Here is a 55526-nt window from a genome sequence, read left to right as displayed (position 1 = left end):
CGACATACCACTGCTTGAACGGCCCGAAGCCCAGGTGCTTGCCGACCAGCTCGTCGATCGAGACGCGCGGTTCCTGCTCGCTGAAGAGCGGCGAACCTCGATCCCACACGCCGGTGTCGTGCGTGCTGCCGACGCCAAAAACCTTCGGCGCATCCATATAGCCGTACAGATCGAACGGGCCTTTCCTGCCGAAGTATTCGTACTCGAGGTAGAGGTCGTTGGTCTCGTATGGACCGAAGCGGATATCCTTCGAGCCGATCACGCCGAGGCTCTGATGAAACCAGCTCGACAGATAAGGCGACGATTCGGCCGGTTGCGGCGCAGGAGCCGGTACGCCAGCGCCGATGCCCGCGACCGTCGTGCCGGCGGCGTCATCGGCCCGTGCCGTTGGTGCGATTAGCAGACTAACCACGACGACGATCCCGATTCCGGCTATCAGCGCGCCGCAACCTTTTGCAGTGCCCATCCGTTTTTTAACAATCGTTTTGTTCGGATACCTAATCTGCATAATTCAAGCGGGTCCTCGTTATCATTGATCTTCTGGAGCAGCCGTGCAGCTATGCGAATTACATTGAACCCCGGCCGGGGCACCGCTGGGCAGCACGGGCCGCATAGTTTATGTGCATCGACGCCCCAATATTGACCTTCTAGTCAACTTTTAGCGCGGCGATGCCACGGCGCGCTGAGAAACGCATGAACCATGCCAAAACTGTCTAAGTGGTCAAGATTCTAACTGCCCGCCGGACCTGCGGGGAGGTCGCGTAAACGCTTATCGGGCCAAGGCCCGATGCATTATGCATAGTGCTTAAGCGATGCGGCCACGCCCCGCATTTCGCAAACGCTCAACGCCTTCGGCCAGTGCAAGCACCACCTGTTGCCCATCGCGCTCACGGATACTGATCGTTTGCTCGCGCTCGTCACGCGGCCCGACTGCGACGAAGAGCGGCACCTGCTTTTCGCGCGCATCGAAGATTTTCTTTTCCAGCCGCTCGGGGCGATCATCGAGGACGACCCGCACGCCAGCCTCTTCAAGCGCTTGCACGACCTGCGCCGCGTACGCCGCGCTGGCGTCGTTGATCGTCGCCACCGCGACCTGCTCCGGCGCAAGCCATACGGGCAACCAGCCCTCGTGATGCTCAAGGAGCAGCGCGATGAAGCGCTCCATGCTGCCGAGCACTGCATGGTGAATCATCACGGGCCGTTCGCGCTCGTTGCGCTCGTTGACGAACTGCGCATCGAGCCGTTCCGGCAAAACGAAGTCGAGCTGAACCGTGCCGCACTGCCAACTGCGTTCGCGGCTATCGATCAGATGGAATTCCAGTTTGGGGCCGTAGAACGCGCCCTCGCCTTCGAGCACCTCGAACTTGAGCCCGGCCGCAAGCGCGGCTTTGGCCAACGCCGCTTCGGCGCGATCCCACACCTCGTCATTGCCGGCGCGCAACGCAGGGCGCGTCGCTAGCGCCACCGAGAAAGCCGGAAAGCCGAGGTCGGCGTAGACATTGTGCAGCAGATCGCAAAAGCGTCCGACTTCGCTTTCTATCTGCGCTTCCATGCAGAAGACGTGGGCATCGTCCTGCACGAACGCGCGCGTACGCTTGAGTCCCTCAAGCGAGCCGGACGGCTCATCGCGATGGCACGCCCCGAATTCGCTATAGCGCACCGGCAACTCGCGATACGAACGCACGCGCTGATTGAACACCTGAACGTGGCAAGGGCAGCTCATCGGCTTAAGACAAAGCGCGCGCCCTTCGGCGGAACCCTCGGCGTCGCTCTCGCCCTGTGCTTCGGAGAACGAAAACATGTTGGCGCCGAACTTCTCCCAATGCCCGCTGCGCTCCCATAACGAGCGGCCCAGCAGTTGCGGCGTGCGGATCTCGCGGAAGCCCGCGCGCCGCATTCGCAGGCGAATATAGTCCTCCAGCACGCGGTAGAGCTCCCAGCCTCGTGGATGCCAGAAGACCATGCCGGGACCTTCCTCCTGCTGGTGGAAGAGGTCCAGCTTGTTACCCAATACGCGGTGATCGATCTCATTCATAGTACGCTCCGTTTGATTTTAACCATCGACGGAGGGCTATAAACGCCAAGGGCCCCGTCCGTCTCCGGCGGGGCCCTTGGGGGTTTGCTGCAGCTTGTTTCTCTAGCGCGCGCAACCTCCAGACGACCCGCCCATGAGGGTAGTCGTCGTGGTGGTGGTGACAGCCGCGAAGGAGAACGAATAGAGGTCCATGGATCGACAATAAACGATCCGATAGCGATACGTCAATCGACACCTGCGGGAATGTGTGGCGCCCCACTCGCCGCCGGCGCCACTTCGAACGCCTCGCCGGTAGCGAAGAACGTCCCGCCCGCCACGTAGTGACACGTCCGCAGATCCGGATCGTCGCCGAAGTGCCAGCGGTTCTTCGAGTAGACCCGGCTATCGGCGTAGGCCGCCACCACTTCGCCGATGATCAGATCGTGGCGCTGGCTGTCGTCGGGAATCAGCTTGCATTCGAGCCACGCGATGCAGCCGGCCAGCATCGGCACGTCGATGCGTTGACCTGGAAATGTCTCCAGACCGAAGGCGGCGAACTTGTCGAGTTCGACGCCCGGGGTCGAGCCGACCGCGAGCGTTTCTCTGGCAAAGCCACGGCTAGGGAGTTGCAGGCCGAACACCCCGCTCGCTTCGATCAGTTGCCGCGTCAGCGTGCGGCTGTCGACCACCACCACGACCTTGGGCGGGTTGAAATCGAGTGGCATCGCCCACGAGGCCGCCATGACGTTGGTGCGCCCCTCATGGGCGCTGGTGATGACGGTGACCGGGCCGTGATTCAGTAACTGGGTCGCCCGCGACAATTCCACTGCTTCTCTGGTGCCTTTCATACGTCCCTTCATGGTCCAAACTGTCCATCGATCCGTGCGGCGTGCCGGCGCGTCCTATGCGCGCCACATGGCATTCTAGCCAGGCTGTGGACCTGGCGTGCTGGCCGGTACCAGGCGAGCTCTCCGCACCGCACCGCCGCCACAGCGCCTCGCAGGCAGCGCCGCCGGGCGCGCCACAACGTTTCGACACGCATCGAAGCATGCAGCCGGCGCGAACGCCTATGATGGCAACATCGCAGCAACCCTCTTGCACGGGATCGACCATGTGCCCTCACCCGAATATCGCGTCCACTGCCTTCCTGATCGCCGATCCGGCGCGCGCCAGCATGTTGATGGCGCTGGTCGAAGGACATGCGCTGCCCGCCGGCGAGCTTGCCTATGCGGCGGGCGTCACCGCACAAACCGCCAGTGCACATCTGGCAAAGTTGCTAGCCGGTGGCCTTGTCGAAGTCGAGGCAGAGGGCCGGCACCGCTATTACCGGCTAGGCGGTTCGCACGTGGCCCTGCTGCTCGAAAACCTCGCCTCGGTTACGCCGTTGAACCGTCCGCGCGTGAGGCCGCTCAGTGCGGACGCGCAGAAACTGCGCTTCGCGAGGTGCTGTTACGACCATCTGGCGGGGCAACTCGGCGTGGCGGTGACGCAGGCACTGGAGCGCCGCGGCGTCATCGTCGCAGGGGCGGACAAGCAGTTCGAGGTCACTGCCGCTGGAATCGAGTGGTTCGGCCGGATGGGGTTAAACGTGCCGGACTTGCAGCCCACCCGGCGCGGCCTCGCACGCCAATGTCTCGACTGGTCGGAACGGCAGCATCATCTGGCGGGGCCGCTCGGTGTGCAGTGGATGAACCTGCTATGCACGAACGGCTGGTTGCGGCGGGTCAAGGCGACCCGCGCCGTACAGGTGACGCCGCAGGGTTGGGTATGGTTGAAGGACCAGCTGGGCATCGAAGGCAGACAGGGAGAGCTCACGCACGACGCCTGAGGCGGCCCCGCGCTAGCTCTTTTCGCCGTGCGCGACGTCCAACGGTTTGTGCTGCTCCTCGCCAAGCCCCGGGAAAAACGCATTCCACGCCGCGCGGACCCCTTCAGCGGCGGTCGCTTCTGCGCTGAAGGTCTCGACGTCACCTGAGCGGGACGCATCGGCGGAGAGTCCTCGCCAATGCGTGAATACCAGCAGCGGCTTTTCGCTCCACTCGTTAGCGCCGAACTTCGCAAACGCCGTATCGCCGCTCACTAGCTGAACCTCGTACCAGCCGTCACGCACAGGCGTATAACGGTCCAGCGGAAACCACGCGGTCGGTCGAATATCCATCATGCCCCCTCATCTCTGAACGAAAGATCGTCATAGGTGGAGGTAAGGCATTCTTCATGCCCGGCGTTCGTACGCAAGCGCAGCACAAGAGGCGCGTTGAGCACGTGGGCTCCTGAGGCGCTGCGGTAGCGCGGCAGCAGGCTCCGCAGCCAGGCAGCGATGCGTCGTTGCGGATCAGATAACGCCTTGGCGCGGCAGGTTCCGATTAACGTAAAACTTACACGTCCAGGCGAACGTGGCGAAGCCGATTCAATCGTGTTTCCACCCTGAAATCCGCGCGAACACCGATAGCGAACGGAATATACCGCGCCCCATAATGGAACAGTGGCAGCGGCCGGAGCATCCGAGCATGAACCTTCATCGCCTCGATCTCGTCTCACTCTCGCTTTTCGCGCTCATTGTCCGAAGCGGCAGCATCAGCAAGGGCGCCGAGCTCGCCCACCTCGCTATCGGCGCCGCCAGCAAGCGTATAGCTGACCTCGAAGCCACAATCGGCGCCGAGCTATTCGAACGCCACTCCCGCGGCATCACGCTCACCGCGGCGGGTGAGGCGCTCAAGCTTCACGCGCTGCGCATTCTGAACGACGTCGACCTGATGACGGCGGATATGTCGGACTACGCGGCCGGCGTGGTGGGCGTCGTTCGGCTGTGGGCCAACACGTCGGCGGTGACGCAGTTCCTGCCGTCGGACATTGCCAGGTTCAATTCCACCAATCCGGAAATCCGCATTGAGCTGGAAGAGCAGGACAGCGGGCAGGTCGCCCTGGCAGTGGTGGACGGCGCGGCCGATTTCGGCATCATGGCCGACCAGATGCCCACGCTCGGCCTTCAGACCATGCCATATCGTCAAGATCATCTGGTCCTGGTGGTCCCCGGCGGCCATCCGCTGACCCGGCGCGAGTCGGTATCGTTCGTCGACGCACTGGAGTTCGACTTCGTCAGCCTGTCGCGCAACACGTCCCTCGCCAAACGCCTGCAGGCCGCCACCGCTTTTTCGGGCGGACAACTGAAGCTGCGCATTCAGGTGCGTAGTTTCGATGCGATGTGCCTGATGGTTGCCGCAGGGCTCGGCATCGCGGTGCTGCCCGACGCAGCGGTACGCCCGCACCTGAAGTCGATGGACTTGCACAAGATCGGTCTGGCGGAAGACTGGGCTCACCGCGAACTGCTGATCTGCGCTCGCGACCTGAAAGCGCTGCGCAAGCCGGCGCGGCTGCTCGTCGACCATCTGATCCGCGCGGCGCCGGAGGCGACCAAGGCCCCGCCCCGCTGACGCAAGCGGCGCTTTCGCGTTCCGCGAAAACTGGGTTCCCCACTGTTGCATTCCGCCCACTGGATCGCGCGAGGAGAATGAACTCCCATAGACCGCAGCCTCGCCGGCCGTGACTGGCAGACAGGCTAGCCCGGGTCAAACAAGCATTCTTTCATCTGAATGTATGGAGACACCCTCATGCAACCCGCGAGTACACCCCGCACGTTGTTCGACAAGCTTTGGCAAAGCCATGGTTTGGCATCCGGTCTTACGGCATCCGTGACGCGAGGCAGGGCATCATCCACGTCGTGGGCCCGGAACAGGCCCTACTGGCGCACGCTCGTCAGCGACGAGGAGGCCCGCTTCGACAAAACCGTCGAGATCGATGCCACCCGGTTGCGGCCGATGGTCACCTGGGGCACGTCGCCCGAAATGGTGGTTTCGATCGACGCCGCCGTACCGAACCCCTCGGATGAACCCGACCTCGTGCGCCGTGCCGGCATGACACGTGCGCTGACGTACATGGGCCTCGAGCCGGGCACACCGCTCGAGCGCATCGCGCTCGACAAGGTTTTTATCGGCTCGTGCACGAACGCACGCATCGAAGACCTTCGCGTCGCCGCAGCCGTCGTGAAAGGCAAGCAGGTTGCGCCGAACATCCAGCTCGCGCTGGTGGTGCCTGGCTCGGGACTCGTCAAGGCGCAGGCCGAAGCCGAAGGTCTCGACGCCATCTTCAAGGCAGCCGGCTTCGAATGGCGCGAACCGGGCTGCTCGATGTGTCTCGGCATGAACGACGACCGGCTGCGCCCGGGCGAACGATGCGCGTCGACCTCCAACCGCAACTTCGAAGGCCGCCAGGGCCCCGGCGGCCGCAGCCACCTCGTCAGTCCCGCGATGGCCGCAGCCGCTGCCATCGCAGGTCATTTCGTCGACATCTCCCGCGGAGATCTCTAATGCAACCCTTTACCAGACTGGAGGCGCTCGTGGTGCCGGTCGACCGGGCGAACGTCGACACCGATGCGATCATCCCCAAGCAATTCCCGATCAAGCGACGAACGCATTGTCCAGGACCTGTTCGACCTTGTCGCCCGCCCGTCCGGTTTGCAACTCGCGATCGATCTGGAAGCGCAAACCATCCGGCCCGCCGGCGGCGATGCGATCCCCTTCGAGATCGAAGCGGAACGCAAGCGCCGCCTGCTCAACGGCCTGGACGACGTCGCGCTGACGCTCAGCCAGGCCGACCGTATCCGCGAGTACGAGCGCGTCCGCCGCGCTCGGGAGCCCTGGCTTTTCAGCTAAGGCAAAACGCCTTTCGACATCGACCGCACTCTCAGGAGCTTTCACGATGAACGGCCAACCTTCCTTTCCGAGTTCACCCGCCGCGCTTAAAGGTGTGCGCGTGATCGAAATGGGTCAACTGATTGCCGGCCCGTTCGCCGGCAAAACGCTCGGCGAATTCGGCGCCGAGGTCATCAAGATCGAGCCGCCGGGCGCCGGCGATCCGCTGCGCAACTGGCGCCTGATGAAGGACGGCACGTCCGTCTGGTGGCAGGTGCAATCGCGCAACAAGCGCTCGATAGCGCTCGATCTGCGCAGTGCCGAAGGCCAGAACATCGCGCGCCAGCTGATTGCCAAGGCGGACGTCCTGATCGAGAACTTCCGGCCGGGCACGCTCGAAGGCTGGGGAATGGGCTACGAGCAACTGGCCGAGCTGAATCCCCGGCTCATCATGCTGCGTATCTCGGGGTACGGCCAGACGGGGCCCTACCGTGACTTGCCCGGATTTGGCTCGATCGGCGAGGCGGTCGGCGGCTTACGTCATCTGACCGGGGAGCCCGGCCGCGTGCCGGTGCGCTGCGGCATCTCGATCGGCGATACGCTCGCCGCGCTGCATGGCGTGATCGGCGTGCTCACCGCGCTCTACCACCGCGACGCGAACGGCGGCAAAGGACAGGTCATCGACGTCGCGCTTCACGAAGCAGTCTTCAACGTGATGGAGAGCCTGATTCCCGAGTACAGCGCGTTCGGGGCGGTCCGCGAAGCCGCCGGCAGCGCGCTGCCCGGCATCGCACCATCCAATGCGTATCGATGTGCCGATGGCTATGTGCTCATCGCCGGCAACGGTGACAGCATCTTCAAGCGCCTGATGACGGCGATCGGCCGCGGCGATCTGGCGGACGCCCCCGCCCTCGCGAACAACGCCGGGCGTGTTGTGCGCGTCGACGAACTGGACCAGGCCATCGAAGCATGGACCGCGCAGCGCTCGACCGAAGATGTGCTGGCCACGCTGACCGAGGCGCGGGTGCCCGCAGGCAAGATCTATACGGCCCGCGATATCGCCGAGGATCCGCACTACCGCGCGCGCGACATGATCTTGCAGCAGACCACACGCGACGGCTATGACGTCGAGGTGCCCGGCATCGTGCCCAAACTGATGGGCACGCCGGGTTCCGTGCGCTCGTCGGCGCCAAAGCTCGGCGACGACACCGATGAGATCTTGCGTGAGATCGGACTCTCCGAAGACCGGATTGCCGAGTTGCGCGACAAAGGAGCAATCGCATGAACATCTGGAACGGACAACACCGCCGCATTTACATGCAGGAAGTCGGCACGCGCGACGGTTTTCAATCGGAAGGCACGTTCGTCGAAACGCGCGACAAGATTGCGCTGATCGACGCGCTCTCCAACACAGGCATGGCGAAGATCGAGGTGACGGCTTTCGTGTCGCCGAAAGCGATTCCCGCGTTAAGCGACGCCGAGATCGTGATGCGTGAAATCGCCCGCAAGCCTGGCGTCGTCTATACGGCATTGGTGCCGAATGTGCGTGGCGCCGAGCGCGCGATCGAGGCGCGCACGGATGAGCTGAATCTCGTGATGTCCGCGACCGAGAGCCACAACCTCTCGAATCTGCGGATGACGCGCGAGCAGTCGTTCCATGGGCTAAAGCAGGTTGCCGCCCTTGCGCGCGATGCCGGAATCCCGGTCAATATCTCGTTGTCCTGTGCATTCGGCTGCCCAATGGAAGGCGATGTCCCGACAGATACCGTGCTCGAGTGGACGCGACGCTTCGTCGAGGAAGCCGGCGCGCGAGGCGTCACCCTGTGCGATACGACTGGCATGGCCTTTCCGCAGCAGGTCGCCGCGCTGACGGCGCGATGCGTCGAGCGCTGGCCTCAGACCGAATTCACGCTGCACTTCCATAACACGCGCGGCATGGGGCTTGCCAACGTGCTCGCCGCGATCGATGCGGGCGCCGACCGCTTTGACGCGTCGCTGGGCGGCATCGGTGGCTGTCCCTATGCGCCGGGCGCTAGCGGCAACGTATGCAGCGAGGAGATCGTGCACGCGCTCGATCTGATGGGCTACGACACCGGCGTCAACCTCGGCGCGCTGATCGATGCGTCGAAGCGCTTGCCGGCGCTGATCGGCCACGATACGCCAAGCCAGATCGTGAAGGCGGGGCGGCGCCTCGACCTGCATCCGCTGCCGGCCGACTTTGCCGCGATCCGCGAGCGAGCCATGCAACGTGACGCACGCGCTCAACCAGGTGCCTGACACTATTTACCTTGCTGCATTAACTGGGCTTTGCTCATAGACACCCAAAGAAAGCGTCGCCGCAACGTCCTTCAGGAGACACCATCATGCAAAACACCCACATCGCGCAGCCGCCAAAAACACACTGGTACGACGGCCTGACGATCGCGCACTGGCGCGTGCTGCGCGGCGCCTTCCTCGGCTGGATCTTCGACGGTTTCGAGGCGCTCGCGCTGGTGGTCGTCCTCTCGCCGATGCTCAAAACGGTGCTGACGCCGGCCCAAGCGCTCTCGACGCCCGTCTATGCCGGCGGTGTGATCGGCATCACCTTGCTCGGCTGGGGCGCGGGCGGCATGGTCGGCGGCATTCTCGCCGACTACGTTGGGCGCAAACGCATGATGCTGTGGTCGGTCTTCCTTTATGCGCTGTTCTCCGGCCTGACCGCTTTTTCCACCACCTTTACCGTGCTGTGCCTGCTGCGATTTCTCACCGGGCTTGCGATGGGCAGCGAATGGAGCACGGGTGTCGCGCTGCTTTCGGAGACCTGGCCGGAACATGCCCGCGCAAAGGGCGCGGGTTTCCTGCAGTCCGGTTTTGGCTGGGGCACGCTGCTCGCGGCCGTGGTGTGGTATGCCCTTGCTTCCGCGCAACCGCTGGGTGGAGAAACGTGGCGTCTGATGTTCGTCGCCGGTGCGCTGCCCGCGTTCTTCGTGCTGTATCTGCGCCGCGGCCTGAACGAATCGGAGAAGTGGAAGCAGGCCGTGAAGGAACAGCGCTGGAACGCGACCTCCGACGATGGCGCCGTCCGGCACGTCTCGCGAGCCGGCAAGCAGAACGCCCGCCCCTTTACGCTCAAGCAACTATTCACCGAGCGCGAAGCGCTTCGCCGCACGCTGTTGACGACTGTCCTGTCGATCGTCGCGACAACCGGCTGGTGGGCGATCTCGAGCTGGCTGCCGACCTATACGGTTGCGCTCGCGAAAGCAACGGGCGTGGCCGATGCCGTCGCGTGGGGCTCGCGGATTTCGATTCTCTATACGGTGGGCGCGATCGTCGCCTATATCGCGGCGGGCTTCATCGTCGACTCGATCGGCAGACGCGCCTTCCTGAGCGCGACGTTCGTCGGTTCGCTGATCACCACGATCGTCACCTATCACTACACTGCGACACTGAGCGGCATGGTCATCATTGCACCGATCAACGGATTTTTCACGCTGGGATGCGGGTACGCGTGGATGGCGATCTATCCTTGCGAACTGTTCACGTCGACGGTGCGCTCGACCGCGATCAGTTTCGTGTTCAACGCCGCACGCCTGATTGCATGGGTCTTCCCGATCCTTTCCGGTTCGATGATCAAGGCATTCGGCGGTGTGTCTCACGCCGCGCTCATCATGAGTTCGTGCTACCTGCTTGGTATCATCCTTCCGTGGTTCCTTCCGGAAACGCGCGGCAAGGGAATGCCGGAATGACTGGCGGATTGCCGCGACGCAAGCTTGCGTTTCACTACCATGGGACAACTTCAGATGCATGATTTGCGTTTCTCCGCTCGATCCTTCGATACCCTGATCGTCGGCGCAGGCTCGATGGGCATGGCCGCTGGATACTATCTAAGCAAGGCGGGAAACAAGGTGTTGTTGCTCGATGCCGGGGATCCGCCTCATGACAGCGGTTCGCACCATGGCAGTACGCGTCTGATCCGTCACGCATATGGAGAGGGCGCGGCTTATGTGCCGCTCGCATTGCGGGCGCAGCAGCTTTGGCTGGAACTGGAACAGGAAGCGGACGCGAGTGTCTTCGAGCGCACCGGTATCGTCAATATCGGACCGCCTGGCAGCCCGTTCATGCGGGAAGTCCAGCGAAGCGCATCACAGTACGGGCTGTCGGTGGAATTTCCCGACGCTTCCGAAGCGCGGCGCCGCTGGCCCGCATGGCAATTGTCGGGCGAGCAGATTGTGAGCTTCGAACCCGATGCGGGCGTGCTGTACTGTGAGCAAGCGGTCACGAGCTATCGACACCTCGCGAGTACGCTTGGCGCAACGCTACGAACGAACACGCTGGTCACAGGCATCGAGTTGCATGGCCAGAACGGCGTGAGCGTCATCACCGACAAAGGAGAGCGCTTTACCGGCCGCGATCTGATCGTGTGCGCCGGCAAATGGAGCAGTGCTTTGCTTCAGTCCGTCGGAGCACGGATTCCGGTTGCTCGCGTCCGCAAAACTTTCGCATGGTTCGACGTCACCCCGAAACTATTTGAACCAGACGTGTTTCCCGGTTTTGCCATCGCTTCGGAGCTGGGCCAATACTATGGATTTCCCAATCTGGATGGCAGCGGCCTAAAGGTCGGACGCCATGACGGCGGTCAGCCTGTTGCAGCAGACGCACCGCTCACCCCTTTCGGTGATGAGTCGACCGATGTAGCCGAACTCGAAAGCTTCCTGCGGCGGTATCTGCCGGCAGCCGGAAAGCTGCGTATGGGTAAGACCTGCGAGTACGATGTGACGCCTGATGAGCATTTCATCATCGATCGATTGCCCGCCTGTTCACACGTCCACGTGGCAACAGGTTTCTCGGGACACGGCTTCAAATTCGCCAGTGCAATCGGAGAGGCCCTGGCTGAGCGGATCACGCAAGGCGCGAGCCGTTTGGATCTCTCCCTTTTCTCATTGGGACGCTTCGACGGTTCACGTTAAGATCGTCGGCGCTAATAGAGCGTCCCGCCCCCCGACCGGCCTATTCCCGACGCGCAGCGCAGCGGTCGATAAATTCAGCTCCATTTGGAAGTCCATAGAATTAAGTCATCCGGAATAAAACGATGACTCGGACACCTGTTTTCGAAAGGCGCGCGCAAATTTATGCGCCGGACATGCCGCCCATACTCCCTGGAGCGGCTATTCAATCTCTCTGACAAGTAAATGTCATCTGAAAGGACGATAACGTCGCCTTGACCTGGATTTCAACGCACAAAACGATAAGACCAATGCCCTCGGGGAATACCAAAATTTCAGGAGTGTTGTTCATGAGTCGAACCTTTTTGACTGCCTTACTTTCCACCTTGGCGCTGCTATCGGGTACCGCCACAGTCGAAGCCGCCACGCTGCCCGTTCAAACTCACGCTGCATCAACCGCTGCGCCTACCACCACGCTGATCACAGAACCCGACCAGGGTCTCACGCCGATCTACACGTTCATGCAATCGGCAACCAAAACGCTCGATATGACGATGTACGAACTCGTCGACACCACAGCCGAGCAGATTCTCGTGCAGCTTGCGGCCAACGGCGTCGCGGTGCGGGTTATCCTCGACCAGAATCTTGAGTCCAGCAACAATCAGGCTGCATACAACTACCTGTCGCAGAACGGCGTCAACGTGGTCTGGGCCAATCCGGCCTACGCGGCCACGCATCAGAAGTCGATCGTCGTCGATGGGCAATCGGCCGCGGTCATGACGCTCAATCTGACAAGCCGCTATTATTCGACCTCACGCGATTTCGCTGTTATCGATAACGACGCCAACGACGTGGCCGCCATCGAGAACGTCTTCAACGCCGATTTCAACAGCAGCTCGGTGACACCCCCTGGCGGAGACGATCTGGTCTGGAGTCCGACGCAGTCGCAGACCGATCTGATCAACCTCATCAATTCGGCGCAAAGCACGCTGCAGATCGAGAACGAGGAGATGAGCAATTCGAAGATCGTGACGGCGCTTGTCAACGCGGCAAACCGCGGGGTGCAGGTCCAGGTGACGATGACCTACAGCAGCGAGTGGGTCAGCAACTTCAACAAGCTCAGCGCAGCCGGCGTGCAGATCAGCACTTACGCGTCGAGTGCCTCGCTGTATATCCACGCGAAAACGATCCTCGTCGATTACGGCACGCCGCAAGCGAGCATCTTCATCGGGTCGGAGAATTTCTCGGTGGCATCGCTGACCAAGAACCGTGAGCTGGGTCTCGTGACGACGAACCAGGCGATCCTGTCGTCGGTCGAGAGCACGTTCACATCGGACTTCAATGGCGGGTCGCCGTTCGGCGGCAATAACGGTCAGCAATTGCTGAGACAATCGCCGTTCCTTTGATTGGCGGCGTCCGCGTATCGAAGCGCGGCCGAACGGGCGACGCTTACATCATCGCCGGGCTGACCAGTGGACCTCAACGCCGAGATCGTCGGCCGTCCGCTGGTTTCCCCTGCCCTGCTTATATTGCGGAACGCTTGCGTATGTCCTCAACAGCAAGGTATGTCCTATGAAGTGGCACGAGCCGGCATTCGTACATCGCTCTTCCTGTATATCCCTATTGCAAGGCCCGCGATAATCACCGCAATCGAGACCAACTCGAGAGGATGCATCTGCTCACCGATCAATAGAATTGAAGTGACGATGCCAAAGACTGGAATCATGAGCGACAACGGCGCAACCGTCGAAACGGGGTACAACTTCATCAACGAGTTCCAACCCCAGTACGAAAAGTGCGTCGCGAGGTAAACCTGGAACACCAGCGAGAACAAGGCCACTCCACCCATGTTTCGCCAACTCGTCAGGAATGGCTGCCCTCCTTCTAGCCACCAGGTACCGAGCAGTAAAGGAACCGGCGGAAACAGGCTGGCCCAGACCATGAAGGAAAAGATCTCCTTGACTCCGGACTTTTTGATGATCACGTTGCCAACGCTCCATGCGACCGCGCTTAGAACGATCAACGCGATACCAAAGATCTGATGTGCGCCTTTCTGAGCCAGAAAGATCCCGGTTAGCCCAAACAGAACCACGATTGCGCCAACCCATTGCGCAGGGCGTAAGGTCTCGCGAAACAGAAACGCTCCCCAAAACATCGTGAAGAATGCGCTGAGCTGGATGATCAGCGACGCGATGCCCGGCGCGACCCCCGCTGCGATTCCGTAGTTGATCGCCCCCCACATGCCGACGCCAAATATCAACCCATACGCCGCGACATAGCCGAAATGGACCGACGGTCTGCGGATGAAAAACACCCACGGAATCGCAGCCAGCGCGAAGCGGATTCCGGTCAGCACAAACGGGTCCACCGAGTCCAAACCGAGCTTGGTGATCGGAAAATTGGTGCCCCATACCAATGTGACTAGTAACGCGAGGGCAAGATGCTTCTTCTCCATGCTTTCTCCAGGTAACGACATGCTTTGACGTGCGTTATTCAACGCTCATGCGTTACATCGTAAAAGCGACGGAGATGGCCCGCCTTCGGTACCGGGTCAATCGCTGTAGAATTTGGGCCATGCTTAACGCTATGCTCAATACGATGCTCGATCCGTACGAGGACATTCCTCGCAGCGTTGTCATGACCGTGAACGACTATCCGGCCGGTTCGACATACCCCTCGCACTCGCATCGGCGTGGGCAATTCGCATTTGCCTCTCGTGGCGCAATCAGTCTCTCGACACCTGAGGGCAACTGGCTCGTGCCACCGCAGCGGGCGTGCTGGGTGCCAGCGGGTGTCGAACACGAAATGACGATGAGCGGCGCGGTAACGATGCTAAACACGTTCGTCTCGGACGAGGCATCACGAGCGGCCGGGCTGGCTGACCAGTGTGGCGTGTATGGTGTTTCACCGCTATTGAGGCAACTGCTCGACGAGGCTGTTGATCTGCCCGCTCTTTACGACGATGACGGACGCGCCGGCAAATTGATGGCATTACTGGTTGCAGAGATAGCGACCATGCCGCAGCTTTCGCTGAACGCCCCGCTGCCCGCCGATCCTCGTCTCGCACGAGTGTGCCGGCGCATATTCGTCGAGCCCTCGATCGCAATTGATCTGGATACCGTTGCGGCCGAAGCGGGAATGAGCCGGCGGACCTTCACGCGCTTGTTCCGAGCCCAGTCCGGCGTAAGTTTTGCAGAATGGCGGCAACAGGTTTGCTTATTGGCTGCGATCAAACGGCTGAGCCTGGGGCAGCCAGTGACCGTGGTAGCGTTGGATCTCGGCTACGCGAGTCCGAGCGCGTTTGCCGCCGCATTCCGCCGTGTGCTTGGCGAAACGCCGAGCCAGTACGTGGAAGTAAATTCACGCTGGATGGGGTGATAGGTCAAGCCGTTCAAGCCGCAGCCAAAGATGTATTGCAACGGTTGGCCGAACGAGGCCGAGATCCGAATACAGGGAGCGTCGAAAATGTTGATTGCCTTCGGAGGACTGCCGGGAACCGGAAAGACAACGGTCGCGCAAACACTCGCTCGCAAGCTCGCCGCAGTTTATCTGCGTATCGATACGTTGGAACAGGCATTCATCTCGTCCGGGAGCGGTCGGGCAGATATCGGACCTGACGGCTATCTGGCCGCATATGCTGTTGCGGGCGATAACTTACGTCTTGGGTTGACCGTCGTCGCAGACTCGGTCAATTCGTTGCAGATTACGCGTGCTGCCTGGAGAAAGGTGGCGCTCGAGGCGGGTGTGCGGATCTTCGAGATCGAGTTGATTTGTTCCGACACGACAACGCACCGTCTGAGGGTCGAGGGGCGCCAGCCCGATATCTCTGGCCACACGCTGCCGACCTGGAAGAACGTGCTCGAACGTCGATATGATCCATGGGACTCGGAGCATCTTGTAGTCGACACAGCTAACGTTTCCGTTGAGCAGGCCGTCGAAACAATTACCCGCCGCCTGTCGATGCCACCTCGGGAAACTCGAATGCTTTCGCGTACGAAAAATTCGCTTTCCGGAGACACGCCTTAACAACGCGTGGGCCTCGACGACCACATTCTCGAAACTCAGCGACTGATTGCCGAGCAGCATCGCTATGCCGCATTGATCGCATTTTCTGACGACAACGTGCCAGTTGGTTTCGCCGAGGCCGCAGTGCGTCACGACTACGTCAACGGTTGCAAGACGTCGCCCGTACTCTTTCTCGAAGGCATTTACGTCCTCCCAGATGCGCGCCGGGCAGGTATCGCGAGAGCATTGTGTGCCGCCATTGGTCAATGGGGCTCCGCGCACGCCTGTACAGAATTCGGGTCCGATACACAGATCGACAACGTCTACGCTCAGGCGTTGCACCGTGCCCTTGGCTTCGAGGAAACCGAGCGTGTGGTCTTTTTCCGCAAACGCCTATCGCGGTGACGGGCTTCGCCGTTCACCGGCACCGTTTTCCCCGCCACAAAATAACCGATCGCATCTACCCAGCTCCGCTGGCTCAGGTATGCTGAGCGCTCCTGGGTGGCTTCCGTTCAAGGGGAGAATATGCGGCGCGTCGTATTCAATCAGAAAGGTGGCGTAGGTAAATCGACCATAGTTTGTAACCTGGCGGCCATCAGCGCCAGCGAAGGTATCCGCACACTGGTCATCGACCTGGATGCTCAGGCGAATTCAAGCCAATACCTGCTCGGCTCGCAGGTCGGCGAGGCCAGTCCCACCGTGGCCGGCTTCTTTGAAACCGCGCTCACGTTCAGCTTCAAGCCTGTCGAAGTTACATCGTTCATTCATCCGACACCGTTTGAGAACCTCGACGTCATGCCCGCTCATCCTGATCTGGACACGCTGCATGGCAAACTAGAATCCCGTTACAAGATCTACAAGTTGCGTGACGCGCTCAACGAACTCGACATGTATGACGCGATTTACATCGACACGCCCCCTGCCTTGAACTTCTACACGCGCTCCGCCCTGATCGCGGCCGAGCGTTGCCTGATTCCGTTCGACTGCGACGATTTTTCCCGGCGCGCGCTTTACACCTTGCTGGAAAACGTGAAGGAGATCCAGCAGGACCACAACGACGCGCTGGAGGTGGAAGGGATTGTCATCAACCAGTTTCAGCCGCGCGCGAGCCTGCCCCAAAAGCTGGTTGATGAGCTTATCGGTGAGGGCTTGCCGGTGCTGGCTTCACGGCTGTCTTCGTCTGTGAAGATCCGCGAATCGCATCAGCAGGCAAAACCGCTCATTCACCTCGAGCCTGGGCACAAACTTTCGCAGGAATATCGGGCCTTGCATCGGGAATTGGTCGCGTGAGGGGACGCCGGGGGAGGACCGCTCCCGGCCAGCAGCGGTCGTTCGACGCGGCGGGCAGGATCGATGACAATTTGGCGGCGTGTCCGCGACAATGAACCGGAAAGCAAATGAAAAAAACCATTAGGACGAAACGCTTTGTTCAAGGTGTATTGGTACTCGCTTGTGTTTTGTATGGGAGCGATGGAATCGCGGCTGCCGTCCAGCTGGACGCCGCGACCGTTTCAAAAAACGAGGGTGCGGTAGCTCAGATACCTCAACTTAGCCAGTCCGGGAATCGGCTCTCGGGCGACGAGTCGATGTGGGGAGTGCTCGGAAAGCCTGCCGAACCAATCCTGAATCTCATCAACGCGAGTCCGCTAATGGTTTCGGAGTTGAGCGACTATCGAGATGCCGTTAATGCGCATACGGCGTTGCCATTTGGCGATTTGAAGGAGGATTGGAGCGGGGCGAAGATGTTGGTGCTCCCTGACGGCATCAAGCAAATTGTGATCAGTTCCGATGTGGTCGCCGCATCGCCGGGCGAACTGGTCGGAGATCTAAGTCATGGTCTCAGTTACTTTCGCAACTATGACAATGATCGGCGGCTATATGATGCGCTGGTCGGCAAACTCCCGCCCGATGATCCGAAGTATCGGATGATGATTGGTTTCGTAGGCGTCGGGATGACTGCGAGGGCCGAGGTCAACAACTACATCATTCAGCAACAAATCTTGGCCAGGACAGCAACCGAGACTGGCGGAGCGGTGACCATCAAACTGGCGAACGACAAAAATTCCAAGGGCTTACTGCAATCCACGCTGGACAACGTGTACGCCCCTGACCGTGCGCAAGGCGTGCCACCCGAGCAAGACACAGCAAAACTTGAAAAAGCCGCGTTTGTTATCACGCGATCCATACCGATACCGAGACGCTCGGCTCAATAGCATTAATCGAAATCAGCGATTGAACGGCGGATCGAGAACGCCCCGAGGCACATGAAAATGTCAATACATCCGACCGTCAGGCGGCAATCAAGCTCCGAACAAAGGGCTAAACGCATAGCACAATTGTTGATGTACAAACCAAGTACCGCTTTGGAGAACGTCGAGAGACAGCTTCGGGTCGCGTGCTGCCGATCGCAGCCTAGCGAGGTTGAACTGCGTATGCAATTTGCATGAGTCGGCACCCGGCCAACAACGGTCAATCGGCATGCATCCGTAGATTGTCGACAGTCATTAGGCATTTCGCAACCGTTCATATCGCGCGTGTCCGCGCGCAAGGAGATATTGCGCCCCGTATTTCGTCCGAGTACCTTTGCAGGCCAGATCAGCAACTGAAGCAGGAATTTGTCCTTGTAACTTGACCTTGTGCGTATTGCCACACATAAGCCGCTTAGCATGAGTTTTCTGCCGAGCGTGTTTTTTCGCTCGTTTGTCGAGCGTATGCACAATCAAAAGGTCAATAGCATGAACGAAACAGGTCATTCAGAAGAGTATTTCGGCGATTACCGCGATCATTGGTGGAACGCGGATTTCGTCAATTTGATCGCCCAGCGGTTGAATTTGGCATCGAAGCACTCCGCGCTCGATGTCGGATGCGGATTGGGGCATTGGACGCGGATCATCGCGCCACACCTGGCCGCAGGTGCGATAGTGCGTGGCGTGGACGCCGATCCGAAGTGGGTGCGCGATGCTCCCGCATGGACAGCCACGATGCGTGATCGAGGACTGGACGTTCGTGTCGAGTATGGCGATGCGCTATCACTTCCATTCGCTGACGCCAGTTTTGACTTCGTCACGTGCCAGACAGTGTTGATTCACGTAAGCGATCCTCAGCACGCGATGCGCGAGATGCTTCGTGTTCTGAAGCCAGGCGGATTGCTTCTTTGTGTAGAACCCGACAACCTGTGTGCGACAACGATGCGCTCATCGTTCGGCGACGAATTCACCTCGAAAGAATGTGCGGAAGGTTACGAGTTCGCCTTGACAATCGAGCGTGGACGTCGAGTACTGGGGCGCGGGGATCATTCACTCGGCGGACTTGTTCCCGGCTATTTCAATCAGGTCGGCCTCAAGCAAATACGGACATGGATATCGGATAAGGCTATTCCGCTTTATCCGCCGTACGAACGAGCGGAGCAACGAATCATTGTTGACGGTATGAAAGCGTGGCAACAAGCTGACGACCCGGCTCGGAAATCAGAGACGCGGGGGTTCTTTGTTGCCGGAGGCGGCGATGCCTCGCTATTCGATGCACTGTGGGCGAGAGATGTTGAGAACCAAACACGATATGCGCAGGCCATCGGTGCTGGATCCGTTGTGCTTGGCGGTGCAGCATTGATGTATCTCGTCAGCGGCATCAAGCCGAACCTGTCGCCAAGTGCCGAAGCAGATGTCGCTCGGCGAGCTTAAAGTAAGTTAGTCGGCGTGTTTGGCTTTTTGACGAGAAGCCGGTCACTTGCGACGGTAAGTGACCGGCTCAATTGATCTGATCCGAACCTTATACGCGTGCTGGCGAGCCGAAGTACACGTGGACGATCTGTATTGATTGATGCGAGCGGAGTGTCTGCTTAGGAGAAAGATGAAAGGCAGGAGCGGGTCGAGCTGGGGCGGTCGCCATCGGGGTATATCCATGAGCGGATGTTCGGCAGCGCGGTCTGGATCGTCGACACTGGCAAGCAACAAACGACGGCCAGCCGTTCGTGCTGCTGGAGACGTAGGCCGCCAGAATCGCTCGCTCTAGCCGCCGTTAGAATTCCTTTCTCTTTCTGATCGGACCTACAGATGACGCACGTATTCGATGACACCAGAGAGCTGGCACGGCGTCTTGCCGATGCCGGCTTTGAGGGGCACGCAGAGCAGCTTCTGGCTGCAATGTCTCAAGGAGCCACTGGAACGGAAATCCTTATGATCTTGCGTTCACGTCTGTCCAACGTGATTGACGATGAACTGTCCCTACTTTCCATAAAGGCGGCGCTGAAGGACTGCGCGAAATCGTAGCTCATGCACTGAAACGGTGAACGGTGGTACGAACGGACGACCGATAGGACGAACAGTTCCCGATCAACCTTGCACAGGCTGGTGTTCAGCAATGAAGCAGATAGACCACATTGATGAGATTATTCGAGATTCATTTGGTCTTTGGATCACAGGGCTCTTTGACTCGATTAGGCACTGGAATCCAACCTTCTCATTCGATGAGCATAAAGCTGCATTTTTTGACGTAGTACGACAATTGCTGGATCAGGGCAAGATCATGTTCATTGCACCAGGAGCTGACTGCTATACGTCTCCTGCGAATCCACATCCTCGATACACTATCTACGATCGAGATGCACAGTGGCACGAGCCCCCCGATGAGATTGTTCGCCAGCTCGTGGCCCAATGGCCGCGTCACGTATCGAATGCAAACGATCCAGAGCTAACAGTTTATTTTTACATGATCCCGGGTGTCATTTGGGTCGACGAGGACGGGAAGCTATACGCCTCATAGGCAGCCGATAGGCGACTGAATGACCGTTCTCGGAAATACTGAAAGTCAGCTTCGGGTCGATCAGAGCCGGTCGTCGTCGGACTCCGGCCCAGTATGAGACATTCGACGGCCACGTTTAGATCGACAACAATCGTTGGCATATCAGTGCAGCCGAACGTTAGCTCGAGCCATTGGCTGCTATTGCTGCGTGAGCATCAGGTTCAGATTCTGAACCGCAGCGCCGGATGCGCCTTTGCCGAGATTATCGAAAACCGCGGACAGCAGGACGTGCCCGTGCTCGATGTTAGTAAACACGCTTAGGCGCATGTCGTTCGTGCCGCTTAATACCTGTGGGTCCAGGTGCTTCAAGACGGACGATTCGCGGAGCGGCAAGACCTGTACGTGGGCCGCCCCGGCATAGTGGCGTGCGAGGCATGCGTGCAACGTGGCGCCATCCACATCAGGCGCAAGCAGCCGCAAATCCAGGGCCACCGTCAGCACGATCCCTTGTCGGAACGCTCCATACGCAGGGACGAAGATCGGACGCTGCGCGAGGCCGGCGTGCTGCTGGATCTCCGGCGCGTGCTTGTGCGCGAGTTCCAGACCATACACCTGGTATGGAAGCGCGTTGGCGGCACCTTGTCCCTCATGTTCCTCCACGCCGGCACGCCCGCGACCAGAGTAGCCGGACACAGCGTAAATGCTGATTGGGTAGTTGCCCGGTATCAACCCAGCCTGCAGCAGGGGGCGCAGCAAGCCAACTGCACCTGTCGGATAGCAACCGGGATTGGTGACCCGGCGTGCGTTCGCAATGCGCTCAGCCTGTCCGGGTGTCATTTCCGGAAAGCCGTATGTCCAGTCCGACTGTGTGCGGTGAGCAGAACTCGCGTCGATGACTCTGACGGCGGGATTAACAATGGCGCCCACCGCCTCGCGCGCAGCGGCATCGGGCAGGCAGAGGATGGCGATGTCGCAGGCGTTGATGGCTTCGGCGCGACGCGTGGAATCCTTCCGTTCCGCCGCGGGAAGCGTTATCACTGTCAGATCGGTCCGGTTGCGAAGCCGTTCGTGAATTTGCAATCCGGTGGTGCCTTGATCGCCGTCGATGAAAACAAGGGGAGAGCTCATGGGTGGAATGCTCCGTTGGCTGGCCAATAACAGGTAAAAGCAGGCTGCTATCTTCCGCGCACCGCTAAAATAGCGAAAGTTGAATTTCACAACGCAAACATTCAGTTTCTCTGAATTTGGACGGCTATATGCGAGAGATCAGTCTGGACCGCTTGCGCACTCTGGTCGTTATTGCCGACCAAGGCTCATTTGCCGACGCGGCTCGCGCGTTGAATCTGGCACCACCGACGGTTAGCCTCCACATCGCTGATCTGGAAGACCGCATCGGGGCTCCGCTCCTGTCGCGGAAGCGGGGCCATATTCGGCCGTCGGCAACGGGCGAGTTGTTGATCGAACGCGCGCGTCGATTGCTGGCCGACGCGGAACAGGCGCTAGACGAGGTTCAGCGCCAGGTTCAAGGGCTTGGCGGACGCGTTCGGCTTGGAGCATCGACCGGCGCGATTGCGCACCTGCTGCCTGAAGCACTTGACGTGCTGCGCAAGCATCATCCCGCTATCGACGTTCAGATCGCGATACTGACTTCGCAAGAAACGCTAACCCGCTTGGCGGACGGGACGCTGGATGTCGGGCTGGTCGCACTACCTCAGCCTGCGATGGCTGGACTCGTGATAAAGCCCTGGCGCCGTGACCCCGTGATGGCCTTTGTGCCAGCGCACTGGCGGTGTCCGGCGCGCGTCACGCCTGGATGGCTCGCCGCTCAACCCCTCATTCTCAATGACGCGACCACGCGTCTCTCGCGTCTGACTGCGGAGTGGTTTGCGATCGGAGGGCAACATCCTGCGCCGCGCATTCAGCTCAACTACAACGACGCCATCAAGAGTCTGGTAGCGGCAGGTTACGGCGCAGCGCTTTTGCCCCACGAGGCCACTATCCCGCTACCCGACACGCGCATCGCCATGCGTCCGCTACGCCCGGCGTTGTGGCGTCGGCTCGGCATTGCGCATCGTGCCGGCAACGTCGAGCGTTCAACGCAACACGTACTCGATGTGTTGTGGGATCTGCGATTGGCGTAGGCGTTGCGATTTGCTGCGTCGGGCGAATGGCCGGTTTGTAGAAATTCGACCGACCGGCGCGGGTCGACCCGCGCCGGATGCAGATCGATGATAGGCAGGGCGCAACGTTGGTTTGGTATTCGCCTGCGTTTGGCCACTAGCTGCCCGTCGTGAACGTATTCTTTCGGGTATGCTGGGATCCCTATTATTTCAAGTCTTACAGAGGCGCGCGTCATCGGCCTGGTGGGCTGCGACAGGAATCATCGAAATCGGCCGCAACGTGTCGATTCGATAACCCTTCGTTCGTCGTAGTCCTGAAGCACCAGTCAACTCAGGAGAACAACGATGCGATTCATCATCACAGCCCAGGCGAGCGCAGACAATAAGGAGCCGGATGCCGGTGGCGGTTTGGACGAGACCCTTCTCACGGCATACATGAGGTTCAACGAGGAGATGCACAAGGCCGGTGTCCTGGTGGCTTCCGAAGGCTTGAACCCAGCAGCGCCCGGAGCGCGAATTGCGGTTAGCAAGGGGAAACGCTACATCGTTGATGGTCCATTTGCCGAGTCCAAGGAACTGGTCGGTGGCTTTTACATCATCGAAGTTGGATCGCTTGAGGAGGCGATTTCCTGGGCATTGCGCGCGCCATCCGGTCTCGGCACGGACGATGTACTGGAGGTGCGCCAACTTACCGGAGCGGGCGACGTCCCGCCAGATGTCCTCGACATCATCCGGACAGCGGCACCGACCTGGAGCGAGTCGGTTTGGCAGGCGCGCAAGTGAAGGCCACTTACGGAATCCGGCCATGAACAGTCATTCCCGAAATACTTGCCAATGTCCGCTGACAACTACTGTGGAGCCGTTGGACGGAGCGGCGATTGCAAGCCGTCCAGAAAATACCGTCACTGACCAGTTCGTCGAGTAGTCCCAATATGCCGCTGCAGCGCAGCCGTCGTCTCAGCCAGAGGACTCGGGCCTTTTCGACTGAGAACGAAGCGCAAGCTTTGAGCAACAGAATGCGTGGGTTACCTCTTTGCTTTTTTCGGGATCAGTATTTGCGCCAGTTCCTGCAGGAACCGTACGGGTCCCTCTGCGTGCAGCGCCTGCCCGCTACTGAGTGCGCCGTCGATGACCGTGCCTAGCCGTAAAGCAAAAGTCTCCGGCTCTTCGACGCGCAAGGCTCGCCCCAGATCCGCGAGTCGCCGTCGCAGTTCTTGCTTGTGCGCCACCGCGACCTTGCGGGCCGGGTGGTTCTCGTCCGCATATTCCGCGGCGATATTGATCTGCGGGCAGCCTCGATAACCCGGACGCGCAATCCGTTCGCCAATCCATTGAAGTTGTGCGTCCAGTTCCTCACGCGGCGCGCCTTTGTGCTGCGCGGCAACCGCATCCCAATGCCCCCAGAAGTCTTCATCCTCAAGGCGAAGAAAAGCTTCGATCAGGTCATCTTTCGTCCCGAAATGACGATAAAGGCTCGTCTTGGCGACACCCGCCCGCGCCACGATAAGGTCGACGCCAACTGCACGCGTGCCCTCTCGATAGAAAAGTTCGCTGGCGGTCCGCAGAATGCGCTCACGCGTATCAGGTGCGAGTCCGTGCGCTTGTGCTCCCTTCTTCATTCTGGTTCAACCTCAAAGATTTCTTATGCCGAAACACTGTTGTCTAGCATAGCACTCGAAGCTTGACGGCGCTACAGGTCTGTATTATAAACACAGACAGGTCTGTAGCGTAATCAACCATGTATCGGAGTCAACCATGAACGACCGAATGACTGTTGCGGTGTACGGTGCTACAGGCCACACGGGAAGCTTTGTTGTCGCTGAATTAAAGCGGCGCGGGCTCGGCGTAGTCCGGATAGGGCGCGATGCTGCGCGCTTGAGGCAAAGCAGTGTCAGTGACTCGACTCCATGGCGCGTCGCTGCCATCGGCGATCCTGAGCAACTCGACGCGGCGCTTCGCGGCACGGACGCCGTCATTAACTGCGCCGGACCTTTTCTCGATACGGCGTTGCCGGTCGCCGATGCTGCGCTGCGCGCCAGGATTCCTTATCTCGACGTCACGGCGGAACAGCCCGCGCTCCAGGCGCTGATCGAGCAACGTGATACGAGAGCACGCGCTGCGGGGGTGACGCTCATCCCCGCAGCGGCGTTCTATGGTGGACTTGCCGATTTGCTCGTCACGGCAGCCGCAGATAAAGATAAGGCTATCGACAGGGTCGATATCGCCATCGGCCTCGACAGCTGGCATCCGACGCGTGGAACGCGGCTGACCGGCGAACGCAATCGCGCAACACGGCTCATCCAGGAGGAGGGGCGACTGGTGCCTGTTCCGCAGCCTGCGCCCGAAGGGGTGTGGTCTTTCCGGTCGCCGTTCGGCAACACGGACGTGGTGATGCTCCCTTTTACGGAGGTGCTCACCATCTCGCGTCATTTGCGCATCGACACGGTTGAATCCTGGTTCGCTCTCTCGGCCCTGCGCGACATTCGCGATCCCAATACGCCAGCGCCTCAGCCTCACGACGAGCAGGGACGATCGGCCCAACAATTCGTTGTGGATGTGGTCATCGAACAGAGCGGAACGACGCGCCGAGTCACAGCAACGGGACGTGACATCTATGCGGTCAGTGCACCGATCATCGTGGAGGCGACCGCTCGGCTCCTGAGCGACAAGGTCGCGCAGGGAGGTGGTGTCGTAAGTCTAGGAGAAATTTTTGATGCCCGGGATTTTCTCGCCGCACTCGATACGGTGGCGGTTTCCTGTGGCGCAGTGTCCAGCCCGATATTGTCAAGGAGAAACGAGCATGAGCAGCAATGACAAGAATGCATATTTTCGATCACTTCATCGCGCGGGAAATCCACTGGTCCTGTTCAATGTGTGGGATGCGGGAAGCGCTGCCACCGTGGCCAAGGCAGGCGCCGTTGCGCTGGCGACAGGAAGCTGGTCAGTGGCCATGGCCAACGGTTTTCCCGATGGAGAAAAGATGCCGCGGGCGCTCGTCATAGAGGTGCTCGCAAAGATCGTACGTGCGACGGACCTTCCGGTCACCGTGGATCTGGAAAGTGGTTATGGAGAGAGACTCGACGACGTCGCCGAAACGATAACGCTCAGCATCGAAGCAGGGGCAAGCGGTTGCAACATCGAGGATAGCTTTCCTGTGACAGGTGCCTTGCGCGCTGTCGAGGACGCGGCCGCTCGTATCGTCGCGGCGCGAAGTGCTGCTGATCGCGCAGGAGTTGAGTATTTCATCAATGCGCGCACTGACGTATTCTTCACCCGCCCACCGGAAGAGCACGATAGTCGCATGGTCGAGGAAGCGCTAGCGCGAGGACGGGCGTATGCAAAAGCGGGGGCCGACGGTCTCTTCGTGCCAGGCCTTCAATCGCCAGCGCTCATTCGCGAGTTGACGGCTGCATCACCTCTCCCGGTCAACATCATGCGTCTGGCAGAAACGCCTTCCATCGCGGAACTCGCGGAAAATGGCGTCGCCCGAATCAGCCATGGCCCGTATCCCTACATGTTGGCGATGAAAGCGCTCGCGGCGGCCGCTCAGGGCGTCAGCTAGCAAATCCATTTGCCAGTGTTCGGACCCGACTGAGATCAGGTTATGCGCCGGACAATGAGGCGCTGTATAGCGATTCGATCGATTGAAATGCCGATCAGATCGCGGGGCCCGGACCCTCGGGAACGAGTAACAGAACGGCCGCTTTGGAGCGCCGCAGCGACATTCGTACAAACTCTAAGTCAAGGGCAGGAACGGGTCGATAGTGGGCGGACACAAAATTACTCGGCGTAGGTAATCGCGTGGGCCATCTCTCAAAGCCTTACCTCACGCCTGCCTCAGAGATCCTCGCGAGTGAGCTCCACCCATGCGGACACCGCTCGCAAAATCGCATCGAATCGTATCACCGCGTTTGGCAGTGCGCTGCTTCGGCGATCTGCCCGATGTTGTACCCTCGGCCACTTTCAGCCGTTCGACTGCGATAGAAAGATGGGTGACAATCTAGAACTCACCAGAGCGAAGTCCTCTTCTCATTTACCAGAGAGTCCACCTGTAATAGCCTTCATTCCCGAGACCTTCGTACCTCCTCGCGATCATGAGACGCCTCTCCTGTCCTTGCAGGTTCTCTCAGACCACAATGCAGTTCAAGACTATGAATGCGTGATGGCATGCGCCGACGATATTCGGGGAGTCTTCGGGCCCGACAGAAGTTACTCGGTCGGCACGCTCAGAACCCGCGTGCGAATCAGCCCGACTCAGACCGCCAACCCCGCCAGCCGGTACCCAACCTGGAGTTCCGTAATCAGATGCTGGGGACGGGTTGGATCGGCCTCGAGCTTCTGCCGCAACGTGCCCATGTACACCCGCAAATATTGCGGCCGGTTGCTATAGCCCTGTCCCCACACGTCCATCAACAGTTGGCGGTGAGTGATGACGCGTCCATAGCCGCGGATCAGCGCGGCGAGCAGCCGGAATTCCGTGGGCGTCAGATGAACCGGCTCGTCCGCCCGGACAACCTCATACGTCGCAAGATCGACGCTGATGTCCCCGAAGCGCACGATCGACGATGCCGGCCCGCCGCTCGTCACAATGCTCGCCCGGCGCAATTGCGCGCGCACTCGAGCAATCAGTTCGGGCACGCCGAAAGGCTTGGTCAGAAAGTCGTCGGCGCCTGCGTTCAACGCCTCGACCTTTTCCTCTTCGCGGTCGCGTGCCGACAACACCAGCACAGGCGCGCTCGTCCAGCCACGCAATTGGCGGATCAGGAGCTTGCCGTCTTCATCCGGCAGGCCCAGGTCGATAATCAGCAGATCGGGCTGCCGGCTCGCGGAGTCGATGCGACCTTGCGCGGCATCGGCTGCCTCGAATACAGACATGCCTTCGCGCTCCAGCGAGATGCGAATGAAGCGGCGAATGTCAGCCTCGTCTTCTACGAGCAGAATGCGCGGTTTGTTCATGCAAATATCTCTTGTTCGATTTCTGGCGGCGTGCCGATCGGCAAACAGATCTCGAAACGCACCCCATGCGGCGTGAGCCGTTGAGCGCGAATCGTGCCGCCATGCGCCGCAACGATCGTGCGACAGAGCGCAAGACCCAGTCCCACCCCGCTGATTGACGATTCCTTGATGCCCCGCGTGAACGGTTCGAACAGATGCTCGGCATTCAGACCAGGCAGGCCCGGGCCATTGTCTTCGACGAACAGATGCAGCGTATTGTCCGCGACGCTGGAGCGAATCACGATTCGGGTACCCGCCGGGGTGTATTTTGCCGCGTTGTCGAGCAGGTTGACGAGCACCCGTTCGAATGCGATCGCATCGAGCTCGATCAGGGGCAAATCCGGCGCGAGCTGGGTTCGCACCTCATGCGCGGCAAGCCCGTCGAACAGTCGCGCGAGCGCGCTGCCCACCACTTCGCCCAAGTCGTTCCACTCCTTGTTGAGCCGCACCCCTTCGCTTTGCATGCGCGCCAGATCGAGCAGATTCGTGACGAGGCGGTGCAGGCTTTCCGATTGCATGCGGATTGCACGCGACATGCCGACCCGCTCGGCAGCCGGAAAATCAGGCGTCTGTTCGAGCGTTTCGGCCAGACCGCGAATCGCGGTGAGTGGGGTCTTCAGGTCATGCGAGACGGCGGCAAGCAAGGCGCTGCGAAGTCGCTCGCCTTCCATGCGCACCAGGGTGTCCTGTGCGATCTCCACAAAATGCGTGCGCTCGAGGGCGAGTGCAATCAGCGAACAGCAGGCCTCCAGTAGCCGGCGGTCGGCCGGTTCGCTGGGCCGGGCGGTTTCATCGATGCGCACCGCCAGCACGCCGCGCGTGCTCATCGGCGCCTTGAGCGGCAAATACAGGGCGCTCGCGCCCGGCAGCGTCGGCGTGCTGATCCCCGCCGGCTGCACGTGATCGTAGGACCATTGCGCAATCGAGGTATCGACAAAGTCCTCCAGGTGAACACAGGCCAGTTCGTTTTTGCTATCGGGCAGCACCAGTGCGACCCGGGCCGCAAACAGTGGCGCGATCGTTCCCGAGCAGATCGCGCTGATCTGGTCCACCCTGAGCGCCCCCGAAAGTTCGCGCGCAACCCTCGCCACGGCGACCGCATGGTGCTCCCCGGCAGTTGCCACGCGGGCCTTGAGACGAAGTTGCGCGGCAAGTTGACCGGTCACGAGCGCGACGGCCAGGATCAGCACGAAGGTGAACAGATATTGCGCGTCGGATACTGCGAAGGAGAAGCGCGGCGTAACGAAGAAGAAGTCGAAGCTCGCCACGCTCAGGAGCGCAGTCCAGGCCCCGGCGACGCGCCCGAGGCACAGGGCCACGAGCACGACAGTGAAGAGGAACAGCCCGACCACATTGGAGAGGTCGAATACCTGCAGCAGTTGGCTCGCTACGACCGTGGTCGCGGCGCATGCCAGGGTCGCCAGGACGAGCGGCCAATAGAAACGTTCGGCGGACATGGACTCTTTTATGTACAAGGCCGATCCGCCCGCATGCAGGACCGCCTCAGAAGAACGGGGTGATCAGCAAGTCGATCAGCTTGATCCCGACAAACGGCGCGATCACGCCGCCAACCCCGTAGATTAGCAGGTTGCGCGTCAGCAGGCGTTGCGCGGGCTCCGCACGATGCTTGACGCCCTTGAGCGCGAGCGGGATCAGCACGGCGATGATCAATGCGTTGAAGATGACCGCCGACAGGATCGCCGATGCCGGGCTGTGCAGCGCCATAACATTGAGCGCGCCGAGCGCCGGATAGGTCACGACGAAGGCAGCAGGAATGATCGCGAAGTATTTCGCGAGGTCGTTCGCAACGCTGAAAGTCGTCAATGCACCGCGTGTCATGATCATCTGCTTGCCGACTTCGACCACGCGCAGCAGCTTGGTGGGGTTGCTGTCGAGGTCGATCATGTTGCCGGCCTCCTTCGCGGCCTGGGTGCCGCTGTTCATCGCGACGGCAACGTCGGCCTGCGCGAGCGCGGGCGCGTCGTTGGTGCCGTCGCCGGTCATCGCGACGAGCCGGCCCTCGGCCTGGTATTTGCGGATCAGCGCGAGTTTGTCCTCCGGGGTCGCTTCGGCGAGATAGTCGTCGACTCCCGCTTCGGCGGCGATCGAAGCAGCCGTGAGGCGGTTGTCGCCCGTGATCATGACGGTCTTGATCCCCATCCGGCGAAGTTCGGCGAAGCGCTCCTTGATCCCGCCCTTGACGATGTCCTTGAGTTCGATGACACCGAGCACGCGAGCTTCGTCCGCGACGACGAGCGGGGTGCTGCCGCGCCGCGCCACGTCTTCGACTGTGCGTTCGATCTCGGCAGGCCAGCTTCCCCCAAGGTTGAGGACGTGGGTGCGGATCGCCTGGGCTGCGCCTTTGCGAATCCGCCGCCCGCCGCAATCGACACCGCTCATCCGCGTATGCGCACTGAATGCGATCGGCACGCTATCGCCCAGTTCGCGTCCACGCAACTCGAAGCGTTGCTTGGCCAGCACGACGATCGAACGACCTTCGGGCGTCTCGTCGGCGAGCGAAGCGAGTTGCGCCGTGTCGGCCAGCGTGCGTTCGGTGATGCCGGGTGCGGGCAGAAACGCCGAAGCCGCGCGATTGCCGAGCGTGATGGTGCCGGTCTTGTCGAGCAGCAGCACGTCGACGTCGCCAGCCGCTTCGATAGCCCTGCCCGAGGTCGCGATGACGTTGGCGCGCAGCATGCGGCTCATCCCGGCGATGCCGATGGCCGACAGCAATGCGCCGATCGTGGTCGGGATCAGACAGACGAGCAAGGCGATCAGCACGGTCAGGCTGACCACCTTGCCGGCGCCCGCCAAGGTCACGCTGAAGCTCGAGATGGGCAGCAGCGTGACGCACACCAGCAGGAACACCAAGGTCAGCGCCACCAGCAGGATCGTGAGCGCGGTTTCATTCGGCGTCTTGCCACGGCGGGCGCCTTCGATCATGGCAATCATGCGGTCGAGAAAAGCCTCGCCGGGGTTGGCCGTGATGCGCACGATGATCCAGTCCGAGAGCACCCTGGTGCCACCCGTTACCGAAGAGAAGTCACCGCCCGATTCGCGGATCACCGGTGCGGATTCGCCCGTGATGGCCGATTCGTCAACCGACGCCACACCTTCGATGACATCGCCGTCGGCAGGAATCATCTCGCCGGCCAGCACCAGCACGATCTTGCCCGCCACGAGTTCGTCGCTGGGCACGAAATGGGTCGCGCTGTCGTAGCGGGGTTCGGCGAGGACCCTCGCGAGAACCCGTTTCCTGGCGCCGCGCAAGGCCGCCGCCTGCGCCTTGCTACGGCCTTCGGCGAGGGCTTCCGCCGCGTTCGAGAACAATACGGTAAACCACAGCCATACCGTCACCGCAAGGATAAAACCCGCCGAAGCATCCCCTTCGCCGCGCAAGGCCTGCAGCCAAAGCAGCGTCGTGACGATGCTGCCCAGGTAGACGACGAACATCACTGGGTTTTTCCACTGGGCCTGTGGCGTCAGCTTCTTCAACGCCTCGACGGCGACCTCTCGCCAGAGCGGAGGGGCCACAGACGCGCGGGTTACTTCAATTTCAGCGGTGGAAAAGTCTTCTTTTGCATTCATATTGAGGTTCCTCGCTTATTTTGCCGAGGACGGTTGCGGCATAAGCGCATCGAGCGCGAGATTGAGCGCCAGCACGTTCGCACGAGGGTCGCCGAGCACGCCGAGTTGACGCGGCGACGCCTGTTCGTCGAGCAAGGTTCTAACCTGCTGTTCGGACAAGCCGCGTGCGCGTGCGATACGGGGCACTTGCAGGCTGGCGTTGGCCAGCGAGATGTCCGGGTCGAGCCCCGACGCAGATGCCGTCACCGCATCGACGGGAATCTGCACGTCGCCGCCAAGGCCGTTCTCCTGGCGGTACACATGAACCCGGTTGCGAACCTGGTCAATCAGGCTCTTGCTGGTCGGGCCGAGATTGCTGCCACCGCTGAGCGCCGCGTTGTAGGGGAACGGAATGCTCTGGCTCGCATCCTTGGGGTCGGGCCCAGTAGTCGCGCTCGGGCGCGGATGAAAATAACCCGGCTGCGTAAAATTCTGGCCGATTAGCGCAGAGCCAATCACGGCGCCATGACGCTCCACCAGGCTGCCACTCGCCTGTTTGTGAAACAGCACTTGCGCAAGGCCCGTGGTCAGCAGCGGATAACCCAGGCCCGTGACCACCATGAACAGGACCGCGGACACCAGTGCGGGGCGCGCCAGGCCGCGAGTCAGCGGGACGGCTGGCGAAGAGATTTGGGCGTGTTCGAGAGTGCTCATGACAGATCCTTAGAACAGTTTTCCGGTAGCCAGCATCAGGTGCTCGACGATCGGCCCAAGCGCGAGCGCGGGGAAAAAAGTCAGTCCACCGACCAGCACGACGACGAAAACCAGCAGAACGGTGAACAGCGGCGTCGCGGTGGGTAGCGTGCCGAGTCCTTCGGGGATGCTCTTCTTTGCGGCAAGCGATCCGGCGACAGCCAGCATCGGCAGCAGCGTAAAGAAACGCCCGAACAGCATCGCAAAGCCGATCGTCGTGTTGAAGAACGGCGTGTTCGCATTCAGGCCGGCAAATGCCGAGCCGTTGTTCGCCGTGGCCGACGTATAGGCGTAGAGCACCTCGCTAAAGCCATGCGGGCCCGTATTGTTGAGACTGGCGGTGGTCGAGGGAAGGAGGACTGCGAGTGCCGTGAAGCCGAGGATGCAGATCGGATGCGCAAGCACTGCAAGCATGACCAGCTTCATTTCGCGCGCTTCGATCTTCTTGCCGAGAAACTCCGGCGTCCGGCCGATCATCATCCCGACAAGGAACACCGTCAGGATTGCGAACGTAATCAGGTTGATGAAACCAACCCCGTCGCCGCCGAACACGTCGTTGAGCATCATTTCGGCGATCGGCACCAGGCCCCCGAGCGGCATCAGCGAGTCGTGCATGGCATTGACCGAGCCGGTGGTCGCGGCCGTCGTGACAGCCACGAACAGACTGGTCTGGGCGATGCCGAAGCGTGTTTCCTTGCCCTCCATGTTGCCGCCGGACTGGAGCACGCTGTGCTGCTGGTCTACGCCGAGTGCGCCGAGCGCCGGGTTGCCATGCTGTTCGCTGCTATAAACGAGCGCGAGGAAGCCAAGAAACATCACGAGGAACGCTGCGAGAAATGCCCATCCCTGGCGCCGGCGTAACAGCATGCTGCCGAACGTATAGGTAAGCGCCGATGGAATCAGCAACATGCACAGAATGTGAATCGTGTTGGTCAGCGGCGTCGGGTTTTCGAACGGATGCGCAGCGTTCATGCCGAAGAAACCGCCGCCGTTCGTGCCGAGGTGCTTGATCGATTCGAGACTCGCAACCGGTCCCATCAGTATCTGCTGCTTGATACCCTCGAGCGTCGTGGCCGTCACATCGCTGCTGAGGGTCTGGGGGATCCCCTGCCAGACATAGATCAAAGCGACGATGACGGACAACGGCAGGAGGACACGATACACAACACGCGTGAAATCGACCCAGTAGTTGCCGATATGCGCGGTGCTCCGGCGGCTCAGCCCGCGGATGAAGCCGCCGCAGGCCGCCACGCCGGTGGCCGCGCTAATCACCATCAGGAAGGTGATCGCCGCCATCTGCGAGAAGTTCGACAGGCTGGTCTCACCCGAGTACGACTGCCAGTTGGTATTGGTGACAAACGAAGCTGCGGTGTTGAAGGCGAGATCGGGGGTCTGTGCGGCACGCTGGAGGGTGTCGAAGGGCAGCAGGTCCTGGACTCGCAGCAGCAAATAGCCGAGCAGCATCATGGCGGCATTGCTCAGCAGCAAAGCCATGCCATAGCGCTTCCAGTCCATTTCTTCGGACGGGTCGGCACCGAGCGCACCATAAGTCCAGCGTTCGGCGAGGCCGTGGGAGGGGGCGGTAAAGACCCATGTGAGCCATTTGCCGAGCAAGACGACGAATGTCGTCATGATCAGCAGAACAATCACGAGTTGAGCAAAGTCATAGGCCATGTCAGTGCTCTCAGATTTTTCCCAGCGCAACGATAAGCGCCGCGGAGGTCGTGAAGAATGCAAGCGTCACGACCACGAATATCAGATCGTTCATAGGTGTTTCCAATGCTTGATGAGAACCGGCGAGCGGCAGATGCGCCGCGCCATCAGAATTTTTCGGGCTTGATCAGCGCGTAGAACAGATAGACGAACAGCATCGCTGTGAGTAAGCCGACGAGCGCGATCATGTTGGCAGCCCCCAGAGGTGAAGCGAGCGGCAAAGCGCCGGATAGCACAGGCGGGAAAGGAGGCTGGCGTCAAGCCGGCGCTCCGAATGGACGCGTAACCACATACGGAAATCTCCAGTAGAAACCTTCGCTACTGTAGAAGAGGCCGTATCAAGACTGCGCTGTATTTGAAAGGTCGAGATCAAGACGGCATAAAGATCGCTCGCAAAGCGGCGACAGGTCGAGCGGCGCCCCCTTTCGGAACGCTCTGCCGCAGTCCGCCAATTCGTTTGCTACACTGGTTCAACAAACAGGTGTTTTTCTCTTCATGGACCTGGCACCGCAATTGCAGGCCCAAGCGTCGGTTGTTCGTCGCAAGGCATAGGGCGAGGCTCTACGGACAGGGCTTGCTGCCGAAGAGGTCGCGCACGAGAGAATTTCGATGTCTCCGCGCTTCCGGCAGACGCGTTCGACGAGATTAACCGGATTGAGACGAGGCAGAGGTTCAACGAAGTCGTCAAAACGGGCAGCCCCGGGTTCATTCCGCGACGTATGCAATAGACAAACGTGAACGGTATCCGGAGGTACTCCATGCAGGAAGAACCAATACGTGAAGCCCTGAATGCACACTGGCAGGCGTCGGCGGCCGGCGATCTCGACGCGGAACACGATATTTACGCTGACGATGCCATCTGCGACTATCCCCAGTCAGGTGAACGAATCATTGGGCGAATGAATTTGCAGGCACTGCGTGGGCATCATCCGGATAAGCCATCCGGCTTCGAGGTCAGGCGTATTCAAGGAGAAGGCAATCTCTGGGTTACTGAATACGCCATCACCTATACGGGGCGAACGGCTTACACGGTCAGCATCATGGAGTTCTCCAACGGCAAAGTCGTTCACGAGACCCAGTATTTTTCGGATCCCTTCGAAGCACCGGGTTGGCGGAGTCGATGGGTTCAGAAGATCGCATGACGTGGCGTTGCGGCGAGATAACGTTAGCAACCCTCAGGTCTCAGACCTGGGCGATACCACCATCGAACATCAGATCTGCACCGGTCATGTACGAACTCTGGTCGGACGCCAGGAAGAGCGCCGCGCTGGCAAGCTCCTCAGCCCGAGCGAGTCGGCCGAGCGGGACCATGCTCTGGTACATGTTCACCAGATCCTCGCGTGGCGCCGACTGAGCGTCGAGAATCGGGGTGTCGGTAACGCCAGGGCTGAGCAGGTTGACGCGAATGCCGCGATCCTTGAACTCCGCAGCCCAAGTGCGGGCATAGGAACGCAACGCCGCCTTGGTCGCCGCGTAGGCGGTGTGGCCTGGAATGCCCATGACGTGCATGCCCGACGAGACCAGAATGATCGATCCACCACCTGTCATCATCGGCAGCAGCTTCTGCACCATGAACACGGGGCCGCGGGCCATGAGGTTGAATGCCTTGTCGAAATGCTCAGGCGTGAGGGTGTCGATCGGAGCCTGATCCGTAAAGCCGGCGTTCGACACGATGATGTCGACAACGCCCTTTTCTTCCCTGACTGCCGCAGCGACACGGTCGAGGTCATCAAGGTCTGCGGCGTCAGCCTGAATAGCGGTGACGTTGCGCCCGATCAGTTTGGCGGCGGCGTCGAGCTGAGCTTGCCGACGGCCGAAAATGAAGACGTGAGCGCCTTCGGCGACAAAGCGCTGTGCAGCGGCTAAACCGATACCGGTCGTTCCGCCGCTAATGACGGCAATCTTGCCTGCGAGAGTAGACATGGGAACCTTCTGCCTGTTCGTGAATGACAGGAAGAGGGTAATTGCCATCGCCGAAAATGATAATCCACGGATTTCTCATAAGATCTATTCTTCAAGAGAATGGGTCACACGAGAGGAATGCCATGGATCGGTTTCACGAATTGAACGCCTTCATCGCCGTTGTTGAAGCGGGCGGCTTTTCCGCCGCAGCGCGTAGAACCGGCGATTCACAGTCCGGCATCAGTAAGGCCATCGGCGCGCTGGAAAAGCGTCTCGGCGTGATGCTATTTAACCGCAGCACACGCAGCGTGACCCTGACGGACCAGGGTCAGAGATACTATGATCGGACAAGACCGCTCATGGACGAGATGGATGAAGCCGATAGCGAACTGACAAGCAGCACGCTTAATGCCTCCGGTCTAGTCAGGATCGCCGCGGCCTCTACGTTCGGCCGTCTGCGCGTTCTTCCGCTTATACCGGAGCTGTTGTCACTCAATCCCGGCCTTCAGGTAGATCTTATTCTTTCGGATGCCGTACGAGATATGGTGGAAGACCGGATCGATCTGGCGATCCGCGTGGGCCCAGTCAACGAACCTGACGCCGTTGTCAAGCGAGTGGCTTGCACTCCCCTCGTATGCGTCGGGTCCCGTCGCTACTTCGAGCAACACGGAATACCCAAGACCCCTGCCGAGCTCGTTGATCATAATTGCCTTTTATACGGCGGACTGACGGAGTCAGCAGACTGGCCGTTTGTCGGGCCGGAGGGTCGATTCAGCGTGACCGTTCGTGGAAATCTTTCGTCCAACAGTGTCGAAACAATCCGGGCTGGTGTTCTGTCCGGTGTCGGAATTGGCCTCTTTGCCAAGGTCTCTCTTGCCGATGAACTTCAGCATCCGGACGTGATCACGATTCTCGACGAATTTATAGGCGAGGTCAGAGATGTGAGCCTCATCTGGCCAAAACGTCGGTTTGTACCGGCACGTGTGCGCCGCACGACTGACTTTTTTGCTACGGCACTACCGCCTCGTGTTTAGGGAAACGGAAGGAATTGGCGCATCCCGCGACATCTCTTTTGTCGAGATAACAAGGTGCATGTACCGTGAACGAATTCGTCACCGGCCATGTTGTCAAAGTAACGTTGTTGGAGTTCACCATCATGAAACCGTTTTCTTTCGCCGTGACCCTCGTCGTGCTCACCGCCGGCTGCAGCTCGACATGGCCGCCCGCTACCAGTCAAACCGTCCGACCAGGTCCGGCCGACACGAATACCTACACGCTGAACCCTACCGGCGGTGCGACACCCGGTGACTCCACATCAAAGCCACCGAGGCTTACAGTAGGTGTCAGCTATCCCGATACGCAATTGATTCTGCCGTGGTTCCTCAATGACATCATCGACCTGGTGAACTATCGCTAGCCTCCCGGTGACTTGCTGCCATGGGACCGGTTGATTGTCACGGGTCGACCTGAGACGGCGATCGAAAGAAGTGACGCAAGCCACGCTATCATCGACAGTCGATGCCAACTGTCTCGATGGCATGGGCGTTGGAACGCTACCCTCAAAGCCAGTTGATGATGGGTGTTTTCTCAAGGAGATTGCGATGGCTGAACTCGTAACATGCTTGTGGTTCGATCAAGGTAGAGCGCGCGAAGCAGCGGAGTTTTACGCCGCCACCTTTCCCGACAGCCGTGTCGATGCAGGTCATGAATCTCCCATACCGGGCATTGGGCAGGGTCCGGAGTTGACGGTCGAGTTCACGGTGCTCGGCCGGCGCTTCGTCGGGTTGAACGGCGGGCCCAACTTCAAGGCGAATGAGGCGGTAAGTTTCATGGTCCAAACAGATAACCAGGAAGAGACCGATCGATACTGGAGCGCCATTATCGGCAACGGCGGCGAGGAAGCGCCTTGCGGCTGGTGCAAGGACCGCTGGGGCTTTTCGTGGCAGATCACGCCCAGGCGGCTGCTCGAGCTCGTCAACGGGTCCGATCATGATGCCGCAAGGCGTGCGATGAACGAGATGATGCAAATGAAGAAGATCGATATCGCCGCGATAGAGCGTGCAGCGGCAACTGCTGACTAACATGCAGACGCGACGGCTCGACCAGCCGATCGCGCCGCCGGAACTGCCGAGAGCCTTTCCTGAGCTTGATGCTCTAAGGAGAGCATCAAGCTCTTACATCCCGACAGGAGGTGCAATGACCACCCGCCACGTATCCACCGACACATATCGCCCGCCCATCGATACGCTCAAAGAGCAGCTCCGGCGCGTCGGCGTCACGACGTTCACCGCACCGAGCTATCGGTGCGGCAACGTCGGACACATTGTGCTGATTCGCTTCTCCGATGAGGTGCCGGCATCCGCGCGCACTGCCGCAATACAAGCATTTCTGGCTCTACGCAGCGCTTGTGTTCGGGAAGACAAGCCCTACATCCGCTCGATCGAAGCCGGCGCGCAATCCAGCGGGGAAGGTGCCGACAGGGGATTCGAGCACGCATTCGTGCTGCACTTCGACTCGGAGGGCGACCGGAACTATTACGTCGGCGAACCGGTAGTCGACGATGCCGATTTCTATGACCCCCGGCATCACGCGTTCAAGCAAATGATCGGCCCGTTGCTGGCCCCGCAAGGCGTACTGGTCTTCGATTACACGGACGGGGTCGGCATCACTGACTCAAGGCTTGATTGAGATTGACGGCGAAGTTCCGATATCGAGAAGCCCGATTGTCCAGTGGTCCTGCTCGACGATGTTGTTCAGGTATTTGTTTTGGCGGACCTTTATCTGCGCGGCGCAATCAGGCGGTAACCGCTAGAATTGCGGCTTTAGCCCGGAATACGCCGATGTCTTTTGCCTCGCTTGGCCTGATCGATCCCTTGCTGCGTAATGTGCAGGATCTCAATTACCAGACACCTACGCCGGTGCAGGCCAAGGCGATTCCTGCTGTGCTCAGTGGCCGCGACGTCATGGCTGCGGCACAGACCGGCACTGGCAAAACGGCGGGCTTTGCGCTGCCGCTGTTGCAACGGCTAGTGCAACACGGCCCGGCGGTGTCCAGCAACCGCGTGCGTGTTCTGGTGCTGGTGCCCACGCGTGAGCTGGCCGAACAAGTGCTGCAAAGCTTTATCGAGTACGGCAAAGGCCTCGACTTACGATTTCTGGCCGCCTACGGCGGTGTGAGTATCAACCCGCAGATGATGAAGTTGCGCAAAGGCGTGGATGTGCTCGTTGCCACGCCGGGCCGTTTGCTGGATCTTAATCGCCAGAACGCAGTGCAGTTTGATCAAGTACAAACGCTGGTACTGGATGAAGCCGACCGCATGCTGGATCTGGGCTTTGCGCGCGAACTCAACGCGGTCTTTGCTGCCTTGCCCGCTCAGCGTCAGACCCTGCTGTTCTCTGCCACGTTTACCGATGATATCCGCGCCATGGCAGCGGGCATTCTGCGCGGCCCGGTCAATATCAGCGTCAGCCCGCCCAATGCCACGGCCAGCAAGATCAAGCAGTGGGTGGTACCGGTGGACAAAAAGAACAAGCCTGACCTCTTCATGCACCTTGTGGCTGAGAACAACTGGGAGCACGCGCTGGTGTTCGTCAAAACCCGCATTGGCGTGGATTACCTGGCGGCCATGCTGGACGAAGCGGGCTATGCGGTCGACACCATCCACGGCGACAAACCGCAACCCGCGCGCCTGCGTGCGCTGGAGCGCTTCAAGACGGGCGAAGTAAGCATGCTGGTAGCCACCGATGTGGCTGCGCGCGGGCTGGATATCGACGACCTGCCGCTGGTGATCAACGTTGATCTGCCGATCGTGGCGCAAGACTATGTGCACCGTATTGGCCGTACCGGCCGCGCGGGCGCCAGCGGCGTGGCGGTGTCCCTTGTATGTGCCGATGAAGCGCCGCAATTGGCCGCGATTGAAGCGCTGATACGGCAAACGCTGCCCCGTGAAGAAGAGCCGGGTTTTGAAGCCGAACACCGCGTGCCGCAAACTAGCGCGACGGGCCAGATCATCAAGAAGCCCAAAAAGCCTAAGAAGCCCAAAGTGCCGCAAGCTGCACCGGGCGCCATGCAGGTGCCCAGCAAAAAACCGCGCCCGCAAAGTGGCAGCGAAAGCAAACGCAAACCTGCGTCGCAACCCGCTGTGGCCGCGGGTGAAGGCACAAGCTTGTTCAGCGGTAGCCCATTCAGCGTGCAAAAGCCACGCAGCAAACCCGCCAGCAAGCCAGCTACGGGTTCACGTAAGCCGGCTGGCAAAACCGCTGGTGGCCGCGGCAAACGCCAACCTTGATCCGTGGGGACGAGTAACGCCAGCCTTGGAACAGGCTAGCGGTATGCGGCCAGCTGGCAGACAGTGGCGCGGCTTCGGCGTGCATCAGGTCGGCGGGTAACGGCGCGTGAACGCGGGATCTGCTACCGAATTTGTGGGCCAGTCCTGCCCAGCAAGAACGGGAGCGGCAAATGCAAAAGCCACCGAGCCGAGTACTAGCCCCGGCGAAGTAGTTGCGTCAACTCAACACGATGCGCTCAAGGGTCACCACTGCATCTACCACGCCGTTTTCCGCGCGCATCGTCTCGCCCAGTACCCGGGCACGGTTTCGCACCTGGGCATCGGCGGCGAAGTCGAGGGCGCTGGCGAATGCCTTGGCCTTAGGCCGTCGCCCATCCACGGCGGCCGGCGCGACGCCGGCCAAGCGCAAGCGCTCGGCCCAGAAGAACTGGTCGCCGGCGAACGGGGTCACGATGGAGGGCACGCCTGCGCGTGCAGCAGAGTGCGAGGTGCCGGAGCCGCCATGATGGATAACTGCGGCAGTGCGCGGGAACAGCCAGTCGTGCGGGGTGTCGTCGATCACGAGAAAATTGTCCGGAAGGATCTTCGGATCGATGCCGCTCCAGCCCGGATAGAACAGCGCGCGTCGGCCGGTCACCGCCTCAATCAGAGCATCGAGCAGGCGCGCGTTGTCGAAGCCGGTCATGCTCCCGAAGCCGATATAAATCGGCGCTTCTCCGGCGGCGAGAAAGTTCGCCAGCGCCAGCGGCGGCATCCATGCAGGGCTTGGCGCCAGCCACTGTCCACAAAGGCGTGCGTTGCTCGGCCAGTCGGCAGGCGTGGGCAACAGGTTGGGCGAAACACCGTAAACCATCGGGTGATCCGTCCATACCGTCTTGCGCGGTGGCAGTTTGAAGATCGCACGGGCCGCATTGGTCTTGTCGCGGAACGCTTTCCACAGCATGGCGTTCACGAAGCCGTGGCTGGCCCGATTGAGCGGGCGCGGCACCCACTTGGGCGGCAGAAACGGCGACGGGAACGCCGCGGTCGGAGTAATCGGGATCATGCCAGCGCCGATGCCCTTGGCGCCCAGATACTCGGCTGCCGAAAGGCCGGCAAACGCGGCTAACCCCGCTACCAGGATCGCATCGCAGCCTTCCCCTACCTCGATGATGGTGCGCATCCAGGATTCGGCATTCTCGTTGGCGATCTTCGCCAGCGCGCGTGCGGTGTCGTTGAAACCGCCGCCCTTGGCGACCAGGCCAGCTATGGCATGGTCCGGACTGAGCGTGCCGCGAATGTCGCCGGCTAACGCGGTAGCCGGCACGCCGAGCGCCTGGGCACTACCGAGCGTGGCGGCATCGGCGAGCAGTCGAGCCTCGTGTCCGGCATCCATCAAACCACGGCACAGCGCAGCGAACGGGCGCGCATCGCCCTCGGTGCCGTAGGTCGCGACGATGAACTTCATGAGTTCCTCTTCCTTGGTTTGGGGGAAGTCTTGGGAGACACGTGGGCCGGAACCGCCGCACCATGCAGGAACAATTCGACTGTGGCGGCGAATTCCTTGCGCAACTTCAGGCGCGGATCGGCAAGCCAGCGCAGCATGGAGCCGAGGTAGAGATGATGGAACGCGATGGCGAGCCGTCCCGGATCGAGATCGTCGCGAATCTCTCCCGACGTTTGCCCGCGCCGGATCAGCCAACCAAAGGTGTCGGCGATGTCGCTGAGCTGCTCGCTGTCTCGCGACGACGACAGCTCTGTGCCGATGCCTATGCCGAGAAAGCGGAAGCGCAGGTAAGGCGCGAGGTAGTCCGGGTGCGTCTCGCACCAGTCAGCCGAATGATCGAGCACGAACCGTGCGCCTTCCGCGAAGCCGGTTCTGGTTTCCAACTGGTCGTGCAGCATCGCCAGATTCGTCGCCAGCTCCAGGTGCAGCCAATGCGCCAGCACCGCTTCCTTCACCGGGAAATGGTTGTACAGCGTTCCCTTGGCCACGTCTGCCGTGGCGGCGATCTGCTCCATGGTTACCGCCTCGTAGCCGTGGGCTTCAAACAGCGCCGCGGCGGTGCGGGCAAGCTGTTCCATGGTCTGCAGCCGTTTGCGGTCTCGACGGCCTAGGGGCTGGGATGCGGACATGTGAATGCTAAATTTGAACGACGTCTAATATTATTCGTCGTTCAAATTTATTGCAAGTGCGGCATGGCGAGTGGCGCGAACGCGGAGTTCTCGTTATCGCAGCTCAGGCGGGAGCGTTTTGATTGGCTCAGAAAATACGGCATGAGTGGCCGGATCTACCGGCCGGTGTTTGATACTCGTACTTGCTGGATCGTTACCTAGAAAGTTGTTGTTCTTCCAATTCTTCGATGGCCTGATTGGCCGGGATACAAAGCCGCCTCCACAATTCGGACAGACATTGTTCAAGATGTCATCGACACACGAAGCACAGAATGTGCACTCGTAACTGCAAATGCGAGCTTCCAGTGAATCCGGCGGGAGCATCGTGTTGCAGTGTTCGCAGTTTGGCCTAAGTTCAAGCATGTTCGCCTTGCTCCGTTAATCGACCAAGATGGAAAATCTGCTGCCATCCTAGAGCGGAGAAAGAGCGCTCACAATCAATGAATCTGCCCTAAACAGAAAAAAACATGCCATCATCGTCCACGGGCGAGACTTCGGAATTTGCCGTCATGCAACGAAGACATTTGGCTGGCCACAATAAGATGGCGCGGATCTTTTTTGTGCTGCCGCCGCAAGTACATGTGCTCGACCTCGCTGGACCGCTGCAGATTTTGAGCTCACTTTCTGAGCTCCGCATCGCATCGATCAATCTGCTTTGCGTGGGTCCGCTAAAGGAGTTGACGAGCTTCCAGGGCGTAACGCTAAGTGCGGTTCAGCCGCTTCCGGCACATCTCGCGTCCGGGGATGTTGTTATCGTGGTTGGCTCCAAGCTCGCGTTCGATGAACCGCTCACCCCGGCGCAGAGTCAGATCGTCCAGTGGCTTCAAACGGTCGTGAAGCCGCGGCTGGGCGACATCGTGCTTGCCAGCGTGTGCACCGGCGCCTTTTTGCTCGGCGCGGCCGGCATACTCGACCAGCGCAGTTGCACCACCCACCATGATCACCTGGCACGGCTGCAGCAGCGCCATCCGCAAGCGCATGTGCTATCCAGTCGAATGCTGGTCGACGATGGGGCATTGATCACGTCCGCTGGAGTGTCCGCGGGCATCGATCTTGCGCTTCACCTTATCGCACGTTATTTTGGTGCTGCTACTGCTGTCCGAGTCGCGCGTGAAAACGTGGTGCAGTTTCGCAGGATGAATCGCGCCCCGGCGCTCGACGTGCAATTGCGCTACCGCGATCACAACCACCCGGTCGTCCATGCAATACAGGATTTTCTGACTGGACAACCCGCCTGCGCGCTGCCATACGACGAGCTCGCCAGCCGCTTCGCTCTGAGCTACCGGCATTTGGCACGGCTGTTCCGGCAGGAGTGTGGCGTCACGCTCAAGAAGTACCAGCAGCAGCTGCGGTTGGCCTTGGCCCGCAGGTTGCTGGAAGACGGCAATGCTCCGATCGAGAGAATCGCAGAGCACTGTGGCTTTGCCAGCGTGCAAGCCTTCCGCACGGCATGGCGACAGGAAGAAGTGTTACCCCCCTCGGTTTGGCGGGCCCAAGCTTGAGGGGGCGTGGAGGAAAGTCGCCGAGCGTCTTCTCCCTGCACGGGTTCAATAGATGTTTCTTGCATCCTACGACTATGGCAGCCCTCGCCGCCCGCCACACCCGGCCACTTCATTCACACACCGCGCCAGCACACCAACCGCAGCCGCAATCTCCTCCGCAACCGTATTTCCGTAACCAATCACAAGACCATTATCTTCATCACACGGCTGCAGTGCGAACCCCGAAAGCGCTCGCGCATTGATCCGTTGCTGCTGCGCCAGATCCACAACCGCGCCATCCGAGATGCTCGCCGGCAGTCTGAGCGTCAAATGCATGCCGCAATTGCCACCGAGAATCTGCGCCGGCTCGAAGTGCACCGCCAACGCCTCGCGCAGGGCCTGCTGCCGCTCCCGATAGAGGCGCCGCATGCGCCCGAGGTGACGGCCGAACTCACCTGCTTCGATAAAGTTCGTCAAAGCCACCTGTTCGAGCCGATGACCACCACGCAACAACTCCTGCAACGCGATACGTGTCTGCGCGACCATGCTGCGCGGCAGCACCACAAAGCCGATGCGCAGCGCCGGAAACATCGTCTTGCTGAACGAGCCGACATACAGAACCGGCGCGTCGGGCACGAGCCCTTGCATGCTGGCGATCGGCTCACCGGTGTGGCGGAACTCGCCGTCGTAGTCATCCTCGATCAACCAGGCGCCGACGCGTCTTGCCTGGGCAATCAGTTCGAGCCGCCGCGCCACGGAGAGCACGGCGCCGGTCGGATACTGATGCGCGGGCGACGTGTAAATCAGCTTAGGCGGACTGTTCCGCCAGGCCTCCGGCGGCACGACCATGCCTTCCTGATCGACCCGCATCGGCACCGTTTTCAGATCGCCGAGATTGAAGGCAGCCTTGGCGCCCCGATAACCTGGGTCCTCGACCCACGCAACATCGCCGGGATTGGTGAGCAGGCTCACACACAGCTTGAGCGCTTCCTGGGCGCCCTCGGTGATGACCACTTGCGAGCCATCGCAACGCACGCCGCGCGCCATCCGCAGATGCGCCGCAATCGCCTCGCGCAAGGCCGGCTCCCCAGCCGGCACGCCGTAGCCCAGCAGATCGGGCAAGGCGCGCTCCATGGCCCGTTCGAGCGAGCGGCGCCAGGCCGCGAGCGGAAAGCGATCTAGCGCCGGGGTGCCAGGCGTCAACAGCGCAGTGCTGCCCGAGTGCGAGGGAATGTCGGCGAACGGAGCGAGCCGCGCCGCGTAAGCGACCTCGGTGGCGGCCGCATCCTGATGAGCGGCGGCATGGGAAGTGGAACTGGACAGCGAGCTCACACGCGTACCCCTCCGGTCGGCCAGTACGTAGCCCTCCGCAAGCAACTGGTCGTACGCGATCACCACCGTGTTGCGCGAGACCCCGAGTTCCGCCGCGAGCAGCCGCGACGACGGCAGACTCGCGCCCGCCGGCAAGCGCCCGGCCAGAATCGCCTGCTGCAGACGCTCGATCAACTGCTTCTGCAACGGCACGGTCTTGCCGCCCGGTGTCACCGAGCCATGCTCCAACGGTCCTATGATTTCGATCATCGTGGCTGGACCTATCAAATTCTGGTTTTGTGGATCTTTTTAACATACCACGTTTGGCGTATCTTCTTTTCTGAAGACCATGCATGCAGCATCGAATCAATGGCGCGGCGTGGGGTGAGGCGGCCTCGCACGCGACGTCGCGCAACGCGAAGCAAAGGAGAAGGACGTGGCACAACGACTCAACGAATACATGCAGCCGATCGGCAACCCGGTGCCCGACTGGAAGGGCGCGCAATTGCCCGGACGCGAGCCGCTCGTCGGCCGCTATTGCCGGATCGAACGGGTGGACGTGGAGCGGCATGTCGAAGACCTCTACGAGGCCTATAGCGAAGCGAAGGATGGCAGCGACTGGACCTACCTGGCCGTCGGGCCGTTCCAGAGTCTCGAAGCGTATCGCGAGCATCTGACCAAGGCAGCCGCACTTACCGATCCCATGCACCATGCGGTGATCGATCTGGCGACAGGCAAGGCGATCGGCACGCTGGCGCTGATGCGCATCGATGCCCCCAATGGCGTCATCGAAGTCGGTCACGTCACCTATTCGCCGCGGCTGAAGCGAACCCGCATCGCGAGCGACGCGATGGCGCTGCTGATGAAGTATGTGTTCGAGGACCTCGGCTACCGGCGCTTCGAATGGAAATGCGATTCGCTGAACGCGCCGTCGCGGGCGGCCGCGCTGCGCTATGGCTTCAAGTTCGAAGGGATCTTCCGCCAGGCTATCGTGACGCGCGGACGCAATCGCGATACCGCATGGTTCTCGGTCATCGACAGTGAATATCCGGCGGTGCGCGATGGCTTTGCGCAATGGCTCGACGAACGCAATTTCGACGCGGAAGGCAATCAGCGCGAACGCCTGGCGGATCTGATCGCGCAGCGGCAAGCGCTGGCGGTCGAAGCGGGCACTTGAGTATGTGGTCGCTTTAGTAGAGTAGGCACAGGGGCGCGCACTTGCGCGCCCCTGTGCCTTTAAACCGGGCCTGCCATCCGGCGAAAATGGATGGTCGGCTTGCCTTTGTAAGACCCGTGCGCCCACTCCACGTAGCCGCACTTTTGCGCCACCCGCAGCGAGGGAGAATTTTCCGGCGCGATGATGCAGGCTGTGTCGGCGGAGGGCCATTTTGCATCGGCCCAGCGCAATGCCGCGCGCACCGCTTCGGTGGCGTAACCCCGTCCGTGTGCGGCGGGCGTCAGCGCCCAGCCCACTTCAGGCATGCCATCGAGTGGCGGTTCGATCTGACGCCGGAAATTGGCAAAGCCCACTTCGCCGACAAAATTGCCGCTCGCCTTGTCGCTTACTACCCAATAGCCAAAGCCCAGCAGCGTCCAATGGCCGACGTAGCGCAGCAGACGCGCCCACACCTCCTCCCGCGTAGACGGCTGGCCGCCGATGAAGCGAGCCACCTCGGGATCGGACCACATCGTGAAGCTGTCGTCGTAGTCGGTGAGGACGTGCGGGCGCATGATCAGGCGGTCAGTTTCGAGGACGGTGTCGAGCTGGGCCATGGTGGGAGGGAGAGGATTGTTGGAGTGTTTGCGATGATCGCAGATTTTTTGCATCTTGGGGCACATAGGTAACCTTAGGTTAATGGACCTCGCTTCCAGCATGCGCTTCGCACAATGCACATATGCCTCGATTGAATCATGCTGCACCCAGTTGGAAGAAGGTTATAAGACGTGCTGAACCACATGGCCTAACGTGACAAATGAACCACCAAAGGTCTATTTCGGTTTAGCCAAAGATGCTATCGTTACCCACTTGATTCGGTCTTCTCCCGTGTCATATATAAAGGACTATTGATTAAATTGAGATCACTGGGCGCCGATCGTACGGCCGCTGTTTCACGGTCTGGCGGGAGGTGCCAGGAGGGCCTGTAAGAGATGCAAGTCGCACAAGACCATTTCCTCATTCTCGATCGGTACGCGGACGTCGCGCCATTTATCGAGACAGTTGTCCACGCGGCAGACGGAGAAAAGAACGCCCTGGGCTTCTTCCCCGCAAGCGTCTTCAACGATTTTGCCCGGAAAGAACAGCTATTCGTAGCCGTTCTCCAGCAAGGCACAACCCGGGTCTTTGCCGGACATCTCCTGTTTGATGCCCGCCATCCGAAGGCGCATGTACTACAAATTTTCGTTTCACCGGCATTCCGAAACCGCGGCGTGGCTGAACGCGTGCTCAACTATCTAAAGCGACATCTAACAGGGCACGCATTCATCTCGGTGTATGCACGAGTCGCGGAAGACCTCATCGAAGCCAACGAATTCTGGCAGAGCCAGGACTTCTATGTGCAACGCATGGAAGCAGGCGGAAAGACACGCAAGAGAACAATCTTGGTCAGGAGTCACGAACTTGACACTCCACAGCTTTTTGCTTCAAGCGGGATAGGAGCCAACGACCCGTTGGGGCTCAACTTCACCCCTGGCGCGGATGTTCCGCTCTTCCTGCTCGATCTAAATGTGCTGTTTGACCTTGGGCCGCGCAGACGTAGAAATGAAGATACTTTGGACCTTTTTCGAGCTGAACGAATGGGTTCCTGTCAGCTAGCGCTGAGCACGGAAATCAATGCTGAATTGATGCGGACCGCTACCGAAGGGCGAACTGATCCGATGCTAGCGTACGCACGCATTTTCCCAACCTTTCCATGCCCCGACGACGAGGATTGGAACACCTTGGCTGCTCAGCTTGGTCTAATAGTCTTTCCCGCAAAGCATCAAGCCGGAACTTTGAGTGCCAATGACGTTTCCGATCTTCGTCATTTGGCAACCGCTATTCATCATCGACTCACTGGGTTCATCACAAACGACTCATCGATCTTGAACGCGGCGGCGCGATTGAAGCAAGACTATGGCATCCAGATTATTTCGCCCACGGCCTTCAAAGATCTGAACGCCTGGACCGCTCGCGAGGAGGTCTTCGAAACGACGTCGAATGACACGTTAGCGCTGACGCGAATAACGGCCGACGATGATGTGGCGGTTCGCCAACTCTTATCCGGCCTGGGACTTCGCGGTTCGACCATATTTTCTACCTGGGCCGCGGTCGACTCAAACGAGCGTGTTTGTGTCAGGCAAGGGATCTGGCGGGATGGAAACCTCCTGGGGTATTTGATGTGGCCAAAGCCCGCACCGGGAAGCGGCATTCACGCACGTATCGGCGTTGACGAAACGCAACCCAACGCGCTGAACGTCACTCGCGTGTTGCTACGGCACCTGATCGAACAAGCGTCGACTTCGAGAGCGACGCAGATCAGACTCGAATTTCCTCCCCATCAGGCGCGGGTACGCGAAGTTGCGTCGACACTCGGCTTCGGAGGGGCTGCTGCGGAGACCTCGCTCACCAAGTTAATGCTTGGGCGAGTAGTCACGGAAGTGAACTGGAGCGAGTGCAACGATCAGCTAGTTGAGGCGGCTCGCCTGCGCTTGCCCGACTCTCCTCCGACCTTCCGAAACGTCGATCAGTACCTTCGCCTGGTAAGGCCCGACGGCAACCCGACTCACATGCCGTTGATGGCGCTTGAGTCACTCCTGGCCCCCGCCATCATGGCCTTGCCGGGGAGGCCAGCGGTGATCTCTCCCGTGCGTCGGGATTTCGCCGAGCACCTGCTCGGTCATTTACCACAGAAAAACCTGCTTCCTCATCCACGCGCTGCGCTATACAGCGAGAAGCACTATCTCAGTGGAGAAAAGACGCTCAAGCACTTTAAACGGGGCCATCTGGTCCTGTTCTACGAATCAGCGGGAAACGGAGGACTAGGCGCCATCGTCGCACTTGCACGTGTGCAGCATGCGTATCTAAAATCTCAGGAAGCCATGGAGCGATCCGATTTAGACCCATCCGTTCTAGATGCCGCCGGACTCGCAGCGATCGGCCACTCGAAGATCAAAACGGTGACAGCCTTCGACAATCTAATCTGCTTCAAACGCCCGGTGACCCGTGCCACACTGGAGTCTCTTGGCTGCGGTAGCCCTGCCCACCTGCTTACCACCCGCGAAATCGATGACTCACAGTTGCAAGCAATCCTCGCTGAGGGGTTCCCCCATGGATGAGACAGAACATGTCCTGATTTCGCTAGAGGAACGTCACGCGGAGAATATTTTCGCGGGGAAGAAACACGTCGAACTCCGGCGACGCGCCATGAACGTCAAGGCCGGCACTGTCGTATGGATCTATGTGAAATTGCCCGTCGGACGCGTGGTCGGCTATGCAAGGGTGAGCGCCGCGCACTCGCTCGCCCCTTCGACTTTATGGAAGCGCTTTGCCGACGTCTGCTGCATCACGCGCAGCGAATTCTTCGCATACTTCGAAGGGCTCTCCAAAGGCTTTGCCTTGAGTCTCCAGGATCCCGAGCGCCTCCCGGGTGCCGTTTCGTTAGTCGAATTGCGGGAGGCCTCGGCAGGTTTCCACCCCCCTCAGTTCTTCGTCCGTCTCGCGCCGGATAGTCCACTACTCCATGCGATTGAAGAGCGGCGTGGCGTGCATGCTCCTCCATTCTCCTAACTTTGGTCCGATGGACCGGCGCACTCTCCGCGCCATCGCTGCGCTAAGTGCCCACACGGAGCATCCACATGAAGCTTCGTTCCAGATACCTGTCCGCCGTTTTCATCAACCTCGTGCTGCCATGGCTTGCCTACCGCCTTGCCCACCCGCATTGGGGGCAGCCAGGCGCCCTGCTGGCGTCGGCCCTGCCGCTGATTGTCTGGATGACGTGGGATATGGCGCGCCACCGGCATTTCGACGCCTTGAGCTGCGTCGTTCTGCTTGGCATCGTGCTCTCAATTGCGGCGGCGACGTTGAGCGGCGCCCCGTCCAGGCTGACGCTCGATGAGCCGCTGGTCTCGGGCATGATCGGCGTGGCCTTTCTCGTGTCACTAGCGTTGCCGCGTCCAATGGTTTTTTATATGGCGCGCTCGACCATCGCCCGCGAAAGCGTGGAAAGCGCGCGCAAGTTCGAGCAGGACTGGCGCGAGCGTCCCATGCTTGCCACAAGAATTCGCATCATGACATTGGTGTGGGGCGTCGGCCTCACGGCGGAGAACGTCTTACGCACGTTGCTCGTCTGGGGCGCCGAGAGCGACCCTCGTGCGGTACTTGCGTCGAATGGAGTGCGCTACGGCTTCTACGCCGGTCTCACGCTTTGGACGATCTGGTACCGAAGACGCATCAAGCAGGATGCCGAACCTTCGATCAAGTAGCTGCGCAACGCCACCGCACGTTAATGCCTCGCCCGGTTGTGCCTTGCGCCGCATAAAGGCCCATCCCCCTAAGCCAGCTCCAGAAGCCGCGCAAGACACGGGTTACGATTCGCCGGCGACCACACCAGCACCTGCTCGATCATCGGCGCATCCGCCAGCGGCCGGAATACCACCCCGGCAAGCTGCGCCTTGCGCATCGAGGCCGGCACGAGTGCAACGCCCACTCCCTCGTCGACCAGGCTCAGGACGGTCTGTTGCAATTGCACTTCGAAGCGGATATCCGGCGCGAAGCCACCCGAGCGGCAGTGCTCGATAATGGTGGCGCGCAAAGTCGGCGCGACTTCCTCAGAAGCGAGCACGAACGGCTCCCCAGCCAATTGCGCAATTTTCAACCGCCGCGCCCGGGCGCGCGGGTGGCTACGTGACAACGCCACACACAGCGGCTCGCGAACAATCGTGCGCACCTCCAGAGCCTTATTCGGCGCACTCGGAAACATGATCGCGGCATCGATCTGGCCGCCCAGTACCTGCGCGGCCAGATCGTTCGACACGACTTCGCGCAGATTCAGCGTCGCCTCCGGATACGCCGCCCCAAAGGCTCGCGCATAGCCAGGCACTACGCTATACGCTGCACACATCGTAAAGCCGATCGAGAGCGTGCCGGCGTCGCCGTACGCAGCGGCTTGCGCATTGCGGGCGGCCTGTTCGATGGCGCCGAGTATCGCCTTGGCGTCTGCGTAGAAGCGCTCGCCCGCCGCCGTCAACGTGACGCTACGCGGACTGCGCTCAATCAGCGTGACGCCAAGGCTCGCTTCCAGCGCCGCCAGCTGGCGGCTCAAGGGCGGCTGAGAGAGATGGAGACGCGCTGCGGCCCGGCCGAAGTGGCGGGTCTCGGCGAGCGTCACGAAGTAACGAAGCGGTTTGAAATCGATCATGATGCAAAAAAGGTATCGTCGAGCACCAGAAACGGTATTTGATTGTATCGACGCGAGCCACTACTCTGGCGCATCGTCTTTTCCTTGTCCACCGGCCAGCCGCACCGATGTTATCGACCCTCGAGATTCTGCTTCCCGTATTTGGCTTGATCTTTGCGGGTTTCGTGTGCCGCAAACGCGGCCTGCTGGGCCCTACTGCCGCTTCGGAACTGAACCGTTTCGTGGTCTGGCTGGCCTTGCCGGCGCTGCTGTTCGACACGATGGCCCACGCCACGTGGCATCAGCTCTATCAACCTGCGTTTGTCGCCACTTTCGCGCTCGCCTGTGCCGGGGTCTTCGTGCTCATTCTCGGCGCAAGTCTGCTGAGCGGACGCCCGTTGGCCGACGCCAGCGTCGACGCGATCGCCGGCGCGTATCCGAACACCGGCTACATCGGCTTTCCGCTGTGCTTGATCGCCTTTGGACCCGTGAGCCTGACGCCGACGACGATTGCAACGATTCTCGTCGCGTGCGTGCTGTTTGCAATCGCCATCGTCCTGATCGAAGTGGGCCTGCAGAGCGAGCGTGCGCCGCATCGAATAGCACTCAAGGTCGTGGCGGCGCTGGCGCGCAATCCGCTGATCGTGTCGCCGATCGTCGGCGTGCTGGTCGCCAGCGTTCATATCACCTTGCCGCCAAGCGCGGAAACGTTTCTAAAGCTCCTGAGCGGTGCGGCAAGCCCCTGCGCACTCGTTAGCCTGGGGCTATTCCTCGCCGAAACGCGGCCGGCCTCGGCGGCAAAGCCTGGCGCTGCGCTGTTGCTTACCGGCGCCAAGTTGTTGTTGCAACCCGCCTTGACCTGGTGGCTGGCGGCGCGCGTGTTCGGGCTGTCGCCCCTGCTGGTGGAAATGGCTGTTGTGCTGGCGGCCTTGCCTACCGGCACCGGACCGTTCATGCTCGCGGAGTTCTATCAGCGCGAAGCGCACCTTACATCGCGGACGATTCTGCTGTCCACATTAGGGTCACTGGTGACGCTCTCGCTGCTGTTGATGTTGATGGGGCACCGCGGTTAAAAGACGGGCGCGAACTCACTCCCCAGATCGCCCGTCGAAAAAGTTCTGCGCCTTGTGTACATCCCGGTAAGCCAGCATCTCAATCAACCGCCGTTCCTTCTCTTCGTCGAATCCACAGGTATAACGCCACTCGCGCGGGTTTTCGCAGGTCCCGAACATTGACGAGCAACACGCGTATTGGCCAACCGCGAACACTCGGCAACGACCATCCTGGAAGCACGCGCTCAACGACAAAAAAAACGCAAACGCCATTAGGGCGAAGCCAATCATCACGACCTCCGTTCCCCTGGAACTACCCAACCGTCGCGTCCGTCGCGACACCGTCGAACACGCAGCGCAAATGCGGGCTTCGCAACAGGCTTGCAGGCGTAACGGTTTGACGCTTCCAAGGGATATGGCCGAAATACCAGAACCTCCAGAATCGGAGTTCTGCCTGCGGCCGGCGTGAATACAACGCTGCGAAAGTCTCGATGTCGCCGATCCGAACGCCGGTCGCTTCTTCGATCACTTCCCGAACATATCGCGAACAGAATTGCCGGAGCGAATGTAGGTTGAATCCAGTGTCGTAGAACACTCCCATGCGCCGCCCTGCGGCTGCACGCACGTGTTGCTCTTCGCTCGATGTCAGCGGTTTGCTGAGGCGCGCGACCGCGACGCGTCCTCGCTTCGATCGAGCAATGAATCGGCTAAGACTCGTCAGACGCGAGCAGGGAAAGGTGCTCTCAGCAATCAGCGGTTGATCGCCAGCCGTATCGACGACGATGCCAACATGGTTGATCCAGGAGCCGGTTGCAGCGGCAACCTCGCGAAATGGCTTCGCGGTAACGTGAATGCAAACGATATCCCCCACACATAGCCCTGCACCAAGGGAACCTACCGTTTCGATGCCTCCTTGCGCCTGGACACTGTCCCCGTCGACGCCTGGGGGGCTCATTTCGATGCGCGAACTCTTCATTCCAAGGGCGCATGACGCTGAGAGGTAGCTTGCAGCAAGACTCGTTGCTCGGATCGGCATGACCGGCCCCTGGTGGTTGGAATGGCCGGATTATGCCGATGGGTATCAATATTCGCTTATATAACGTCAAAGTCTCCTACAATGCACTTCCAAGTATCACTTTTCGATACCTTCATATGACCGAAATAGCCCAACTGATTGCGACCATCAAGCGAGAACTGAAAGCTCAAGGGTTGACCTACCAAGACGTAGCGCGCGGGCTATCGCTTTCGGAGGCAAGCGTGAAGCGTCTATTTTCGAGCGAACGGCTTACCGTGGAGCGCCTTGCGCAGATCAGCCAGTTGCTGGGATTTACGCTAGCCGAGCTATTGCAGGAATCCTCAGCTTTGGCTCCCCGGCTCTCCATGTTGACGGAGGATCAAGAGGCGCGACTCGTGTCGAATAGCAGGCTGTTACTGGTAGCAGTGTGTGCGTTTAACCGCTGGACGCTCGCCGATATCGTGGCGGCCTACCGGATAAGCAAGGCGGAGTGCCTGAAGCAACTGTTGGTGCTTGATCGCATGGGTGTCATTGCACTGCTGCCTGGAGATCGGATTCGACTCTGCATTGCGCGAGACTTCGACTGGCTGCCGAACGGGCCGATTCGGCACTTCTTCCGGCGCGAGGGCTTAAGTGACTTTCTGGCCGGTCCGTTCAACCAGGCGCATGAAACCCTGGAGTTCGTCCACGGCATGCTGACCGACTCGGCGCTCGCCCAGCTTCAGCTTGAACTCCGACGACTACGTAGCAAGTTTGCCGCATTGCACGAGGAATCGGCTTCGGCACCGTTGAACCAAAGACGTGGAACCGGGCTGTTACTGGCGAGTCAGGAATGGGAGCCTGCCGCGTTCCGGCAATTACGACGACCGCCTGTCGCCTGAGGCCACTGCGACTCCACACAGCGCATCAAACCTTCTCGCCATCCCCACCGCCCACCGTCGGTGCAAGCGCACTCACCAGCCGGCGGTGCGCCTTGCCCGAAGACTCGGCGATCTGCCACGCAAACAACCCCGGCACGAAAATCAGCAGATCGCGAATCCGCCGCGCGCCAGCCAGCGCGAGACACGTTGCAGGGTCGAGCCCCAGCGCGCCGCCAATCAGCACGAAGCCGCCCTCCTGCACCCCCAGGCCGCCCGGCACAAAAAACGCCGCACTACTCACCGCCTGAATCAACGATTCGATCACCACGGCCTCGGTAAAGCTCACCTGCACGCCGAGGAAGTACAGCGCGAGCCAGATCTCCAGCGCGGTTAACACGCACTGCAGCGGCTGCCAGAAGAATAGATAGCGCAATACCACGCCACGCCGGCGCCAGATCAGCTTGATCGATTGATCGATCTGCGCCGACTGGCCGACGAGCGCCGCCAGCTTCCCACTGGTTGCATGGTTGAGCATGCGCGTAAGACGCTCGAACGGGCTGGCGTGCTGCACCAGCGCAAACAGCACGAGAAGCGGTGTGAGCGCCACAATGCCCCACGCCAGATCGGCGGCGAGGCGCAGCGTGCCGGAGGCGGCGTGAGCGAACAGGAAGCCGATGCCGACCAGCGTGAACATCAACTGGCTGATCAGCGTGAGCTGCATATCGACGACGAGGCTCGCCGCCGCCGTCGAGCCGCGCAAGCCGCGCCGCCGCATCAGGCGAAACGATACAACCTCCCCGCCTATGCGCGCCACCGGCAGCATGCTGTTGACCGACTCTCGGATCCACACCAGATGCAACATGCCGGCCAGACTCGGCCGGTTCGCACCGCGAATCAGGCTCTGCCAGTCGCGCGCGTTGGCCAGCATGGGCAGCACATGCGCGAGCCCTGCCAGCACCAGCCCCGCGCCCGCAGCACGCATCAGTCCGAGCACCGTGCCGGGGTTGTCGTGCATGACCAGCCAGAGCGACGCAATCAACCCGGCGAGCGCAGCCAGGCGGCCCAGATGCTTCATCATGACGCTACCGCCCGCTGCATTCATGACGCTACCGCCCGCTGCATGTTTGCCGTGCCGGCCGTCGTGGACATCGTGATAACTGTGGTCGTTGCAAACGCACTACGCAGTTGCACGCCGCGCTGACGCGGCGCCGCGCAGTCTCCAAAGAAAATCTGCATGAGGTATTACTCGTCCTGAACCGGCGACAACAGACCGTTGCCGTCCACCTTGAAGCTAAAGCCTCGCCAGATCACCCGCGTCGAGAAGAAGCTCGCGAGGAAGATCGAAAACGACACGATATCCCAGAACGGCAACAGCCACAGATCGCGATGCGCTTGCTGCAACGCGTGATCGGACAGCACTTTGAGCCCAAGACGCACCGCCAGCGCCGCCCCAGCAAGCTGCCAGGCCCATGCTGCGCCGCCAGAAAACACCACGGTCAACAACGCAAACGCAAGCGGATGAATCAACGCGGAACCGATATGGCCGATCGGGTCAATGGTGCGGATGGTCC

General features: G+C 60.5%; 55 protein-coding genes and 4 pseudogenes (1 of these 59 running past the window's edge). 35 read left to right on the top strand and 24 right to left on the bottom strand.

Going from position 1 to position 55526, the window contains the following annotated elements; translation table 11 throughout:
* The 3 genes from BLQ92_RS36355 to BLQ92_RS36345 form a co-directional block, all read right to left on the bottom strand.
* Window positions 1-466: the beginning of a nucleoside-specific channel-forming protein Tsx gene (locus BLQ92_RS36355; protein ID WP_090695067.1), read on the bottom strand. Its footprint begins 488 nt before the window's first position; the window shows 466 of its 954 coding nt (coding positions 1-466); the start codon lies at window positions 464-466; the stop codon falls past the left edge of the window.
* A gap of 339 nt (window positions 467-805) precedes the next feature.
* Complete coding sequence (thrS, locus tag BLQ92_RS36350) at window positions 806-2035, bottom strand: threonine--tRNA ligase (RefSeq protein ID WP_090695063.1); 1230 nt, start codon at window positions 2033-2035, stop codon at window positions 806-808.
* Window positions 2036-2259: 224 nt separating this feature from the next.
* Complete coding sequence (locus BLQ92_RS36345; protein ID WP_090695058.1) at window positions 2260-2862, bottom strand: flavin reductase family protein; 603 nt, start codon at window positions 2860-2862, stop codon at window positions 2260-2262.
* 263 nt (window positions 2863-3125) lie between these two features.
* Between BLQ92_RS36345 and BLQ92_RS36340 the strand changes: the two genes are divergently transcribed.
* Entirely contained in the window at window positions 3126-3842 is a 717-nt protein-coding gene (locus tag BLQ92_RS36340) for an ArsR/SmtB family transcription factor (RefSeq protein ID WP_090695054.1), read from the top strand.
* A gap of 12 nt (window positions 3843-3854) precedes the next feature.
* Here the strand turns inward: BLQ92_RS36340 and BLQ92_RS36335 are convergent, their stop codons facing one another.
* Entirely contained in the window at window positions 3855-4175 is a 321-nt protein-coding gene (locus BLQ92_RS36335; protein ID WP_175772629.1) for a hypothetical protein, read from the bottom strand.
* A 346-nt stretch (window positions 4176-4521) separates the two neighbouring features.
* Between BLQ92_RS36335 and BLQ92_RS36330 the strand changes: the two genes are divergently transcribed.
* The 8 genes and pseudogenes from BLQ92_RS36330 to BLQ92_RS36295 all read left to right on the top strand — a co-directional run bounded on the left by BLQ92_RS36330 (window position 4522) and on the right by BLQ92_RS36295 (window position 13030).
* Window positions 4522-5445 carry a LysR substrate-binding domain-containing protein gene (locus BLQ92_RS36330; protein ID WP_090695170.1) on the top strand — a complete coding sequence of 308 codons (924 nt, stop codon included), beginning with the start codon at window positions 4522-4524 and terminating at the stop codon, window positions 5443-5445.
* Window positions 5446-5733: 288 nt separating this feature from the next.
* Window positions 5734-6378 (top strand): annotated as a pseudogene (locus BLQ92_RS36325) (aconitase family protein); the annotation flags it as partial.
* A pseudogene (locus BLQ92_RS36320) lies at window positions 6378-6723 on the top strand (3-isopropylmalate dehydratase small subunit). The pseudogenes BLQ92_RS36325 and BLQ92_RS36320, both read left to right, overlap by 1 nt.
* 46 nt (window positions 6724-6769) lie before the next feature.
* Window positions 6770-7987, top strand: coding sequence for a CaiB/BaiF CoA transferase family protein (locus BLQ92_RS36315; RefSeq protein ID WP_090695050.1), 1218 nt, complete (start codon window positions 6770-6772; stop codon window positions 7985-7987).
* Complete coding sequence (locus BLQ92_RS36310) at window positions 7984-8979, top strand: hydroxymethylglutaryl-CoA lyase (protein WP_090695047.1); 996 nt, start codon at window positions 7984-7986, stop codon at window positions 8977-8979. Before BLQ92_RS36315 ends, BLQ92_RS36310 begins: the two co-directional genes overlap by 4 nt.
* A gap of 86 nt (window positions 8980-9065) precedes the next feature.
* A complete protein-coding gene (locus BLQ92_RS36305; RefSeq protein WP_090695044.1) occupies window positions 9066-10427 on the top strand; it encodes an MFS transporter in 1362 nt (453 codons plus the stop codon).
* A 39-nt stretch (window positions 10428-10466) separates the two neighbouring features.
* The gene (gene solA / locus BLQ92_RS36300; RefSeq protein WP_341806968.1) at window positions 10467-11648 is read left to right on the top strand and encodes an N-methyl-L-tryptophan oxidase; all 1182 of its coding nucleotides are present in this window, start codon (window positions 10467-10469) and stop codon (window positions 11646-11648) included.
* Between the two features lie 326 nt (window positions 11649-11974).
* A complete protein-coding gene (locus BLQ92_RS36295; protein WP_175772628.1) occupies window positions 11975-13030 on the top strand; it encodes a phospholipase D-like domain-containing protein in 1056 nt (351 codons plus the stop codon).
* A 164-nt stretch (window positions 13031-13194) separates the two neighbouring features.
* Here BLQ92_RS36295 and BLQ92_RS36290 read toward each other — a convergent pair whose 3' ends face one another.
* Window positions 13195-14079 (bottom strand): EamA family transporter, encoded by an 885-nt coding sequence (locus BLQ92_RS36290; RefSeq protein ID WP_090695036.1) that lies wholly within the window; start codon window positions 14077-14079, stop codon window positions 13195-13197.
* Between the two features lie 131 nt (window positions 14080-14210).
* Between BLQ92_RS36290 and BLQ92_RS36285 the strand changes: the two genes are divergently transcribed.
* The 8 genes from BLQ92_RS36285 to BLQ92_RS36250 all read left to right on the top strand — a co-directional run bounded on the left by BLQ92_RS36285 (window position 14211) and on the right by BLQ92_RS36250 (window position 20390).
* The gene (locus BLQ92_RS36285) at window positions 14211-15002 is read left to right on the top strand and encodes an AraC family transcriptional regulator (protein ID WP_090695162.1); all 792 of its coding nucleotides are present in this window, start codon (window positions 14211-14213) and stop codon (window positions 15000-15002) included.
* A gap of 87 nt (window positions 15003-15089) precedes the next feature.
* Window positions 15090-15650 carry a P-loop nucleotide/nucleoside kinase family protein gene (locus tag BLQ92_RS36280; RefSeq protein WP_090695159.1) on the top strand — a complete coding sequence of 187 codons (561 nt, stop codon included), beginning with the start codon at window positions 15090-15092 and terminating at the stop codon, window positions 15648-15650.
* 6 nt (window positions 15651-15656) lie between these two features.
* Window positions 15657-16034, top strand: a complete 378-nt coding sequence (gene aac(6') / locus BLQ92_RS36275; protein WP_090695032.1) for an aminoglycoside 6'-N-acetyltransferase — start codon at window positions 15657-15659, stop codon at window positions 16032-16034.
* Window positions 16035-16154: 120 nt separating this feature from the next.
* Window positions 16155-16919, top strand: coding sequence for a ParA family protein (locus BLQ92_RS36270; protein WP_090695028.1), 765 nt, complete (start codon window positions 16155-16157; stop codon window positions 16917-16919).
* A 107-nt stretch (window positions 16920-17026) separates the two neighbouring features.
* Window positions 17027-17842 (top strand): hypothetical protein, encoded by an 816-nt coding sequence (locus tag BLQ92_RS36265; RefSeq protein WP_090695024.1) that lies wholly within the window; start codon window positions 17027-17029, stop codon window positions 17840-17842.
* Window positions 17843-18295: 453 nt separating this feature from the next.
* On the top strand, window positions 18296-19309 hold the full coding sequence (locus tag BLQ92_RS36260) for a class I SAM-dependent methyltransferase (protein WP_090695020.1): 1014 nt from the start codon (window positions 18296-18298) through the stop codon (window positions 19307-19309).
* 372 nt (window positions 19310-19681) lie between these two features.
* Entirely contained in the window at window positions 19682-19897 is a 216-nt protein-coding gene (locus BLQ92_RS36255) for a hypothetical protein (RefSeq protein WP_090695016.1), read from the top strand.
* A gap of 91 nt (window positions 19898-19988) precedes the next feature.
* On the top strand, window positions 19989-20390 hold the full coding sequence (locus tag BLQ92_RS36250) for a hypothetical protein (RefSeq protein ID WP_090695012.1): 402 nt from the start codon (window positions 19989-19991) through the stop codon (window positions 20388-20390).
* 177 nt (window positions 20391-20567) lie between these two features.
* Here the strand turns inward: BLQ92_RS36250 and argC are convergent, their stop codons facing one another.
* On the bottom strand, window positions 20568-21497 hold the full coding sequence (gene argC / locus BLQ92_RS36245; protein ID WP_090695009.1) for an N-acetyl-gamma-glutamyl-phosphate reductase: 930 nt from the start codon (window positions 21495-21497) through the stop codon (window positions 20568-20570).
* 128 nt (window positions 21498-21625) lie between these two features.
* Between argC and BLQ92_RS36240 the strand changes: the two genes are divergently transcribed.
* Both BLQ92_RS36240 and BLQ92_RS36235 read left to right on the top strand, forming a co-directional pair.
* Window positions 21626-22510 carry a LysR family transcriptional regulator gene (locus tag BLQ92_RS36240; protein ID WP_090695005.1) on the top strand — a complete coding sequence of 295 codons (885 nt, stop codon included), beginning with the start codon at window positions 21626-21628 and terminating at the stop codon, window positions 22508-22510.
* Between the two features lie 324 nt (window positions 22511-22834).
* Window positions 22835-23272 (top strand): YciI family protein, encoded by a 438-nt coding sequence (locus tag BLQ92_RS36235; RefSeq protein WP_090695002.1) that lies wholly within the window; start codon window positions 22835-22837, stop codon window positions 23270-23272.
* Between the two features lie 242 nt (window positions 23273-23514).
* Here the strand turns inward: BLQ92_RS36235 and BLQ92_RS36230 are convergent, their stop codons facing one another.
* Window positions 23515-24108 (bottom strand): TetR/AcrR family transcriptional regulator, encoded by a 594-nt coding sequence (locus BLQ92_RS36230; protein ID WP_090694998.1) that lies wholly within the window; start codon window positions 24106-24108, stop codon window positions 23515-23517.
* 136 nt (window positions 24109-24244) lie between these two features.
* On the opposite strand from BLQ92_RS36230, the gene BLQ92_RS36225 reads away from it, so the two are divergent.
* A complete protein-coding gene (locus BLQ92_RS36225) occupies window positions 24245-25303 on the top strand; it encodes a saccharopine dehydrogenase family protein (protein WP_090694995.1) in 1059 nt (352 codons plus the stop codon).
* Window positions 25290-26051 carry an isocitrate lyase/PEP mutase family protein gene (locus BLQ92_RS36220; protein ID WP_090694992.1) on the top strand — a complete coding sequence of 254 codons (762 nt, stop codon included), beginning with the start codon at window positions 25290-25292 and terminating at the stop codon, window positions 26049-26051. The genes BLQ92_RS36225 and BLQ92_RS36220 overlap by 14 nt, the downstream gene beginning before the upstream one ends.
* Window positions 26052-26743: 692 nt before the next feature.
* Here the strand turns inward: BLQ92_RS36220 and BLQ92_RS36215 are convergent.
* The 6 genes from BLQ92_RS36215 to kdpF form a co-directional block, all read right to left on the bottom strand.
* Window positions 26744-27445, bottom strand: coding sequence for a response regulator (locus tag BLQ92_RS36215; RefSeq protein WP_090694988.1), 702 nt, complete (start codon window positions 27443-27445; stop codon window positions 26744-26746).
* The gene (locus BLQ92_RS36210; protein ID WP_090694984.1) at window positions 27442-28941 is read right to left on the bottom strand and encodes an ATP-binding protein; all 1500 of its coding nucleotides are present in this window, start codon (window positions 28939-28941) and stop codon (window positions 27442-27444) included. The genes BLQ92_RS36215 and BLQ92_RS36210 overlap by 4 nt, the downstream gene beginning before the upstream one ends.
* Before the next feature lie 46 nt (window positions 28942-28987).
* A complete protein-coding gene (gene kdpB / locus BLQ92_RS36205; protein ID WP_090694981.1) occupies window positions 28988-31072 on the bottom strand; it encodes a potassium-transporting ATPase subunit KdpB in 2085 nt (694 codons plus the stop codon).
* A gap of 15 nt (window positions 31073-31087) precedes the next feature.
* Window positions 31088-31765 carry a potassium-transporting ATPase subunit KdpC gene (gene kdpC / locus BLQ92_RS36200; protein WP_090694976.1) on the bottom strand — a complete coding sequence of 226 codons (678 nt, stop codon included), beginning with the start codon at window positions 31763-31765 and terminating at the stop codon, window positions 31088-31090.
* A 9-nt stretch (window positions 31766-31774) separates the two neighbouring features.
* Window positions 31775-33478 carry a potassium-transporting ATPase subunit KdpA gene (gene kdpA, locus BLQ92_RS36195; protein WP_090694971.1) on the bottom strand — a complete coding sequence of 568 codons (1704 nt, stop codon included), beginning with the start codon at window positions 33476-33478 and terminating at the stop codon, window positions 31775-31777.
* 146 nt (window positions 33479-33624) lie between these two features.
* A complete protein-coding gene (gene kdpF, locus BLQ92_RS41545) occupies window positions 33625-33705 on the bottom strand; it encodes a K(+)-transporting ATPase subunit F (protein ID WP_143016738.1) in 81 nt (26 codons plus the stop codon).
* Between the two features lie 402 nt (window positions 33706-34107).
* Between kdpF and BLQ92_RS41000 the strand changes: the two are divergent.
* Together BLQ92_RS41000 and BLQ92_RS36180 are read left to right on the top strand one after the other, a co-directional pair.
* Window positions 34108-34245 (top strand): annotated as a pseudogene (locus BLQ92_RS41000) (aldo/keto reductase); the annotation flags it as partial.
* A gap of 30 nt (window positions 34246-34275) precedes the next feature.
* On the top strand, window positions 34276-34659 hold the full coding sequence (locus BLQ92_RS36180; RefSeq protein ID WP_090694963.1) for a nuclear transport factor 2 family protein: 384 nt from the start codon (window positions 34276-34278) through the stop codon (window positions 34657-34659).
* Window positions 34660-34699: 40 nt separating this feature from the next.
* Here BLQ92_RS36180 and BLQ92_RS36175 read toward each other — a convergent pair whose 3' ends face one another.
* Window positions 34700-35440 (bottom strand): SDR family NAD(P)-dependent oxidoreductase, encoded by a 741-nt coding sequence (locus BLQ92_RS36175; RefSeq protein WP_090694958.1) that lies wholly within the window; start codon window positions 35438-35440, stop codon window positions 34700-34702.
* Window positions 35441-35562: 122 nt separating this feature from the next.
* On the opposite strand from BLQ92_RS36175, the gene BLQ92_RS36170 reads away from it, so the two are divergent.
* The 5 genes from BLQ92_RS36170 to BLQ92_RS36150 all read left to right on the top strand — a co-directional run bounded on the left by BLQ92_RS36170 (window position 35563) and on the right by BLQ92_RS36150 (window position 39708).
* Window positions 35563-36453, top strand: a complete 891-nt coding sequence (locus BLQ92_RS36170; RefSeq protein ID WP_090695155.1) for a LysR family transcriptional regulator — start codon at window positions 35563-35565, stop codon at window positions 36451-36453.
* Between the two features lie 122 nt (window positions 36454-36575).
* A complete protein-coding gene (locus tag BLQ92_RS36165) occupies window positions 36576-36836 on the top strand; it encodes a hypothetical protein (RefSeq protein WP_090695150.1) in 261 nt (86 codons plus the stop codon).
* A 184-nt stretch (window positions 36837-37020) separates the two neighbouring features.
* Window positions 37021-37500, top strand: coding sequence for a VOC family protein (locus BLQ92_RS36160; protein ID WP_090694955.1), 480 nt, complete (start codon window positions 37021-37023; stop codon window positions 37498-37500).
* A 115-nt stretch (window positions 37501-37615) separates the two neighbouring features.
* Window positions 37616-38107 carry a Dabb family protein gene (locus tag BLQ92_RS36155; RefSeq protein WP_175772624.1) on the top strand — a complete coding sequence of 164 codons (492 nt, stop codon included), beginning with the start codon at window positions 37616-37618 and terminating at the stop codon, window positions 38105-38107.
* A 152-nt stretch (window positions 38108-38259) separates the two neighbouring features.
* A complete protein-coding gene (locus BLQ92_RS36150; RefSeq protein ID WP_090694948.1) occupies window positions 38260-39708 on the top strand; it encodes a DEAD/DEAH box helicase in 1449 nt (482 codons plus the stop codon).
* A gap of 217 nt (window positions 39709-39925) precedes the next feature.
* On the opposite strand, the gene BLQ92_RS36145 is transcribed toward BLQ92_RS36150, so the two are convergent.
* The 3 genes from BLQ92_RS36145 to BLQ92_RS36135 form a co-directional block, all read right to left on the bottom strand.
* Window positions 39926-41155 (bottom strand): glycosyltransferase, encoded by a 1230-nt coding sequence (locus BLQ92_RS36145; protein WP_090694943.1) that lies wholly within the window; start codon window positions 41153-41155, stop codon window positions 39926-39928.
* The gene (locus BLQ92_RS36140) at window positions 41152-41772 is read right to left on the bottom strand and encodes a TetR/AcrR family transcriptional regulator (RefSeq protein WP_244106321.1); all 621 of its coding nucleotides are present in this window, start codon (window positions 41770-41772) and stop codon (window positions 41152-41154) included. Before BLQ92_RS36140 ends, BLQ92_RS36145 begins: the two co-directional genes overlap by 4 nt.
* Window positions 41773-41916: 144 nt before the next feature.
* Window positions 41917-42225 (bottom strand): DUF1272 domain-containing protein, encoded by a 309-nt coding sequence (locus tag BLQ92_RS36135; RefSeq protein ID WP_090694936.1) that lies wholly within the window; start codon window positions 42223-42225, stop codon window positions 41917-41919.
* Window positions 42226-42329: 104 nt separating this feature from the next.
* On the opposite strand from BLQ92_RS36135, the gene BLQ92_RS36130 reads away from it, so the two are divergent.
* Window positions 42330-43364 carry a GlxA family transcriptional regulator gene (locus tag BLQ92_RS36130; protein WP_341806963.1) on the top strand — a complete coding sequence of 345 codons (1035 nt, stop codon included), beginning with the start codon at window positions 42330-42332 and terminating at the stop codon, window positions 43362-43364.
* A 72-nt stretch (window positions 43365-43436) separates the two neighbouring features.
* On the opposite strand, the gene pdxR is transcribed toward BLQ92_RS36130, so the two are convergent.
* On the bottom strand, window positions 43437-44924 hold the full coding sequence (pdxR, locus tag BLQ92_RS36125) for a MocR-like pyridoxine biosynthesis transcription factor PdxR (protein ID WP_090694932.1): 1488 nt from the start codon (window positions 44922-44924) through the stop codon (window positions 43437-43439).
* A 190-nt stretch (window positions 44925-45114) separates the two neighbouring features.
* Between pdxR and BLQ92_RS36120 the strand changes: the two genes are divergently transcribed.
* Entirely contained in the window at window positions 45115-45831 is a 717-nt protein-coding gene (locus tag BLQ92_RS36120) for a GNAT family N-acetyltransferase (protein WP_090695143.1), read from the top strand.
* A 59-nt stretch (window positions 45832-45890) separates the two neighbouring features.
* Here the strand turns inward: BLQ92_RS36120 and BLQ92_RS36115 are convergent, their stop codons facing one another.
* Complete coding sequence (locus BLQ92_RS36115) at window positions 45891-46427, bottom strand: GNAT family N-acetyltransferase (RefSeq protein ID WP_090694929.1); 537 nt, start codon at window positions 46425-46427, stop codon at window positions 45891-45893.
* A 375-nt stretch (window positions 46428-46802) separates the two neighbouring features.
* Between BLQ92_RS36115 and BLQ92_RS36110 the strand changes: the two genes are divergently transcribed.
* The 3 genes from BLQ92_RS36110 (at window position 46803) to BLQ92_RS36100 (ending at window position 50114) form a co-directional block, all read left to right on the top strand.
* The gene (locus tag BLQ92_RS36110) at window positions 46803-48968 is read left to right on the top strand and encodes a GNAT family N-acetyltransferase (protein ID WP_090694925.1); all 2166 of its coding nucleotides are present in this window, start codon (window positions 46803-46805) and stop codon (window positions 48966-48968) included.
* The gene (locus tag BLQ92_RS36105) at window positions 48961-49419 is read left to right on the top strand and encodes an ASCH domain-containing protein (RefSeq protein WP_090694921.1); all 459 of its coding nucleotides are present in this window, start codon (window positions 48961-48963) and stop codon (window positions 49417-49419) included. The genes BLQ92_RS36110 and BLQ92_RS36105 overlap by 8 nt, the downstream gene beginning before the upstream one ends.
* Before the next feature lie 68 nt (window positions 49420-49487).
* Entirely contained in the window at window positions 49488-50114 is a 627-nt protein-coding gene (locus tag BLQ92_RS36100; RefSeq protein ID WP_090694917.1) for a VC0807 family protein, read from the top strand.
* Between the two features lie 68 nt (window positions 50115-50182).
* Here the strand turns inward: BLQ92_RS36100 and BLQ92_RS36095 are convergent, their stop codons facing one another.
* On the bottom strand, window positions 50183-51049 hold the full coding sequence (locus BLQ92_RS36095) for a LysR family transcriptional regulator (RefSeq protein ID WP_090694912.1): 867 nt from the start codon (window positions 51047-51049) through the stop codon (window positions 50183-50185).
* 107 nt (window positions 51050-51156) lie between these two features.
* Between BLQ92_RS36095 and BLQ92_RS36090 the strand changes: the two genes are divergently transcribed.
* Window positions 51157-52101: an AEC family transporter gene (locus BLQ92_RS36090; RefSeq protein ID WP_090694907.1), complete on the top strand. Its 945-nt coding sequence runs from the start codon at window positions 51157-51159 to the stop codon at window positions 52099-52101.
* A gap of 15 nt (window positions 52102-52116) precedes the next feature.
* Here the strand turns inward: BLQ92_RS36090 and BLQ92_RS36085 are convergent, their stop codons facing one another.
* Window positions 52117-52371: a hypothetical protein gene (locus BLQ92_RS36085; RefSeq protein ID WP_090694902.1), complete on the bottom strand. Its 255-nt coding sequence runs from the start codon at window positions 52369-52371 to the stop codon at window positions 52117-52119.
* Window positions 52372-52393: 22 nt separating this feature from the next.
* Window positions 52394-53056, bottom strand: coding sequence for a YebB family permuted papain-like enzyme (locus BLQ92_RS36080; protein ID WP_090694898.1), 663 nt, complete (start codon window positions 53054-53056; stop codon window positions 52394-52396).
* A 176-nt stretch (window positions 53057-53232) separates the two neighbouring features.
* Between BLQ92_RS36080 and BLQ92_RS36075 the strand changes: the two genes are divergently transcribed.
* A complete protein-coding gene (locus BLQ92_RS36075; protein WP_090695138.1) occupies window positions 53233-53976 on the top strand; it encodes a helix-turn-helix domain-containing protein in 744 nt (247 codons plus the stop codon).
* 25 nt (window positions 53977-54001) lie between these two features.
* On the opposite strand, the gene BLQ92_RS36070 is transcribed toward BLQ92_RS36075, so the two are convergent.
* Together BLQ92_RS36070 and BLQ92_RS36065 are read right to left on the bottom strand one after the other, a co-directional pair.
* Window positions 54002-55033 carry a lysylphosphatidylglycerol synthase domain-containing protein gene (locus tag BLQ92_RS36070; protein WP_090695134.1) on the bottom strand — a complete coding sequence of 344 codons (1032 nt, stop codon included), beginning with the start codon at window positions 55031-55033 and terminating at the stop codon, window positions 54002-54004.
* A gap of 164 nt (window positions 55034-55197) precedes the next feature.
* Window positions 55198-55526: pseudogene (locus BLQ92_RS36065) on the bottom strand (bacteriohopanetetrol glucosamine biosynthesis glycosyltransferase HpnI); the annotation flags it as partial.

It is taken from the genome of Paraburkholderia phenazinium, assembly GCF_900100735.1.
Taxonomy (GTDB): domain Bacteria; phylum Pseudomonadota; class Gammaproteobacteria; order Burkholderiales; family Burkholderiaceae; genus Paraburkholderia; species Paraburkholderia phenazinia.
This window is presented reverse-complemented; position numbering and strand designations above follow the sequence as displayed.

Coding starts and splice junctions, on each gene's coding strand:
- thrS (WP_090695063.1), bottom strand. CDS start 2,035: ATGAATGAGATCGATCACCGCGTATTGGGTAACAAGCTGGACCTCTTC.
- BLQ92_RS36345 (WP_090695058.1), bottom strand. CDS start 2,862: ATGAAAGGCACCAGAGAAGCAGTGGAATTGTCGCGGGCGACCCAGTTA.
- BLQ92_RS36340 (WP_090695054.1), top strand. CDS start 3,126: ATGTGCCCTCACCCGAATATCGCGTCCACTGCCTTCCTGATCGCCGAT.
- BLQ92_RS36335 (WP_175772629.1), bottom strand. CDS start 4,175: ATGATGGATATTCGACCGACCGCGTGGTTTCCGCTGGACCGTTATACG.
- BLQ92_RS36330 (WP_090695170.1), top strand. CDS start 4,522: ATGAACCTTCATCGCCTCGATCTCGTCTCACTCTCGCTTTTCGCGCTC.
- BLQ92_RS36315 (WP_090695050.1), top strand. CDS start 6,770: ATGAACGGCCAACCTTCCTTTCCGAGTTCACCCGCCGCGCTTAAAGGT.
- BLQ92_RS36310 (WP_090695047.1), top strand. CDS start 7,984: ATGAACATCTGGAACGGACAACACCGCCGCATTTACATGCAGGAAGTC.
- BLQ92_RS36305 (WP_090695044.1), top strand. CDS start 9,066: ATGCAAAACACCCACATCGCGCAGCCGCCAAAAACACACTGGTACGAC.
- solA (WP_341806968.1), top strand. CDS start 10,467: ATGGGACAACTTCAGATGCATGATTTGCGTTTCTCCGCTCGATCCTTC.
- BLQ92_RS36295 (WP_175772628.1), top strand. CDS start 11,975: ATGAGTCGAACCTTTTTGACTGCCTTACTTTCCACCTTGGCGCTGCTA.
- BLQ92_RS36290 (WP_090695036.1), bottom strand. CDS start 14,079: ATGGAGAAGAAGCATCTTGCCCTCGCGTTACTAGTCACATTGGTATGG.
- BLQ92_RS36285 (WP_090695162.1), top strand. CDS start 14,211: ATGCTCAATACGATGCTCGATCCGTACGAGGACATTCCTCGCAGCGTT.
- BLQ92_RS36280 (WP_090695159.1), top strand. CDS start 15,090: ATGTTGATTGCCTTCGGAGGACTGCCGGGAACCGGAAAGACAACGGTC.
- BLQ92_RS36270 (WP_090695028.1), top strand. CDS start 16,155: ATGCGGCGCGTCGTATTCAATCAGAAAGGTGGCGTAGGTAAATCGACC.
- BLQ92_RS36265 (WP_090695024.1), top strand. CDS start 17,027: ATGAAAAAAACCATTAGGACGAAACGCTTTGTTCAAGGTGTATTGGTA.
- BLQ92_RS36260 (WP_090695020.1), top strand. CDS start 18,296: ATGAGTTTTCTGCCGAGCGTGTTTTTTCGCTCGTTTGTCGAGCGTATG.
- BLQ92_RS36255 (WP_090695016.1), top strand. CDS start 19,682: ATGACGCACGTATTCGATGACACCAGAGAGCTGGCACGGCGTCTTGCC.
- BLQ92_RS36250 (WP_090695012.1), top strand. CDS start 19,989: ATGAAGCAGATAGACCACATTGATGAGATTATTCGAGATTCATTTGGT.
- argC (WP_090695009.1), bottom strand. CDS start 21,497: ATGAGCTCTCCCCTTGTTTTCATCGACGGCGATCAAGGCACCACCGGA.
- BLQ92_RS36240 (WP_090695005.1), top strand. CDS start 21,626: ATGCGAGAGATCAGTCTGGACCGCTTGCGCACTCTGGTCGTTATTGCC.
- BLQ92_RS36235 (WP_090695002.1), top strand. CDS start 22,835: ATGCGATTCATCATCACAGCCCAGGCGAGCGCAGACAATAAGGAGCCG.
- BLQ92_RS36230 (WP_090694998.1), bottom strand. CDS start 24,108: ATGAAGAAGGGAGCACAAGCGCACGGACTCGCACCTGATACGCGTGAG.
- BLQ92_RS36225 (WP_090694995.1), top strand. CDS start 24,245: ATGAACGACCGAATGACTGTTGCGGTGTACGGTGCTACAGGCCACACG.
- BLQ92_RS36220 (WP_090694992.1), top strand. CDS start 25,290: ATGAGCAGCAATGACAAGAATGCATATTTTCGATCACTTCATCGCGCG.
- BLQ92_RS36215 (WP_090694988.1), bottom strand. CDS start 27,445: ATGAACAAACCGCGCATTCTGCTCGTAGAAGACGAGGCTGACATTCGC.
- BLQ92_RS36210 (WP_090694984.1), bottom strand. CDS start 28,941: ATGTCCGCCGAACGTTTCTATTGGCCGCTCGTCCTGGCGACCCTGGCA.
- kdpB (WP_090694981.1), bottom strand. CDS start 31,072: ATGAATGCAAAAGAAGACTTTTCCACCGCTGAAATTGAAGTAACCCGC.
- kdpC (WP_090694976.1), bottom strand. CDS start 31,765: ATGAGCACTCTCGAACACGCCCAAATCTCTTCGCCAGCCGTCCCGCTG.
- kdpA (WP_090694971.1), bottom strand. CDS start 33,478: ATGGCCTATGACTTTGCTCAACTCGTGATTGTTCTGCTGATCATGACG.
- kdpF (WP_143016738.1), bottom strand. CDS start 33,705: ATGATCGCGCTCGTCGGCTTACTCACAGCGATGCTGTTCGTCTATCTG.
- BLQ92_RS36180 (WP_090694963.1), top strand. CDS start 34,276: ATGCAGGAAGAACCAATACGTGAAGCCCTGAATGCACACTGGCAGGCG.
- BLQ92_RS36175 (WP_090694958.1), bottom strand. CDS start 35,440: ATGTCTACTCTCGCAGGCAAGATTGCCGTCATTAGCGGCGGAACGACC.
- BLQ92_RS36170 (WP_090695155.1), top strand. CDS start 35,563: ATGGATCGGTTTCACGAATTGAACGCCTTCATCGCCGTTGTTGAAGCG.
- BLQ92_RS36165 (WP_090695150.1), top strand. CDS start 36,576: ATGAAACCGTTTTCTTTCGCCGTGACCCTCGTCGTGCTCACCGCCGGC.
- BLQ92_RS36160 (WP_090694955.1), top strand. CDS start 37,021: ATGGCTGAACTCGTAACATGCTTGTGGTTCGATCAAGGTAGAGCGCGC.
- BLQ92_RS36155 (WP_175772624.1), top strand. CDS start 37,616: ATGACCACCCGCCACGTATCCACCGACACATATCGCCCGCCCATCGAT.
- BLQ92_RS36150 (WP_090694948.1), top strand. CDS start 38,260: ATGTCTTTTGCCTCGCTTGGCCTGATCGATCCCTTGCTGCGTAATGTG.
- BLQ92_RS36145 (WP_090694943.1), bottom strand. CDS start 41,155: ATGAAGTTCATCGTCGCGACCTACGGCACCGAGGGCGATGCGCGCCCG.
- BLQ92_RS36140 (WP_244106321.1), bottom strand. CDS start 41,772: ATGGAACAGCTTGCCCGCACCGCCGCGGCGCTGTTTGAAGCCCACGGC.
- BLQ92_RS36135 (WP_090694936.1), bottom strand. CDS start 42,225: ATGCTTGAACTTAGGCCAAACTGCGAACACTGCAACACGATGCTCCCG.
- BLQ92_RS36130 (WP_341806963.1), top strand. CDS start 42,330: ATGCCATCATCGTCCACGGGCGAGACTTCGGAATTTGCCGTCATGCAA.
- pdxR (WP_090694932.1), bottom strand. CDS start 44,924: ATGATCGAAATCATAGGACCGTTGGAGCATGGCTCGGTGACACCGGGC.
- BLQ92_RS36120 (WP_090695143.1), top strand. CDS start 45,115: ATGCAGCCGATCGGCAACCCGGTGCCCGACTGGAAGGGCGCGCAATTG.
- BLQ92_RS36115 (WP_090694929.1), bottom strand. CDS start 46,427: ATGGCCCAGCTCGACACCGTCCTCGAAACTGACCGCCTGATCATGCGC.
- BLQ92_RS36110 (WP_090694925.1), top strand. CDS start 46,803: ATGCAAGTCGCACAAGACCATTTCCTCATTCTCGATCGGTACGCGGAC.
- BLQ92_RS36105 (WP_090694921.1), top strand. CDS start 48,961: ATGGATGAGACAGAACATGTCCTGATTTCGCTAGAGGAACGTCACGCG.
- BLQ92_RS36100 (WP_090694917.1), top strand. CDS start 49,488: ATGAAGCTTCGTTCCAGATACCTGTCCGCCGTTTTCATCAACCTCGTG.
- BLQ92_RS36095 (WP_090694912.1), bottom strand. CDS start 51,049: ATGATCGATTTCAAACCGCTTCGTTACTTCGTGACGCTCGCCGAGACC.
- BLQ92_RS36090 (WP_090694907.1), top strand. CDS start 51,157: ATGTTATCGACCCTCGAGATTCTGCTTCCCGTATTTGGCTTGATCTTT.
- BLQ92_RS36085 (WP_090694902.1), bottom strand. CDS start 52,371: ATGATTGGCTTCGCCCTAATGGCGTTTGCGTTTTTTTTGTCGTTGAGC.
- BLQ92_RS36080 (WP_090694898.1), bottom strand. CDS start 53,056: ATGAAGAGTTCGCGCATCGAAATGAGCCCCCCAGGCGTCGACGGGGAC.
- BLQ92_RS36075 (WP_090695138.1), top strand. CDS start 53,233: ATGACCGAAATAGCCCAACTGATTGCGACCATCAAGCGAGAACTGAAA.
- BLQ92_RS36070 (WP_090695134.1), bottom strand. CDS start 55,033: ATGATGAAGCATCTGGGCCGCCTGGCTGCGCTCGCCGGGTTGATTGCG.